Below are 57,245 nucleotides of genomic sequence, written 5' to 3'. Positions count from 1 at the left end.
GCGAAGATGAAGGTCGAGTTCCTGCACCACTGGCACCGCCGCCACGGCTGGACCTGGAAGGACCGCCTGATCGCCGGCCTGCCCGACTACGCGCGGCATGCGGCCAGGTTCGCGCCGCTGCTCAACCTGCGCAACCGCGTGCCGCTGCTGGCGCGCCTGGGCGAGAAGCTGCTCGGGTTCTCGGCGCAACGCAGCCTGCCGCAGTGGCGCGGCGATCACTTCTTCAAGGGCTCGCATGGCACGGCGTCGCGCGACGAGGCACTCGCCGCCGCGAAGCCCGTCGTGCTCTTCGTCGACACCTTCAACGGCTTCTTCGAGGCGGAGAACGCGCAGGCCGCCCTGAGCGTGCTGCAGGCCGCGGGCTACACCGTGCACCTGGCCGCCAAGGACAGCGGCGAAGGGCACCTGTGCTGCGGCCGCACCTACCTGGCCACCGGGCAGGTGGATGAAGCGCGCAAGAAGGCTCGCGAGGTGGTGCAGGCGCTCTCGCCTTTCGCCGAACGCGGCATCGCGATCGTCGGCCTCGAGCCTTCCTGCCTGCTCACGCTGCGCGACGAGCACCTGTCGCTCGGCCTGGGCGAGCCGGCCCAGCGCATCGCGGCCAATGCCTTCCTGCTGGAGGAGTTCCTCGCACGCGAGCTGGACGCGGGCCGGCTGGACGCGCTGCGCGATCGCCTCAAGCCGGTGGACCGCCCGATCCTGGTCCACGGCCACTGCCACCAGAAGGCCTTCGACGCGGTGACACCGGTGATGCGCCTCCTCAAGCTGATTCCGGGCGCCAGGCCCGAACTGGTGGAAAGCAGCTGCTGCGGCATGGCGGGCGCCTTCGGCTACGAAGCGAGCCACTACGACGTGTCGATGCGCATGGCGGAGCTCAGCCTGCTGCCCGCCGTGCGCGCCGCGGCCGATGCGATCGTGGTTGCCGACGGCACGAGCTGCCGCCACCAGATCCACGACGGCGCCGCGCGCGAGGCGGTGCATGCGGTGGCGCTGCTCGCGCGTCAGCTCGCATGAAGCCGCCGGCGGCACAATGACCGCATGTCCCCCGTGATCCGTTCCGCCCTGCCCAGCGACGAAGCCACTTGGCGCAAGCTGTGGCAGGGCTATTGCGACTTCTACGAGACGAATCTGCCCGACGAAGTGACGCAGCGCACCTGGAAGCGCATCCTCGACCCGGATTCGGCCGTGATGTGCCTGGTCGCCGAGGTCGACCGCCAGGTCTACGGATTCGCACACTGCGTGGTGCACGAAAACACATGGGAGACGCAGCCCGTGTGCTATCTGGAGGACCTCTATGTCGCGCCGTCCGCGCGCGGCCACGGGATCGGGACAGCCCTGATCGAGTGGCTGCGCAACTCGATGCGGGCCGAGGGCTGGGCCCGCGTCTACTGGATGACGCGGCGCGACAACGACGCCGCCCGCGCGCTGTACGACCGCTTCACGCAGGCCGACGACTTCGTCCGCTACGTGCTGCGCCGCGCCTGATCGCGCCACGGTTGGGTTGGCGACGACGCGCTGCGGGTCGCGTAAAGGACCTGCGTGCGCGCGCGAACCGTTGCACAATTCAGAACACCCCTGCACCGGCCCGAGCGGCCCGGTCTGTCGGGCTGCCCAACTCCCGACGCTTCTTGAATTCGCTCGCTTCCGAAGCCCCGCTGGATCCGCCCGCCGACCCCGCTCCCGCGGCGCACAACGCACGTCCGTTGCAGCGCCGGCTGACGCTGCTCGCCTTGGGCGGCCTGCTGCCGCTGCTGCTGGCGGCCACCGCGTCGCTGCTGTATTCGATGCACCAGCGCGAACGCGAAGTGCAGCGCACCGCATTGCACACCGCGCGCGCCATCGGCGTGGCGCTGCGCGCGGAGATCGAGGGCACGATCGGCACGCTGGAAGCGCTGTCCACCGCCAACTCGCTGCAGGAAGGCCGCCTGTCGAACTTCGAGGATCGTGCCCGCCGCCTCGTCGAGGCGCGCGGCTGGCGCAACCTGACGCTGGCCGATCCGCAGGCCCGGCTGCTGGTCAGCACGAGCACGCCGGCCCTCCCCGCGGCGGTGGACACAGACAGCCTGAAGCGCGCAATCGAGACGCGGGCGCCCGTCGTCGGCAACCTGTTCGTCGGACGGCAGCGGCTCACCCCGGCCTTCGCGGTGCGCTATCCCATCGTGCGCAACGGCGAAGTGCAGTACATCGTCAGCGCGGTGCTCGGCAGTGAGCAGGTGCTCGAGCTGGTGCGCGAGCAGAACCTGCCCGACGGACAGGTGGCGGCCATCTTCGACCCGAGCGGGGTCCGCATCGCCCGCACGATCGAGCACTCGGAGCAGCGCCCCTCGGAGTCGCTTCGCGCGCTGATGGAGCGAGGCGGCGATGAAGGCATGGGCCGCACGCAGACGCTGGAAGGCGTCGAGGCGCACACGGGATTCCACCGCGTGGCCGGCCTGGGCTGGACCGTCGCGGTGGGCATCCCCGTGGCCGAAGCCAGCAGCGCGGTGTTCGCCTCGACGGCGCTCGCGGCCGCGGGCCTGCTGGCGTCGCTGGGCGTGTCGGCGTGGTTGGCCTGGGTGCTCTCGCGCCGGGTGAGCCGGCCCATCACGCAGCTCAAGGCGGCGGCGGCGGCCCTCGGTCGCGGTGAGCCGCTTGCGCCGCAGCGGCTGGAGATCGAGGAGCTGGACGAGGTCGCCAACGCGCTCGTGCAGGCCTCGCGCGAGCGCGAGGCGGCGGCGCGCGAGAAGCTGGTGGCCGAAGCGGAACGCGAACGGCTGCTGGCCCAGGCCACGGCCGCGCTCGCCCGCGCCGAAGCCGCAGCCCGAAGCAAGGATGAGTTCCTCGCCGTGCTCGGCCATGAGCTGCGCAACCCGCTGGCGCCGATCTCGAGCGCGCTGCACCTGATGTCGCTCAAGGGCGACGAGTCGACGCGCGCCGAACGCCGCATCGTCGAGCGCCAGCTCAACCACATGACGCGGCTGGTCGACGACCTGCTGGATGTCTCGCGCATCACCGGCGGCAAGCTGCGCATCCGCCGCGAGCCGATGCGGATCGGGCCCTGGATCGAACAGGTCGTCGAGACGGTGCGCGGCCCGATGGGCACCCGCACGCTCCAGGTCGACCTGCCTGATGACGTCGCGCACGCCTGGGTGCAGGGCGACTCGGTGCGGCTGGCGCAGGTGCTGGGCAACCTGCTGGGCAACGCGATCAAGTTCACGCAGGAGTCGGGGCGCATTGCGATCTCGGGGCGGATCGAAAGCGGCCAGGTCGTGGTCGACGTCAGCGACGACGGCATCGGCCTCAGTGCCGATGAGGTGAGGCGGGTATTCGACCTGTTCTACCAGGCGCCCCAGGGCCAGCACCGCACCAGCGCCGGCCTCGGCCTGGGCCTGACCATCGTGCGCAGCCTGGTGGAGATGCACGAGGGTTTGGTGCAGGTGCGAAGCGACGGCCCGGGCCTGGGCAGCACCTTCTCGCTGCGACTGCCGCTCGTGGCCGAGCCGCCGACCATTGCAGCTGAACAGGCGCCGGCGCCGGCGCGACCGGCGACGGCGGGCGCGCGCGTGCTCGTGGTGGACGACAACGTGGACGCGGCCGACACCGGTGCGGCGCTGCTGGAAGCCTGCGGCTTCGAGGTCGCCGTCGCGTATGCAGCCGACGAGGCGCTGCGCCGGCTGGAGGCGTTCCACGCCGACGTGGCCCTGCTCGACATCGGCCTGCCCGGGATGGACGGCTACCAGCTTGCGCGCGCCATCCGCACCGGCCCGCGCGGGCAGGAGATCCGCCTGATGGCGCTCACCGGCTACGGACAGGAAAGCGACGTCCGGCGCGCCCGCGATCATGGCTTCGACGCCCACATGACCAAGCCGGTCGATGTGGATGCCCTTCTTGAGTTGCTCCAGAGCCTCGCGCGCCACTGAGTTCCCCTTCGGCGTTGCACACCGATACGTCACGGCAGAGCTCGTTGCCGCCTAGACTTCGCAGCCCCAAGCGGAAGGAGAGACTCTGATGAGCCAGAAAAGCCCCAACACCAAGGCCGGTCGGAACCAACGCAACGAACGCCCAGTTGCCGCCGCGGAATCGCAGGCGGCTGCGTTCTCCCGCGCCAGTTCGGCGGTGGCCAAGGTAACGGGCAACCTGCAGCAATCGATGGTCCGCCACACGGGACAGCTGCAGCAGGAAGCGGTGCACCAGCTGCGCATGGCCACCAACCCGGTCGAGCTCATGAACGTGCAGGCCGCGCTGCTCATGGCGGGCTGGCAGCACTCCATCCAATGCACCACGGACGTGGCCAACGCCTGGTTCGCCATCGGCGCCGCCGGCGCCCTGCCGCGGCAATCGAAGCCGCGGCTGAACTGATCAAGACTTCGCTCATCCACATCACGGCCGCGCGCTGGCTCAGCATTTGACAAGCGCTCGGGAACCGCCGAAAAAGACGCGCCTGCCCAGGCCCGCCCGCGCCCGAGAGTGCACGCCCCTTTCATCATGAGCGACCCCCTTCGCCTGCCTGCAGCCCGCGACGCCCGGCGCGCGCCGGCGACCGGCTCGCTGCTGGCCGGCCCCACCGCGAAGGCCGAAGCCATCGCGGGCAGCGACATGGCGGCCATGGTCTCGGAGTTCGACTGGGCCGCCACGCCGCTAGGTCCCGCCGACGAGTGGCCGCAGAGCCTGAAGAGCGCGGTGCGGCTGATCCTCGGCTCGCGCTACCCCATGTTCATCTGGTGGGGGCCGCAGCTCGTCGCCATCTACAACGACGCCTACGTCGACGTGCTCGGGCCGCGCCATCCGTGGGCGCTGGGCCGCGGAGCGCGCGAGACGTGGGCGGAGCTCTGGGACGTGCTCGGCCCGCAGGGCGAGGCGGTCATGCAGCACGGCGCGTCGACCTGGAACGACCGCGTCCTGCTCGTCATGGAACGCAAGGGCTTCGTCGAGGAGACCTACTTCACCTTCTCGTACAGCCCCTGCTTCAACGACCAGGGCGAGGTCGGCGGCGTGTTCTGCACCTGCACCGAGGAAACCGGCCGCGTGCTGGGCGAGCGCCGCCTCAAGAGCCTGGGCGAGCTGGCCACCGCGGTGCTCGACTCGCGCAACGCCCAGGACACCTGCGCACGCGCGGCCCGGGCGCTGGCGGACAACACGCACGACCTGCCCTTCGTCCAGTTCTACCTGCAGGACTCCGCGCACACCGCCAGGCTGGTCGCCGGCTCCGGTGCGCACGATCCCCTGCTGGCCGCGCCCGAGGTTTCGCTGCTCGATCCAGGCGCGCACTGGCCGTTCCACGCGGTAGCGGCGTCCCGCGAACCGCAGCTGGTGGGCGACATCGAACTGCGCGCCCACGTCCCCGCCGGACCGTGGCCGGAGCCGGTGCAGGACGCGCTGGTGCTCCCGATGCCCTCGCCCACGCCAGGCGGCCCGGGCGGCTTCATGGTCGCCGGCCTCAACCCGCGGCGCCCGCTGGACGCCGACTACCGCGCCTGGCTGGTGCTGGTGGCGCAGCAGGTCGCCAGCGCGGTCGCCGATGCGCGCAGCTTCGAGGAAGAGCAGATGCGCGCGCGCGCACTGGCCGAGCTGGACCGGGCGAAGACCACGTTCTTCTCCAACGTCAGCCACGAGTTGCGCACGCCTCTCGCGCTGATGCTCGGCCCGGTGGGCGAACTGCTGCAGGACCCGGCGCTGGACGAAGGCACGCAGCACTCGCTCGCCCTCGTGCACCGCAACGGCCGCAGGCTGCAGCGGCTGGTCAACACGCTGCTGGACTTCTCGCGCATCGAGGCCGGCCGCATGCAGGCGCGCTTCCAGCCGCTGGACCTGGCGGGCTTCACCGCGGAGCTGGCCAGCTTCTTCGACTCGGCGGCCGGCAAGGCCGGGCTCGACCTCGACATCCGCTGCGAACCGCTCACCGCGCCGGTGTACGTCGACCGCACGATGTGGGAACGCATCGTCTTCAACCTGCTGTCGAACGCCATCAAGTACACGCTGCATGGGCGCATCAGCGTTCGGCTGGGGCCCACGCCCACGGGCGCGCGGCTGGAAGTCGCCGACACCGGCGTGGGCATCCCGCCCGAGGCGCTCGGGCGCGTCTTCGAACGCTTCTACCGGGTGGAGGGCGCGCCGGGCCGCAGCATCGAGGGCACCGGCATCGGACTGGCACTGGTGGCGGAACTCGTGCGCATGCACGGCGGCACCGTGCAGGTGGAGAGCCGCCTCGGCGAAGGCAGCGTCTTCACCGTGGACCTGCGCGCGGGCTTCGAGCACCTGCCGTCCGGCCACGTGGTGCACGAGCCGGCGCGCGCGGCGGCCTCGCCGCAGGGCTGGCTGGACGAAGTGGAGAGCTGGCTGGGCGCCGAATCGCCGCAGGACGCGGGCCTGCCGCCCGAGGCCGGCATCTCCGAACCGGCTCCGCTGTTCGAGCCGCGCACGCCGGGCGAGCGCGGCCTGGTCCTGCTGGTCGACGACAACCCCGACATGCGCACCTACCTGTCGCGGCTGCTCGGACGCGAACACGACGTGTGCGTGGCCTCCGACGGCTGGCAGGCGCTGCAGAGCATCGGCGAGCAGAAGCCGGACCTGGTGGTCACCGACATGATGATGGCCCGCATGGACGGCTTCGAGCTGCTGCGGCGCCTGCGTGAAGACGCCGCCACCGCCACGCTGCCCGTGATCATGATCTCGGCCAACGCCGCCGAGGACGCTCGCGTGCGTGCGCTCGAGGCGGGCGCCGACGACTTCCTGGTCAAGCCCTTCCACGCGCGCGAACTGCTCGCGCGGGTGTCGGGCACCATGCGGCTGACCCAGGTGCGGCGCGACGCCATGCAGCGTGAACAGGAGCTGCGTGCCGAGGTCGAGAACGTGCTGGAAAGCATCGCGGAGGGCTTCGTCGCGGTGGACGCCGACTGGCGCTTCACCTACGTCAACCGCGCCGCGGAAAGCATCTACGGCCGCTCGCGCGAACAGCTGATCGGCCGCGAGCTGTGGGAGGTGTTCCCCGAGGCGGCCAGTTCGCGGTTCCAGGAGCCGTTCCGGCGCGCGATGCTCGAACGCACGCCCGTCACCGCCGAGGGGCCGTACAACGAGCTCTCGGGCTGGTTCGAGATCAACGTCTATCCGGTGGCCTCTGGCGGGCTGGCCTTCTACTTCCGCGACGTGCTGCAGACCCGCCTGATGGAACGCAGCATCCGCCAGAGCGAGGCGCAGCAGCGCTTCCTGTCGGAGTTCGGCACCCTGATGCAGCGCATCGAGGACCCTGAGCAGGTGCTCGACGAGGCGGTGCGCGCGCTGGGCGAACACCTGCAGGCCGACCGCTGCGTGTGGGCGCTGGTCGACGAGGACGAGGACACGACCGAGTTCCTGGGCGAGTTCCGCCGCGAGGACATGCCTTCGCTGCTGGGCCGGATGCGGCTGAGCGACCTGGGCAGCGAGAACGTGCGGCTGTACCGCGCGGGCCGGCCCTTCGTCGTGCACGACATCGACAGCGACGAGCGCATCGCGCCGGGACGCGAGCGCTACCGGGCAGCGAAGACGCTGGCCACGATCTCGGCCGGCATCCTGCGCGGCCGGCGCATCGTCGCGGGCGTCGGGGTGCACCAGCGCGAGCCGCGCCATTGGACCGAGTCCGAGGTGCAGCTGGTGCAGGCCGCGGCGCAGCGCTGCTGGGAAGCCTTCGAGCGTGCCAAGGTGCAGCGCCGCCAGCGCGAGGACGCCGAGGCGCTGGCCCAGGCGCACGCCGCGCTGCAGCAGGTGGAGCGCCGCAAGGACCAGTTCATCGCCACCCTCGCCCACGAGCTGCGCAATCCGCTCGCGCCGCTGCGCAACGGCGTGCAGCTGCTCGCGCTGGGCGGCGGGCCCGACGGAGGCGCGCGCGTGCAGGCCATGATGCGCCGCCAGATCGACCAGCTGGTGCGCCTGGTGGACGACCTGCTGGAGGTTTCGCGCATCACGTCGGGCAAGGTGGTGCTGCAGCGCACCCGGCTGCCGCTGCACGAGGTGCTGACCGGCGCGGCGGATTCGAGCCGGCCGGTGGTCGAGGCCGCGCGGCATTCGCTGCACGTCGATGTCGACGGCACGGCCGGCCTGTACGTCGATGGCGACGCCATGCGCCTGGGCCAGGTGTTCGCCAACCTGCTGAACAACGCGGCCAAGTACACCGAGCCCGGCGGCCACATCGCGATGAGCGCCTGGCGCGAAGGCGAAGAAGCCGTCGTGCAGGTGCAGGACAACGGCATGGGGCTCGCGCCCGACATGCTGGAAGAGGTGTTCCAGCCGTTCGTGCAGGCCGACCGCTCGGCCTCGCGCGCGCAGGGCGGGCTGGGCATCGGCCTGTCCATCGTGCGCAGCCTGGTGGAGCTGCATGGCGGCCGCGTGCGCGCGCGCAGCGAAGGCCTGGGCCGCGGCTGCACGTTCGAAGTGCGGCTGCCGGTGGCGCACGGCTCGCTGCAGGCGCCGCAGCCGAACCTGCCCGGCGGCGGTTCGCGCACGCCGCTGCCCGAGGGACCGTCGGTGCTGGTGGTGGACGACAACCGCGACGCCGCCGACAGCCTGGGCTACATGCTGGAGATGATGGGCGCGCGCACGCGAGTCGTCTACGGCGGCCCCGACGCGCTGGCGGCCGTCGAGGCCGAGGCGCCCGCGCTCGTGCTGCTGGACCTGGGCATGCCGGGCATGGACGGCTACCAGGTCGTGCGGCGGCTGGCCGGCCATCCGAAGCGGGATCGCATGCACATCGTCGCCCTCACCGGCTGGGGCCAGGCCGAGGACCGCCAGCGCACTCGCGAGGCCGGCTTCGACGAGCACCTGGTCAAGCCCGCGGAACTCGACAAGCTGGAAGCGCTGGTCGCACGCGTCGCCGCGCCGGCGGCAGCCTGAGGCCGGCCCCATGGACCCAGCGGCTAGACTCGCCGCTCGCCTGGGTCCATTCCGATTGAAGATCTTCTACGGCTGGCGGCTGGTGGCCGTCGCCTGCGTCATCCAGTTCCTGCACGGCGGCCTGCTCATGCAGGCCTTCGGTGCGTATGTGGCGGTCCTCTCCGACGAGTTCGGCTGGAGCAAGACCGCGCTGTCCGCCGGCGCCGCCATCCAGTCGCTCGAAGGCGCGATCCTCGGCCCGGTGCTCGGCTGGCTGATGGACCGCTTCGGGGCCCGTTCGACCGTGCAGGTCGGCCTGGTGGTGTTCGGGCTGGGCTTCCTGGTCCTGAGCCAGATCGACACCATCGGCGGCTTCTACGGCGCCATCCTGCTGCTCGCGCTGGGCTCCAGCCTCGCGGGCTACTTCCCGCTCACGGTGACGCTGGTCCACTGGTTCCGCCGCAAGCGCGCGCGGGCGCTGTCCATCATGAGCCTGGGACTCGCCCTGGGCGGCGTGGCCGTTCCGCTGGTGGCCTGGACGATGCAGGCCTGGGGCTGGCGCGCCACCGCGATGGCGTCGGGCATCGCCGTCATGGTGGTCGGACTGCCGCTGGCGCGGATGCTGCGGCGCAGCCCGGCCGAGATCGGCGAAACGGAGGACGGCCTTCCGCCGGAAGCGCCGGACGCGGCGCAGGCGGACGCGCCGGCGGCGCCGGAGCGCCACTTCACCGCGGGCGAGGCGCTGCGCACACGCGCCTTCTGGCTCCTCGGGCTGGGCCACGGCTTCGCGCTGCTGGTGGTGACGGCGGTGAACGTGCACGCGATCTCGCACCTGAAGGAAGGCCTGGGCTACTCGGTGGCGCAGGCTTCGCTCGTCATCACGCTGATGACCGTGTTCCAGGTGCTGGGCGTCCTCTCCGGCGCCGCGGTCGGCGACCGCTGGGACAAGCGCTACGTGGCCGCAGGATGCATGCTCGCGCACATGATCGGCCTGCTGCTGCTCACCTTCGGTGCGCATCCCGCGCTGCTGGTCGCCTTCGCGGTGCTGCACGGTTTCGCCTGGGGCCTGCGCGGCCCGTTCATGCAGGCCATGCGCGCGGACTACTTCGGCCTGCAGGCGATCGGCATGATCCTGGGCCTGTCGGCCTTCATCATCTCGGCCGGCCAGGTCGCCGGGCCGATGGTGGCCGGGGCCTTGAAGGACCTCACGGGCGACTACCGGCTCGGATTCACCTTGCTGGCGCTGGTGGCCGGCTCCGGCTCGGTGCTGTTCCTGCTCGCCCGCAAGCCGGCCTGATTCCGCGCCATCTGCCGCCATGACCCAGACCTCGCGCCTGCCCTGCGAACAAGGCGCGATGCAGTGCGCGGAGGTATCGCCGACCGACGCGGCGCACAAGCGCTGGGTGCTGGCCGCGTCGGTGCTCGGCTCCAGCCTCGCCTTCGTCGATGGGACGGTGGTCAATGTCGCCCTGCCCGCGATCCAGCGCGCGCTGGATGCATCGGTCTACCAGGCGCAGTGGGTCGTGGAGTCCTACGCCCTCCTGCTGGCGGCGCTGCTGCTGGTGGGCGGCGCGCTGGGCGACCGCTACGGCCGCCGCCGCGTGTTCGTGATCGGCGTCGCGCTGTTCGGCGTCGCCTCGCTCCTGTGCGCCCTCTCGCAGACGGTGCACCAGCTGATCGCCGCGCGTGCGCTGCAGGGCGTGGGCGGCGCCCTGCTGGTGCCGGGCAGCCTGGCCCTGATCAGCGCCCATTTCCCCGAGGAGGAACGCGGCCGCGCCTTCGGCACCTGGGCCGGCTTCAGTGGCATCACCTCGGCCGTGGGCCCGCTGCTGGGCGGCTGGCTGGTGGACCATTTCTCCTGGGCGTGGGCCTTCGCGGTGAACCTGCCGCTGGTGGCGCTGGTCCTCGCGATCACCCTGGCGCGTGTGCCGGAGAGCCGCCCTCGCGAGGCCCCGGGCCGGCTCGACCTGCGCGGCGCGCTGCTCGCCACCGTGGGCCTGGGCGGCGTCGTGTTCGCTTTCATCGAGGCGCCGACGCGCGGCTGGCGCGCGGCCGAAGTTGTCGCGGCGCTCGTGTTGGGCGTTGCGGCTCTGATCGGCTTCGTGTTCGCGGAGCGGCGCCATCCCGCGCCGATGCTGCCGCTGCGCCTGCTGCGGCAGACGGACTTCGCGGGCGCCAACCTGCTCACGCTGCTGCTGTACGCGGCGCTGGGCGGCGGGCTGTTCTACGTGCCGCTGAACCTGATCCAGGTCCAGGGCCTCTCCGCCACCGCCGCGGGCGCGGCGCTGCTTCCCTTCATCGCCATCCTGTTCCTGCTCTCGCGCTGGGCGGGCGGCCTGGTGGACCGCCACGGCGCCCGCAAGCCGTTGATCGTCGGGCCGCTGATCGCGGGCGCAGGCTTCGCCCTGCTGCTCCTGCCCGGCACCGGCGCCAGCTACTGGCGCGACTTCCTGCCCGGCATCGCCGTGCTGGGCCTGGGCATGGCGATCGCGATCGCGCCGCTGACCACGGCGGTGATGAATGCGGTCGGGCCGGGCGATGCAGGCACGGCATCGGGCGTCAACAACGCGATGTCGCGCGTCGCCGGACTGCTCGCGATCGCGGTGTTCGGCTGGATCATGGCCCTGGTGTTCGAGCCGGCGCTGCTGCGCAGCCTGCGCTCGGGCGCGCTGCCGCCGGGTCTGGCCGATGCGGTGTGGGAACAGCGCGCGCGGCTCGCCGCGATCGAAGTCCCGCAGGGAACGAGCGAACAGGCGGGGACGGTCGTGCGCGAAGCGGTGCACGGCGCATTCGTCGCGGGGTATCGCTGGATCATGGTGCTGAGCGTTGCTTTGGCGGTCGCGAGCGCCGGTGTTGCGGCGTTGTGGGTCGGGCGTGGTCCGGCGCCGCGCGGACAGCGCGGATAGCGCGGATTGGATCGTGACGATCCACTGTCCGGGGCGGAGGCCGGCGGCCCGGGTGTCCGTTCTCCGGTCCACCTCGCGATGAAGGCGTCATCGCAATCCTCGCGCCTTGGCTTGGAATGCGGCCATGCGTGTCTGCGGCCCCGCGCGACCGCGAATGGTCCCTGCGCCCGGACACCCGAACCACCGGCCTCATCAGCTTGAGCGCTGTTTTCGGCAGGGCCTGATGAGGCCGAGCGCCCACTCGGGGCGCACTGACTCGCTGGGACGGTGGTCTGGGTACCCGGGCGCAGGGACCATTCGCGGTCGCGCGGGGTTTCAGGATCGCGAGGCCGCGTTCCAAGCCAAGGCGCGCAGGTCGCCAACAGCCTCTTCATCGCGAGGTGGACCGGAGAACGGGTACCCGGACCGCCGGCCCAGGACCCGGACAGTCATGGCCTGATCCTTTCCTCTACATCCGCGCGCCGCGTTACGCTTGCTGTTTCCACCGATCTGCGCATGTCCCCACCCACCGAACCCTCCACCTCCACACCGCCGGTGCGCCGCTTCAAGGACCCGGCCTACCGCCCGGTGGCTCCGACGCTCGCCGAGCTGCGCCAGCGCATCGACTCGCTCGACGAGCAGATCGTCGAGCTGCTGGCGCAGCGCGCGCAGTGCGTGCGCGACGCCACCCGCTTCAAGCGCGATGCGTTCCAGGTGCAGGCCCCGGCCCGCCAGGCCGAGGTGTTCGAACGTGTGCGACGATTGGCAGCGGCGCACGAGGACGCCTTCCCGGGCCTGCCGGCCATCGTGGAAGGCGCCTTTCGCACGCTCGTCGCCGGCTTCGTGGCCGCCGAAGGCGACTTGTTCCAGCAGACCGAACCGATCGAACCATGAAAAACCTGTTCACCCGCCGCCTCTTCGCTTCCGCCCTCGCCGCCGCCGGCCTGGCGAGCTTCGCGTTCAGCGCAACCGCCCAGCAGCAAGGCTGGCCCAGCAAGCCGGTGCGCATCGTCGTGCCCTACGGCGCGGGCTCCTCGCCCGACGTGGCGGCGCGCATCATCGCGGAACGCCTGTCGCCGCGCCTGGGGCAGCCCGTGGTCGTGGAGAACCGCCCGGGCGCCGGCGGCAACAACGGCACCGGCGCGGTGGCCAAGTCGCCCGGTGACGGCTACACCTACGTGATCAGCACCAACGGTCCGCTGGTCTACAACACCGTCCTCTACAAGAACCTGCCCTACGACCCGTTCAAGGAATTGAAGCCCGTGGTGCTGGCCGGCGGCCAGGCCAACGTGTGCACCGTGCGCAGCGACTCGGGGATCAACGACCTGCGCGGCCTGGTCGACGCGATGAAGAAGAACCCGGGCAAGTTCAACTTCTCCTCCACCGGCGTGGGCAGCCTCTCGCACCTGGGCATCGAGCTGCTCAAGGTCAAGACCGACACCTACGCGGTGCACATCCCCTACGCTTCTTCGCCGCTGGCCATCCTGGCGATCCTGCAGGGCGACGTGCAGTTCGCCTGCGTGCCCGCGGTGGCCGTGCTGCCGCAGGTCAAGGCCGGCAAGCTGCGCCCGCTGGCCGTGTCCACCGCGAAGCGGAGTGCGCTCACGCCCGACATCCCGACGATGAAGGAGGCGGGCCTGCCCGAGATCGAGAACCTGGCCTGGATGGCGATCATGGCGCCGGCCAGCACGCCCGACGACATCGTGCGGCGCATGAACCAGGAGATCAATGCGGTCCTGGCCATGCCGGAGACGAAGGAGAAGATGCACGCGCAGTACATGGAGCCGATCGGCGGCGCCCCGCAGGAACTCGCCCGCTTCATGCAGCAGGAACTGCGCACGATGACGCCTGTCATCAAGCGCACCGGCATCTCGATGGAATGATGCGCATCGAGCGCGGCGCCTGTTCGCCCGGGGAGGCCGAGCAGGCGCTCGCCGCGCTCGACGACGGCGAAGGCCTGTACTTCGGCGTCGACGCCGGCATCGCGGGTTTGCATCCGCTGCAGGCCACTCTGGTCACGCGGCCGGCGCTGCGGATTTCGGTGTTCGAGGATGGGGTGGGGGTTCGGGCGCTGACGGCGTTCGGGAGGGCGCTCTTCGATTCGGATGTGCTGCGGGACTGGCGATCGAACCTGCGGCGCGGTGGTGGTGCTTCCGCAATCGAACAGCTGCGGGGCTTTCTCCACAGCTTCGAGGCTTCGCCGGATGTGCTGCTGCTCGGTGCACTGCGGTTCGACGCGCACCGTTTGACCGTCATCCGCGCGCGGGCCAATGACCGCGAAGAACTCGGCGTCTTCTACTTCCCCGAACGCATGCTGCGCCGCGATGCGCACGGCCAATGGCGCTTCGTGCATCTGGCGATCGACGGCGTGGACGCGGGCACGGATCCCGCTCCCGCAATGAACGGACACGGCGCTGCAGCGATCCATCCCGGCGACGACTTCCCGCCCGGCGGCTACGCGCAGATGGTCGCCCGCGCTCTCACGATCCTTCGCGAACGCCCGCTGGTCTCCCTCACCCTCAGCCAGAGCTACCGCCGCCGCGTCTCGGTCCCACCCTCGCAGGCGTTCGCCCGCCTGCGTGCGGCCAATCCCGCACCGGCCAGCTTCTTCCTCAATGACGGCCGCGGGCTGCGCCTCTTCGGCGCCTCACCGGACCTGCAACTCGTCGTCTCGCGCGGCGAAGTGCAGGCGCTCCCGGTCTGCGGCACGGTGGCCCGCCGTCCCGGAGCGCAGGGCGAAGCCGAGTCCTTGCGCGAACTGTTCAACGAAGAGGTCGATGCCGCCGCGCTGGCCGTGTGCAGCGACGCGCTGCGCAACGACCTCGCGCCGCTCTGCGAGCCCGGCAGCCTGCGCCTGCTGGACCGGCGCCGGCCGATGTCGCTGGCGACCGTCGTGCATGCGGTGGACCGTCTCGCCGGCCGCCTGCGCAGGGGCTGCGATGCCTGGGATGCCATCGCCGCCACGGCCGCGCCCGTGATGCTCACCGGCACGCCCCGTGACGAGGCCCTGCGCGCGATCGCCGAACTCGAAGCCAGCCCGCGCGACTGGTACGGCGGCATGGTCGTGCAGGTGGCGGCCGATGGCGATGCGTTGGTGGGCACCCTGCTTCGCGCAGCCGCCGTGCGCGGCGACGTCGCGGAGGTGCGCACCGGCGGCGACCTGCTGGCCGATTCCTCGCCCGAGCGCGAGGAAGCCGAGTCGCGGCTGAAGACGCGCTCGCTCTGGCGCGCCTTCGGGCTGGAGCAGGCGCAGGCAGCACACTCAACATCGCCCGACAGCGCGCCCGCGTCCGTCCGTCTTCTGGCTGAATCGGACCCATTCAGTGCAGCACTCATCGATACTCTGGCCGCGCTGGGCATCAGATGCGCGGACGACGCGCGTGTCTGCGTGCTTGCCGGCGCCGCGCCACCGCCGGCTGGTCTGCCCGTGGTAGCGATCGGCGACTCGGCGTATCGCCTGCTCGCGACCTGTGGGGAAGTGGAGCCTGTCCCCGCCGAACACGGTCGGGTGCTGCACTGCCGCCGGGACGATACAGGCGAACGGTTCACAGCCGCCCGTTATGCGACGCACCGGCTGCTGCGGGCCCCGGCCGGCTGGCAGATCGTCGCGAGCGAACTCAATGGCGATCCGGTGGCATTGTTCTCCCCCTTGGCAGCCTGCTTGCTCTATCGACCCGACTCGCTCCTTTGCGACGAGGTCGCCCGCCAGCTCCTGCGGGAAGCTGTGACCTACTTCGTCGCAAGGGCAGCCGTCAATCGCTGAAGCCGGGCGCGACAGCGACTTCACCCCATGGGCTCGCGCCGGCAATCAGGCCGGGCCCTCTGCACTTTCCGAGCAATGTGGCGATCGGCACATCTGCCAAGGCCCGCGTCTTGACTAGATTGCGCATTCCCGCACGCGGCCGCTGCCGCAGCAAAGGAGCAGGAGCTTGGCTAAAGCACGCGAGTTCTGGGAGTGGTTCCAGGAGCATGAACCTGAAATACGGCACGCCTATTTGCAAGCCGATACTTCGCACCTGGATGATCTACTTTCACTGCGGGTGGCAAACGCCACATCCGGAGCCGGCTGGGAGATCGGTCCGTATGCTCTGCCAAGCCATGCTTTCGTGTTCTCGCCTGGCAACGCGGACCGCATCAGCGCTTGCCGCGAGTTGGTCGACGCCGCCCCGGACATTCCCACTTGGCGCTTCTTTCATGCAAAACCTGCCAAAGATCTGACGTCCTTGCGAATCGAAGTCGGTGCGCACGAGATATGTGCAGAGCGGTGGTACTACCGCCTAACGTCCTACCGAGCAGGCGAGTTCGTCGATGTCGAACTCCTGTTCGAGGAAGCTGATTCGCCATCTCCCGCGGATGCCGTCCTCGCGGGTGAGCTCTTGCTCGAGGCGCTGCTTGGAGAGCTCGTTTTTCTGCAGAGGGTCGGTCGGATCGAGCCGAACTGCGTACCGAGTCTGGCGAAGCTGGACCGAGCCACGCCCCTTCGATACCTCAGGCGTCACCTAGACTCCATCCTGAAGCCCCTCCAGTGACGGGGTCGCCGCGTGCGACGGCCGCGGCACGAAAGTCCGGAAGGATCCGGGCGGACATAAAAAAACCGGGCGCTTGGCCCGGCAGTCCTCCTCCGGTTTCGCTGGTTATGGCTTCACGTATTCGGAGATCACCTTCCACTTGCCGTTCTCGATGACCGACAGGCGCGACACCTCGCTGCCCAGGCGCTTCTGCGCGGTGAAGGACTGGATGGCGCCGCCGAACATGTCCGGCGGGAAGGTCATGCCTTCCATGGTCTTGACGAAGCTGTCGGTGGTCAGGTTCGGGCCCGCCTTCTGCGCGGCCTGGATGAACATGTCGATGATGTTGTAGCCGTAGACCGAGAACACCGTCGGGTCCTCGTTGAACTTGGTCTTGTACTTGTTGGCCCAGAAGCGGATCTTGTCCGAAGCCTCGTCCAGGTACGGGTGCTGCACCGTGTGCGTGGCGTACAGGCCGTTCATCGCCGCGCCGCCCAGCTTGTGGATCAGGTCCGTGTAGCAGGCGCTCGATCCGAAGAACGTGGGGTTGAAGCCGGTCTTGCGCGACTCGGCGATGGTGCCGATGGTCTCGCGGATGATGGTGCCCATCACCACCAGGTCGCAGCCGGCGCCTTTCATGCGCGCCACCTGCGAGGAGAAGTCGGTGGCGCCGCGCTTGAACGACGTCTTCTCGGCCAACTCCATGTTGATCGACTTGAGGCCCGCCTCGGCGCCGCGCAGCACTTCGAGCCCGAACTCGTCGTCCTGGTAGATCGTGCAAATCTTCTTTGCGTTCTTGTCCTTGACCATCTTGGGCAGCGTGGTGCGCATCTGGTCGTAGTAGGTGGCGGCGAAGGAGAACTTGAGCTTGTGGAAGGGCTCGTACATCTCGCGCGCGGCCGTGATCGGCATGAAGTTGACCACGCCCTTCTCGAACTGCACCGGCATCGCGGCCATGTTCTGGGCCGTGCCCAGGTGGCCGGCCATGAGGAAGATCTTGTCCTGGTTGACCAGCTTCTGCGCCGCCAGCACCGCCTTGCGCGGGTCGTAGCCGTCGTCCTCCACCAGCAGTTTCAGCTTGCGCCCGTGGATGCTGCCCTGCTCGTTGAGCTCATCCACGCGCAGCTGCATGCCCAGGCGCGCCTGCTTGCCGAAGCCCGCCAGCGGGCCGGACAGGTCCTGGATCGTGCCGATCACGATCTCGTTCTTGCTCACGCCCTGCTGCTGCGCGAAAGCGCCGCCGGCGGAAAGGCACAGGGCCGCGCACGCGGCGAGCAGTCGGAAGATTCCTGGCATGTTCTGGTCTCCTCTATCGATGAAAGCGCTGCTGAACGGGGCGATTCTTCTCCGGGCCCTTGGGGTGTCAAGCTGGCGTAATCCCGCAGATGCCGGCCCTCACTGGTACATCGCGTCGATCTGCGGGGCGTATTTGCGTTCCACCAGCTTGCGCTTGAGCTTCATCGTGGGCGTGAGCTCCTCGTCCTCCGCGCTCAATTGCGTGTCCAGCAGGAAGAACCGCTTGATCTGCTCCACCCGCGCGAAGCGGGCGTTCACGCGGTCGATCTCGCCCTGGATCAAGTCCTGCACCTCGCGCGCGCGCGTCAGGCTGGCGTAGTTGCTGAAGGGAACGTCGTGGTCCTGCGCGTACTTCTCGACGTTCTCCTGGTCGATCATGATGATCGCCGTCAGGTACGGCTTCTTGTCGCCGATGATCACCGCATCGGTGATGTAGGGCGAGAACTTCAGCTCGTTTTCCAGCTCGCTGGGCGTGATGTTCTTGCCGCCGGCCGTGATGATGATGTCCTTCATCCGGTCGGTGATGCGGAAGTAGCCGTCTTCGTCCACTCCCCCCACGTCGCCCGTGCGGAACCAGCCGTCGGTCGTGAACGATTCGGCCGTCTTCTCCGGCTGGTTCAGGTAGCCCATGAACACGTTGGGGCCCTTGACCTGGATCTCGCCGGTGGCCGGGTCCACCCGCATCTGGTTGTGCGCGCCCGCCGGCCCGATGGTGCCGGGCTTGATGCGGCCCGGAGGCACGCAGGACGATGCCCCGCAGGTCTCGGTCATGCCCCAGGCCTCCAGCATCGGCAGGCCCAGCGAGAGATACCAGCGGATCAGCTCCGGCGAGATCGGCGCGGCGCCCGTGAGCAGGAACCGCGCGCGATGGATTCCGATCAGCTTGCGCACGTTGTCCAGCGCCAGCGCGCGTGCGACGAGGAACTGCAGCTTCAGCGCGCCCGGCACCGGCTTGCCGGCCAGCACCCGGTCGGCGATGCGCCCGCCGACGCGGATGCTCCAGGCGTAGATCGCCTGCTGCAGCTTCGTGGATTCGCGCAGCCCGATCATCACGGCCGAATAGAACTTCTCCCACACGCGCGGCACGGCGAAGAACACCGTGGGCTGGATCTCGCGGATGTTCTCCGGCACCGTCTCCGGGTTCTCGACGAAGTTGACGCGCGAGCCGGTGTAGAGCGGGAAATACTCGCCCGCGATGCGCTCGGCGATGTGGCACAGGGGCAGGAAGCACATGCGCTCGTCGCTCTCGTCCTGCGGCAGCAGCGGGTTGTACGCGCGCGTGATGTAGACCAGCGCGCCGTGGCTGTGCATCGCGCCCTTGGGCTTGCCGGTGGTGCCGGAGGTGTAGACCAGGATGGCCAGTTCCCCGGGCTTGCAGGCCTGCACGCGGCGATCGAGTTCCTGTGGATGCTGCGCGTTGTACTCGCGTCCGAGCTGTCGCAATGCGTCGAAGCTCAGGACCATCGGATCGGCCAGGTCGCGCAGGCCCTCCATGTCCATCACCACGATCCTGCGAAGCCGCGGAAGGCGCTCGCGCACTTCCAGCGCCTTGTCCAGCTGCTCCTCGTCCTCGACGAACAGGATGCTGGTGCCCGAGTCCTCGCACAGGAACTGCACCTGCGAGGGCGCGTCGGTCGGGTAGATGCCGTTGGAGACGCCACCCGCGGACAGCACCGCCAGGTCCGCCCACACCCATTCGGCGCGGGTGTTGGCCAGGATGGAAGCGGTGTCGCGCGGCTGCAAGCCCAGCGCCATCAGCCCGCCGCCCAGCTCGCGCACGATGCGGCCGGCTTCGTCCCAGGTCCAGCTGCGCCACAGGCCCAGCTCCTTCTGCCGCATCCAGACCTTGGGGCCGCGCAGGCGCACGGCGTTCCAGAACATCACGGGCACCGTGTCGCCTTCGAGCACCAGCTCGTTGCGCGGTTCGATCTTCACGGCGTTCCAGAGATTGCTCATCGGGTCATCTCCAGGTTTTCTTCTTCTTCCAGCGCCGCTCGCCGCGCACGCCCGCTTCCTTCATGCCGAGGTAGAACTCCTTGATGTCTTCCTTCTCGCGCAGGCGGGCGCAGTCGTCTTCCATCACGATGCGGCCGTTCTCCAGCACGTAGCCGTAATCGGCGGCGTTGAGCGCCATGTTGGCGTTCTGCTCCACCAGCAGCAGCGTGGTGCCGCGTTCGCGGTTGATGCGCACCACGATCTCGAAGATTTCCTTCGTCAGCTTGGGCGAAAGGCCGAGGCTGGGCTCGTCCAGCAGGATCACCTCCGAGGCGGCCATGATCGCGCGCGAGATCGACAGCATCTGCTGCTGGCCGCCGGAGAGCAGGCCCGCGTCCTGCGAGGCGCGCTCCCGCAGGATCGGGAAGTAGGAGAACACGGCCTCCATGTCGCGTGCGACCGCGTCACGGTCCTTGCGCGTGTAGGCGCCCATGGCCAGGTTGTCTCGCACGGAGAGCAGCGGGAACACCTCGCGGCCTTCCGGCACGTGGGAGAGGCCCTGTTGCACGATGTACGCCGGGTCGCGCGCGGTGATGTTCTCGCCCTTGAACTCCACCGAGCCCTTGAGCGGATCGATGATGCCGGAGATGGTCTTGAGGATGGTGGTCTTGCCCGAGCCGTTGCTGCCCAGCACGGTGGCGATCTCGCCGCGCCGCACCTGCAGGCTCACGCCGCGGATCGCCTTGACCGGGCCGTAGGCCGATTCCACGTTGGCCAGGCGCAGCACCGGCTGTTCGTCGCCGCGCGCCGATGTCGTGGCCGGAGCCGTCGCGCTCATCGCGCCGCCTCCCGCCGCAGCGTGGCCACATCTTCCGCGGCGCCGAGATAGGCTTCGATCACGCCCGGGTGCGCCTGCACCTGCTGCGGCGTGCCCATTGCCAGCACTTCGCCCTGGTTCATGGCCAGCACGCGGTCGGACACCTTGGACACCAGCGTCATGTCGTGCTCGACCATGAGCACGGTGACGCCCAGTTCCTGCTGGATGTCCTGGATCCAGAACGCCATGTCCTCGGTCTCCTCGACGTTCAGGCCCGAGGACGGCTCGTCCAGCAACAGCAGCCTGGGCTCGGTGCACAGCGCGCGCCCGAGTTCCACCACCTTGCGAACACCGTACGGCAGTCCCGCGACGGTGGTGTCCCGGTAATGCTGCAGGTCCAGCAGGTCGATGACGCGCTCCACCTTCTCGCGCGCCTCGATCTCGGCCGCGCGCACGCCGCGGGTGAAGAAGATGTCGGACCAGAACTGGGTGCGCCGGTGCGTGTGCCGGCCGATCAGCAGGTTGTGCAGCACGGTGGCGTGCTCGAACAGCTCGATGTTCTGGAAGGTGCGCGCGATGCCCAGGCCCGCGATGCGGTGCGGCGGCTGGCGCGTAAGCGGCACGCCCTCGTAATCGATGCTGCCGCTGGTGGGGTTGTAGATGCGGCTGATCAGGTTGAACACCGTCGTCTTGCCGGCGCCGTTGGGGCCGATCAGGGTGAACACCTCGCCGCGGCGCACGTCGAAGCTGACGTTGTTGACCGCGAGCACGCCGCCGAAACGCACGGAGAGGTTCTTCGCGGAGAGCAAGACGTCTTCTTGCGGCGGCGCGGCAGCGGCCGAAGGGCTCGCGCGCTTCGCTTCGAGGGGCCTGGTCACGGCATCGTTCATTTCAATCTTTCCGATTTCTGGAACGACTTCTGCCGCCTGAACATGCCCTTGCGGTAGAACGGGAACAGCTGGAACCAGGCGCGCACCTTCAGCCAGCGGCCGTACAGGCCGAGCGGCTCGAACAGCACGAAGGCGATCAGCACCAGGCCATAGACCACCGCCTTGAGCCCGGGCGCCTGCCCGATCGCCGGCGGCAGCCAGTCCTTCACCGCGGAGATGGCCTGCGGCAGCCCGATCAGGAAGATCGCGCCGAGGAAGGCTCCGTGCAGCGAACCGAGCCCGCCGATCACCACCATCAGCAGCAGGTCGATGGACTGGATGATGTTGAACTGGTCCGGGGACAGGAAGCGAAGCTGGTGGCCGTAGAGCGCACCGCCGACGCCGGCCAGCGCCGCGGAGATCGCGAAGCTGAGCGTCTTGTAGTAGGCCAGGTGGATGCCCATGCTCTGCGCGGAGATCTCGGAATCGCGGATCGCCACGAAGGCACGGCCGGTGGTCGAGCGCAGCAGGTTGGCGCAGGCCAGCGTGGCGAGCACGGTGGTGGCCAGGCAGACGAAGTAGAACTCGGGCCCGGTGTCGGCCGCCCAGCCGAAGGCCCTGGGCGTGCCGACCGTCAGGCCCGCGTTGCCGCCGGTGACCTTCTCCCAGCGGGCGAAGCCCTCCTCCACGATGAAGCCGAAGGCGAGTGTCGCGATGCCCAGGTAGATGCCCTTCACGCGCAGCGCCGGCAGGCCGACCACGATGCCCACCACGGCGGACAACGCACCCGCGACCGCCATTGCGACGGGGAACGGCCAGCCCATGTTGGTGAGCACGGCCTGGGTGTACGCGCCGACACCGAAGAAGGCCGCATGCCCGATCGAGAACAGGCCGGTGAAGCCGGCGAGCACCATCAGGCCGAGGCCCACGATGCCGTAGATCAGGATGAACGTGAGCTGCGCCAGCAGGTACTCCGACAGCAGCCAGGGCGCGGCGAGCAGCACGACGCCGAGCGCGGTGTACCAGAACACATGGCCGCCGTGCTTGGCCAGCCGGATGTCCTGGTCGTAGCCGGTCTTGAAGATGAAGCGCACGGCGTCAGACCTTTTTTCTCAGCTTCTCGCCGAACAGCCCGTTGGGCAGCACGACCAGCATGACGAGCACCACGATGTACGCCGCGATGTCCTTGAAGCCCTCGGGCAGGTAGAAGCCCGCCAGCGACTCGACGACACCGATGATCAGGCCGCCGACGATGGCGCCCGGCAGGCTGCCGAAGCCGCCCACCACCGCCGCCGGGAAGGCCTTCAGCCCGATGAACCCCATGTTCGCGTGGACGAAGGTGATGGGCGCCAGCAGCAGCCCGGCGATGGCGGCCACCGCCGCGGCGAGGCCCCACACCATGCTGTTGAGCCTGCGCACCGGGATGCCCATGTAGTAGGCCGCCAGCTGGTTCTGCGACGCGGCCTGCATCGCGATGCCCACCTTGCTGTAGCGGAACGTGGCGAACAGCAGCGCGCACAGCAGCGCGGTGGCGCCGATCACGACCACCTGCTCCGCGTTGACCACCAGGCCGCCCGCGCGCCAGAGGACGTCCTTGTAGGGGACTGGCAGCGTGTGGGTCTCGGTGCCGATGGCCGGCAGCATGGTGATGGCGCCACGCGCCACGTAGCCGATGCCGATGGTGAGCATCACGATGGAGAACGCCGGCTGGCCCAGGATCGGGCGGATGGCGACGCGCTCGAGCAGCACGCCGAAGACGGCCATGGCCGCGATGGCCGACACCACCCCCACCCAGAACGGCAGGCCCATCAGCGTCATCACCGCCAGCCCGGCGAACGCGCCCAGCATCATCAGCTCGCCCTGGGCGAAGCTGACCGTCTCGGTGGCCTTGTAGATGAGCACGAAGCCCAGCGCGATCAGACCGTAGATGCATCCCTGCGCGATGCCGCTGATCACCAGTTGGAGGAATTGCACTTGTGCCGGGCGCCTTTCTTGTGGGGACCGGTTATAGCCCCAGGTCATTCGAAAGGGCTACAGGGTTGGTCCGGAGAACCGTCCCGGTCGCGACCGCTGTAATGCCCCGATGCAAACGCCCGTGCGAACCGAGAAGCAAGGTGAACTTACGATCGTCACGCTCGACCGCCGCGAAGTGCGCAACGCGGTCGACCGCGAGACGGCGCGGCAGTTGTACGAGGCCTTCCTCGCCTTTGACGCGGACGAGTCCTCCACGGTCGCCGTCTTCCACGGCGCCAACGGGCACTTCTGCGCGGGCTGGGACCTGCAGTACGGCGCGCGTATGGCCGGCGAAGCGCAGTCCGTGTTCGAGGAACTCGACTTCCAGCCCGGCACGCCGCAGCCGCCGGGGCCGATGGGCCCTTCGCGCCTGCTGCTCTCCAAACCCGTCATCGCGGCGGTGAGCGGCGCGGCCGTGGCCGGCGGCATGGAGCTGGCGCTGTGGTGCGACTTGCGCGTGATGGAGGAGGACGCGTACTTCGGCGTCTACTGCCGCCGCTTCGGCGTGCCGCTGATCGACGGCGGCACCGTGCGCCTGCCGCGCCTGGTGGGCATGGGCCACGCGATGGACCTGATCCTCACCGGGCGCAAGGTGGAGAGCGCCGAGGCGCTGCAGATGGGCCTGTGCAACCGCGTCGTCCCACGCGGCCAGGCGCGCGATGCGGCCGTCTCACTGGCCGGGCAACTCGCGACCTTCCCGCAGCGAACGATGCGGGCCGACCGGATGAGCGCGTATCGCCAATGGGACCTGCCGCTGAACGAGGCGCTCCACCAGGAGTGGCGCGGCGGCCATCCGTGCATCGCGGACGGCCTCGAAGGCGCAACGCGCTTCGCCGCCGGCGAGGGGCGGCACGGCAAGTTCTGATCAGAGCGTGCGCGCGAGGGAATGCGGCACCTTGACCGGCAGGTCCAGCAGCATCTGCGCGAAGCCCTTGCCCAGCGGATCGAAGCGTGGCGACGCAGGACCGCCGCCGGCCAGCGCGCGGTGGATCACGAAGTTGACCGCGTGGATGCCGGGCAGCTGGAAGCGCTCGACGGGTCCTCTTGCCAGGTGCGCGAAATACGCAGCCACCACCTCGGGAGTGAGCCGGTTCCACAACAGCGGCCACCACTCGGAACGGCGCGCGATCACGCCGATGTTTTCCATGTCGCCCTTGTCGCCGCTGCGCGCCCACGCCAGGCGGATCAGCGGCACTTCGACCAGCGGTTCGCCGGCGGGATCGTTCCACATTGGCGGTGCGGGCAACGCGTCGGGAGACTGCAGGACGCCGCCGGCCGCGATCTCCACGGGCGTGCTTTCGCCATGGACGCTCACCCGCACCGGCACGCTGCCCTTGTCGAGCAGGAACGAGAACGGCTTGATCAGGGGCGAAGGCGATGGCCTGCCGCCTGCGGGCATGGTGGTGCCGGGCGACCAGGACGTGCCCGCCGGCGCGATCTCGCGCGCGAAGATCTCGAGTGCGCGCTTGTCCGGATGATCGACGACGATGCGCACCATCACCTCGCGCGCATCGGCCGCGCGTGAATGCGGGCCGTACAGGGCTTCGCTGCCGAGCAGCTCGACGTGCGCCGCCGCGAAGTCTCCGAGGCCGACCTGCGCAAGCAGTTCACGGGTTCTCTCGAGGATCGCATCCGCCGTGCGGCGCGCCTTCCCGGCGGCACCGATGCCCACGATCACCAGCATGCCGGCACAGCGGAAACCATCGAGCTGCGTCGCCGATACCTTGTAGAGCGGCCCCGGCTGGCGGCCTCTCGCGCCACTCACGCGAACGCGCTCCGGCCCCGCCTGCTCGATGCGGACCTGGCGGAAGTCGCAAGCCACGTCGGGCAGCAGGTAGGCGCCCGGATCGCCGATCTCGTACAGCATCTGCTCGGCCACGCAGGCGGCGCGCACCAGGCCTCCTGTGCCGGGCGGCTTGGTCAGCTCGAAGCTGCCATCCGCGGAGCAATCGACGACCGGATAGCCGATGTGCGGCCAGTCCGGCACCTGGTCCCAATCGGTGAACAGCCCGCCGGTGGCCTGGCAACCGCATTCGATGATGTGGCCGGCGAGGCTGCCGCCCGCGAGGCGGTCGTAGTCGCCTGGCTGCCATCCGAACTCATGGATGAGCGGACCGAGCGTGACGGCGCTGTCGACCACGCGGCCGGTGATCACGATGTCCGCTCCAGTCGCCAGCGCCTGTGCGATCGGGAACGCGCCCAGGTAGGCATTGGCGCTGAGCACGCGTGAAGGCAGCGGCTCGCCGGTGAACATGTCTGCCACGCCCTGCTCGCGCAGCCGCGGCATCTGGGCGCTGACGTCGTCGCCCTCGACCACGGCGATCCGCGGCGACAGCCCCATGGACTGCGCAAGAGACTTCACGGCTTGAGCGCAGCCGTGCGGGTGGATGCCGCCTGCGTTCGCGACGACCTTGATGCCGCGCCGCAGCACCTGCGGCAGCACCTGCTGCAACGCGGTATCGACGAAGTCCGTCGCGTAGCCCATCTCGGGCTTCTTCGCCCGCGCGGCGGCCAGCACCGCCATCGTGGTCTCCGCCAGGTAGTCGAACACCAGGTAGTCGATCGAGCCCGACTGCACCAGCTGCGCCGGCCCCAAGCGGCTGTCGCCCCAGAAACCGGAGGCGCCGCCGATGCGCACGGTCTTGTGATTGGCCATGGCGCGAGGGTAGCGCCAATGCCGCCGCCAGCGGTCGGCTATACCCGAATAGGCGCGGCCGCTGCGCGCCGCTAGAGTCGGACGCCGCCCCCAGCTGAGCTCGCGCATGCCTCTCATCGAATCCACCATCGCCCCCGGCCGCGAAGCCTTCGCGGCCAACCGCGAACACATGCTCGGGCTGCTGCGGCAGGTGCGCGCGTTCGAGCAGCGCACGCAGGCGAGGTCGGCGGCGTCACGCGAGCGATTCGAGAAGCGCGGCCAACTGCTGCCGCGCCAGCGCCTGATGCTGCTGCTGGACCCCGGCGCGCCGTTCCTCGAACTCTCCTCGCTGGCCGGCCTGGGCCTGGACACGCCCGACCTGGAGCGCAGCGTGCCGGGTGGCGGGCTGGTCGCGGGCATCGGTTTCGTGAGCGGCGTGCGCTGCATGGTGCTGGTCTCGGACTCGGGCATCGACGCCGGCGCGCTCCAGCCCATGGGCCTGGACAAGCTGCTGCGCGTGCAGGAGCTCGCGCTGGAGAACAGGCTGCCCTACGTGCAGCTGGTCGAATCGGCGGGCGCCAACCTCATGGCCTACCGGGTCGAGGACTTCATCCGCGGCGGCAGCACCTTCCGCAACCTGGCGCGTCTCTCGGCCGCGGGGCTGCCGGTGGTGACCGTCACGCATGGATCGTCCACCGCGGGCGGCGCGTACCAGACCGGCCTGTCGGACTACATCATCCTCGTGCGCGGCCGCTCGCGCGCTTTCCTCGCCGGGCCGCCACTGCTCAAGGCCGCCACCGGCGAGATCGCCACCGAGGAGGAACTGGGCGGCGCCGAGATGCACACCAGCATCTCCGGGCTGGGCGACTACCTGGCCGAGGACGATCGCGATGCGCTGCGCATTGCCCGCGACATCCTGGGGAACATCGACTGGGACCGCGGCGCATCCGGAACGCCGCGCGAGTTCCGCGCCCCGCGCTACGACCGCGAGGAGCTGCTGGGCATCATGCCCGCCGACCTGAAACGCCCGGTCGACATGAAGCAGGTGATCGCGCGCATCGCCGACGATTCGGACTTCCTCGAATTCGGCCGCGACTACGGCAGCGCCACCGTGTGCGGCCACATGCGCATCGAGGGCTGGGCGGTGGGCGTGATCACCAACAACGGCCCGATCGACGTGGCGGGCGCCAACAAGGCCACGCACTTCATCCAGGCCTGCTGCCAGTCGGGCACGCCCCTGCTCTACCTGAACAACACCACCGGCTACATGGTGGGCAAGGAATACGAGCAGGCCGGGATGATCAAGCACGGCTCGAAGATGATCCAGGCCGTGACCAATGCGTCGGTGCCGCAGGTGACGATCTACTGCGGCGCGTCCTACGGCGCGGGCAACTACGGCATGTGCGGCCGCGGCTTCCATCCGCGCTTCTGCTTCAGCTGGCCCAACGCGCGCACCGCGGTCATGGGCGGGGAGCAGGCCGCGCAGACCATGCGCATGGTGAGCGAGGCCGCGATGAAACGCAGAGGCGAGGTGGACGAGGCCCGGCTCGACGAGATGAGCCGGCGCATCGTCGAACACTTCGACAGCCAGATGAGCGTGTTCACCACCAGCGCGCGCCTGCTGGACGACGGCGTGATCGATCCGCGCGACACCCGCGCCGTGCTGGCCGAGGTGTTCGCCATCTGCCGCGAAGCGGATACGCGGCAGCCGCGCGCGATGCAGTTCTCGGTCGCGCGGCCCTGAAGGAGCAAGCCATGCAACTGACCCACGAACACGAACAGCTGCGCGACACCGTGCTGCGCTGGATCGCCGAGCAGGTGAACCCGCACGTAGACCAATGGGAACGCGAGGAGATCTTCCCCGCGCACCAGGTCTTCCGCCAGATGGGTGAGCTGGGCCTGCTGGGCCTGACCAAGCCGGAGGAGAACGGCGGATCGGGCCTGGACTTCTCCTACGGCGCCGTGCTGGCCGAGGCGTTGGGCGAGATCCGCTGCGGCGGCGTGCCGATGGCCATCGGCGTGCAGACGGACATGTGCACGCCGGCGCTGGCCCGGCACGGCAGCCGGGAGTTGCGAGACGAATTCCTCGCTCCCGCGATTCGCGGCGAGCTGGTGGGGTGCCTGGGCGTGAGCGAGGTGGGCAGCGGGTCGGACGTCGCTTCGATCAAGACCACCGCGCGCAAGGATGGCGGCGACTACGTCATCAACGGCGGCAAGATGTGGACCACCAGCGGCACGCAGGCCGACTTCTGCTGCCTGCTGGCCAACACCTCGGACGGCTCGGCGCACCGCAACAAGTCGCTCATCATCGTGCCGATGAAGAGCAAGGGCATCAGCGTCGCGCGCAAGATCCGCAAGATGGGCATGCACTCGTCGGACACGGCGCAGCTGCACTTCGACGACGTGCGAGTGCCGCAGCGCTATCGCATCGGTGAGGAAGGCATGGGCTTCATCTACCAGATGGAGCAGTTCCAGCAGGAGCGCCTGTGGGGATCGCTCAACGCCTGCGGCATGGCGCGGCGCGCGATCCGCGAGACCATCGAGTACACCGGCCAGCGCAAGGCGTTCGGCCGCTCGATCCTGGACAACCAGTGGGTGCACTACAAGCTGGCCGAGCTGCAGACGGAAGTGGAGGCGCTGCACGCCCTCAACTGGGCGGGCGTGGAGATGGTCGTGCGCGGCGAGGACGCCACGCGACTGGCCACCATGGCCAAGCTCAAGGCCGGCCGCGTGGTGCGCGAAGTGGCCGACGGCTGCCTGCAGTTCTGGGGCGGCATGGGCTACACCGACGAAGCTCCGATCTCGCGGCTGTTCCGCGACATGCGGCTGGTCTCCATCGGTGCCGGCGCGGACGAGGTGATGCTGCAGATCCTGTCGAAGTTCATGGGCACGTTCCCGAAGAACGACTGACGTGGGATTGCGCAAGATCCTGATCGCCAACCGCGGCGAAATCGCGCTGCGGGTCCTGCGCACCGCGCATCGCCTGGGATACGCCACCGTCGCCGTCTACTCGACGGCGGATGCGAACGCGCCGCACGTCCGGTCCGCGGACGAGGCGGTTTGCATCGGCGAGCCGCTTCCCGCGCAGTCGTACCTCGACATCGCCGCGATCCTCGAAGCGGCGCGCAAGACCGGCGCCGATGCCGTGCATCCCGGCTACGGCTTCCTTGCTGAGAACGCCGACTTCGCCCAAGCCTGCCGCGACGCGGGCCTGGTCTTCATCGGCCCGTTGCCCGCGGCCATCCTCGCCATGGCCGACAAGGCCGGTGCCAAGCGGCTGATGACGCAGGCCGGCGTCCCCTGCATCCCCGGCTACGACGGCGAGGAGCAATCGCCCGCGCGGCTGCGCGACGAAGCCGACCGCATCGGCTACCCCGTCATGATCAAGGCCACTGCGGGCGGTGGCGGCCGCGGCATGCGGCTGGTGCGCGGGTCTTCCGAGCTCGACGAGTCGCTGCGGAGCGCGCAGTCCGAAGCCAGGCACGCCTTCGGCAATGGCACCGTGATCCTGGAGCGGGCCATCGAGGCGCCGCGCCACGTCGAGATCCAGGTGTTCGGCGACCGCCACGGCAACGTCGTCCATCTGGGCGAGCGCGATTGCTCGGTGCAGCGGCGCCACCAGAAGCTGATCGAGGAAGCCCCGTCGCCCGCCGTCGATGCGGCCCTGCGCGAGGAGATGGGGGCCGCGGCAGTCGCCGCCGCGAAGGCGATCGGCTACGAAGGCGCGGGCACGCTGGAGTTCCTGCTCGACCGCGAAGGCGGCTTCTGGTTCATGGAGATGAACACGCGGTTGCAGGTGGAGCATCCCGTGACCGAGGCGCTCACCGGCCTCGACCTTGTCGAGTGGCAAGTGCGCGTGGCGGCCGGCGAACCGCTGCCGCTGCGGCAGGAGCAGATCCGCTTCGAAGGCCACGCGATCGAAGTGCGCCTGTGCGCGGAAGATGCGAACGACGGCTTCATGCCCCAGAGCGGCACGCTGCATCGCTGGCAGCCGCCGCAGGACCTTCGTGTCGAGCACGCGCTCGCACCCGGCGCGGACATTCCGCCCTACTACGACTCCATGATCGCCAAGCTGGTGGCACACGGCCGCTCGCGAGACGAAGCGCGGCGCAAGCTGGCGAGCGGCTTGAATGAACTGGTGGCGCTCGGCGTCACCACGAACCAGGCGTTGCTCGCGCGGTGCCTGCTGCATCCGGCCTTCGCGCGGGGGGAGGCCACGACCGCTTTCATCGCACAGCACGAGCAAGAGTTGCTCGCGTCTCCGGTTGCCGAGCGTTCACGCGCGCGCGCCATCGCGGCCTGGCTGCTGGTTGCGAATGCGAACCATGCCTCGGGCGCACTCGCGCCCGCGCTGCCGATCGACGTGCGCTACCAGCTGGGCGGCGAAACCGTGCATGCCGAAATCGCGCAGACCACGCCTCGGCGGTTCGACATCCGCACCGGTGGCCTAGCGCATGCGCTGGAGTGCCTCGACCTGCGACAGGCCCAGGCGAGTTTGGTGCTGGACGGCGTCGCCCATCGTCTGGCGTACGTTCGCCAGGCACGCGAGCTCTGGTTCCACATCGCCGGGGGCGAACCGCACCACGCCGTCGATCGCACCCTGGAGCCGCTCTCACGCGGCGCCGCCTTCAACGGCGACGGCCGGGTGCGCGCGTCCATGAACGGCCGTGTCGTCGCGTTGCTGGTCGAACCCGGTGAGCGCGTCAGCGCCGGGCAGCCCGTCATCACCCTCGAGGCGATGAAGATGGAGCACGTCCATACGGCTGCAGCCGACGGCATCGTGGCAGCCGTGCATGCAGCTGCCGGCGAACAGGTCCACGCCGGACGCGTCCTGGTCGAGCTGGCTCCGTGACAAGATGGCCGCGTTCGGAGCTTCATCATGAAACCGCGAATCACCCTCATCACCCTCGGCGTCGACGACCTGCCGCGGGCCGTCACGTTCTACCGCGATGGGCTCGGCTGGAGCACACAGGGCATCGTCGGCGAGCAATTCGAGCATGGGGCCGTGGCCTTCTTCGACCTGGACAACGGCCTGCGGCTCGCGCTCTGGCCGCGGGCCAGCCTGGCGCACGACACCGGCCTGCCCGTGGGGCCGCACAGCAGCACGGAGTTCGCGCTGGCGCACAACGTGCGCTCGACCGAAGAGGTCGATGCGGTCATGGCGCAGGCGAAACACGCGGGCGCGAAGATCACCAAGCCGGCCGAGAAGACCTTCTGGGGCGGGTACGCCGGCTATTTCCAGGACCCGGCCGGGCACCTGTGGGAAGTGGCCTGGAACCCGGACATGCTTCCGCCCGACTGAGGCCCCCCTCGTGTCCATCGAGCTCGACCACCTGATCGTTCCGGCGCGCGACCGCCATGCATCGGCGCAGCTGCTGGCCCGCATCCTCGGCGTGCCCTGGTCGCGCGCCGGCATCGGCCCCTTCTCGCCGGTGTACGCCAGCGACGGGCTGACGCTGGACTTCGACCAGTGGGACGGCGGCACGCTGCCCGTGCAGCACTACTGCTTCCGCGTGTCCGAGGAAGAGTTCGACGGCATCGTCAGCCGCCTGCGGGCCGCCGGCCTGCCCTACCGCAGCATGCCGCACGGCCCGGTCGACCATCGCATCAACACCGAATGGGCGGCCGCATCGTCTACTGGAGCGAACCGGACGGCCATGTCTGGGAGGCGCTCACCGTCAGCTACGCCCGCCAACCCCGGCCTTCCGCGGAGACCCCCCGATGATCTCGCCCGAGTTCCTGGTCACATCCCTGATCGTCGTGCTCATTCCCGGCACCGGCGTGCTCTACACCGTGTCCACCGGGCTGGTCCAGGGCCGCGCCGCCAGCGTGTACGCGGCGCTCGGTTGCACGGCGGGCATCGTGCCGCACCTGCTGGCCACGGTGCTCGGGCTGGCGGCGGTGATGCACACCAGCGCGCTGGCCTTCCAGGTGCTCAAGTACGCGGGCGTGGCCTACCTGCTGTACGTGGCCGTGGCGACCTGGCGCGACCGGTCGGCGTTCTCGGTGGATGGCAGCGTCTCGCGCGCATCGGCCATGGGGCTCGTGGTCAAGGCGTTCCTGCTCAACATCCTCAATCCCAAACTGACGATCTTCTTCCTGGCCTTCCTGCCGCAGTTCGTCGATCCGGCCGCCGGCCGGCCGCTCTTGCAGCTGCTGGTGCTCAGTGGGGTCTTCATGCTGATGACGTTCGTGGTCTTCGTGGTGTATGGATTCGTCGCCCACGGCTTTCGCAGGCTGGTGATCGAATCGGCCCGCGTGCAGCGCTGGCTGCGGTACGGCTTCGCGGCGGCGTTCGCCGGCCTGGGCGCCAAGCTGGCGGCGACGGACCGTTGAGCGAAAAGCAGGCTGCCGCAAGGGCTTCGTGCCGCCGCTAGCATGCGGCCATGACCCGACTCAAGATCGATTTCGTCTCCGATGTCGCGTGCCCCTGGTGCGCCGTCGGACTGGCTTCGCTGGAGCAGGCCTTGCGTCAACTCGACGGGGAGGTCGACGCCGAGCTGCACTTCCAGCCCTTCGAGCTCAATCCGCAGATGGGTGCCGAAGGCCAGGACATCACGGAGCACCTGACGCAGAAGTACGGCTCCACGGCCGAGCAGCAGGCCGCCAACTGGGAGTCGATCCGCCGGCGCGGCGCTGAGCTGGGCTTCGAGTTCCGCAAGCAGGGACGCGGCCGCGTGTGGAACACGTTCGATGCGCACCGGCTGCTTCACTGGGCAGGGCAGCAGTCGCCGCAGGCCCAGCGCGCGCTGAAGAAGGCCTTGCTGCGCGCGTACTTCACCGACGCCCGCAACGTCTCCGATCCGCAGGTGCTGCTCGAAGCCGTGCGGGCCGCGGGGCTGGACCCGGAACAGGCCCGCGCGATCCTGTCGTCGGACTCGTTCGCCCGCGAGGTGCGCGAGCAGGAGGGCTTCTACACGCAGAACGGCATCCACGCCGTTCCGTCGGTGATCGTGAACGACCGCCACCTCATCCAGGGCGGCCAGCCGCCCGAAGTGTTCGAGCAGGCCTTGCGGCAGATCGCCGCGCAGCAGCAGGTCGGCTGACGCGCGGCCGTCAGGCCGCTTCCCAGGTGGCGCGCAGCGCCTGCACCGCGCGACGATGACGCGCCTTGGCCTGGCGCAGAAGCGCCAGCAGCGGCTTGCGCTCCACCTCGGTTTTCGCGTCGGCGATCTCGTGGGCCAGGTTCACGACGTCCCAGTGCGCGCACACCAGCGGGTAGAGCTCCCGCATGCGGCCGCCGCGCCATCGGGCTTGCGACTGGTAGAGCTCCTGCAGCGTGTCGTGGCCGGCGGGCTGCTGGTGGCCGCAGACCAGGCAGAAGCAGTACCACTCGAACCCATCGGCGTAGGCGTCGAGCAGGGACTCGAGTTCGGTGAGCGGTGCGTGCAGCAGGCTGGGCATGATTCGATAGGCTTGGTAGCGGCGGTCGCGCGGAGGACCGCGGTTGGCTGCCGAAAGCCATGATCGTGAACGCTCTCCTGAACAGGCGTGTACAGGCGCAAGAAGTGCAGCTCAGCCGCAATACTTTGGGAGATTTGCCCATTTGGCGGGCCGCCCCGTCTGTGGGAGCGCGCCGACAAAGGTTCAGCCGCACCACTGGCAGCAAGTGGATGGTCCGCCGCTAAGTTGCACGCCATGGACCCACGCAGGCAACCGCCCCTGGACCACCGTCCAAGCCCCGACGACCTCAGCTCCGAGGCGAGGGGCCTGTTCGCGGCCGGCTGGTATGCCACGCGCGACGAGGGCCGCCTGGTGCATCCGGCGGACCAGACCGAGCAACTCGTCTCGCCCGAAACCTGGCGCGCGCTGCGCGAGCTGGGCGCGAGCGTGCCGGTGAAGGTGGTGGTGCAGGGAGCGGCCTAGGCGCGCGCCTCGAACAGCCCCTTGTACTGCTCCCGCAGCAGGTTCTTCTGCACCTTCCCCATCGTGTTGCGCGGCAGTTCGCTCACCACGAAGCAGCGCTTGGGGATCTTGAAGTTGGCGAGCCTGGACTTGAGCGTGGCGAGGATCGGCTCGGGCTCCAGCTTCGCGCCCGCCTTGGCGATCACCACTGCGATGCCGACTTCGCCGAAATCGGGATGCGGGACACCCACCAGCGCGCTTTCGGCCACGCCCGGCAGCTCGTTGATGAAGCCTTCGATCTCCGCCGGGTAGACGTTGTAGCCGCCGCTGATGATCAGGTCCTTGCTGCGGCCGACGATGTGCACGTAGCCGAGCCCGTCCACCTTGCCCACGTCGCCGGTCTTGAACCAGCCGTCGGCGGTGAACTCCTCGGCCGTCTTCTCCGGCATGCGCCAGTAGCCCTTGAACACGTTGGGCCCGCGCACCTGGATGCCGCCGATCTCCTCGGCCGGCAGGTCGTTGCCCTCGTCGTCGCGGATGCGCAGTCCCACGCCCGGCAGCGGGAAGCCCACGGTGCCGCCGCGGCGCTCGCCCTGCTCGGGCCGGTACGGGTTGGAGGTCAGCATGATGGTCTCGCTCATGCCGTAACGCTCCAGGATGGTGTGGCCGGTGCGCTCGCGCCATTCGTTGAAGGTCTCGATCAGCAGCGGCGCCGAGCCGGCGATGAACAGGCGCATGTTGCGCGCCGCTTCGCGATCGAGCGCGGGCTCCTGCAGCATGCGCACGTACAGCGTGGGCACGCCCATGAAGACGCTGGCGCGCGGCATCGCGGCGATCACCTTCTTCGGATCGAATTTGCCCAGCCAGATCATCCTGCTGCCGTTGATCAGCGCGCCGTGGATGCCGACGAACAGGCCGTGGACGTGGAAGATGGGCAGCGCGTGAATGAGCACGTCGCCCGGCACCCAGCCCCAGTAGTCCTTCAGCACCTGCGCGTTCGACAGCAGGTTGCCGTGCGTGAGCATCGCGCCCTTGCTGCGGCCGGTGGTGCCGCTGGTGTAGAGGATGGCCGCGAGGTCGTCCTCGCCCTTGACTGCCACCTCGTGCCTGTCACTGTGCTGCGCCGCGCGATCCAGCAGCGAGCCGGTGCGGTCGTCGCCGAGCGTGAACACGTTCTTCGTGCCGGCCTGGAAGGCGATCTTGCTCACCCAGCCGAAGTTCTTCGGGCTGCAGACCACCACGGCCGGCTCGGCGTTGCCGATGAAGTATCCGATCTCGGCGCTCTGGTACGCGGTGTTGAGCGGCAGGAACACGTAGCCGGCGCGCAGCGTGGCCAGGTACAGCATCATGGCCTCGACGGACTTCTCCACCTGCACCGCGACGCGAGAGCCCTCGGGAAGCTTCAGCGACACCAGCAGGTTCGCGATCATGGCCGTCGCGCGGTGCAGGTCGCGCCAGCTGTAGGCCAGTTCTTCGTCGGTCTCGACCGCGATCTCGTCGAGGTCCCCGGGGAACGCCGCGCGCAGGGCGGCGAAGAGGTTGTGGTTCTTCATTTCAGTCGTTCGAAGGCCCGGCCGCGCGGACCCTTCCGCTGCGACCGGGCCTGTGGATGTGGGGGAGCCCTCAGTCGGCCTTCACGCCGGCGGTCTTGACCACCTGGTTCCAGCGCTTGATCTCGCCGCTGATGAAGGAGGCGAACTGCTGCTGCGAGAAGTTGGGGAACTCGGCGCCCTGGTTGGCCCAGATCGCCTTGAGTTCGTCGCTCTGGATGGCCTTGCGCACTTCCTCGGCAATGCGGCTTGCCGCGTCCGGCGGGGTGCCCTTGGGCGCCCAGAGGCCATACCAGGTCGTGACGGTGTAGTCGGGCAGGCCGACCTCGGAGGCACTGGGCACGTCGGGCAACGCCGGGTTGCGCTTGTTGCCCGAGACCATCAGCGCGCGGATGCGGCCGCCCTTGATGTGGCCGGCCGAGGAGCCCAGGCCGTCGAACATCAGGTCGGCGCTGCCGGTGATCAGGTCCTGCAGCGCGGGGCCCGCGCCGCGGTATGGAATGTGGGTGATGAAGGTCTTGGTCTGGATCTTGAACAGCTCGCCGGCCAGGTGGTGCGACGTGCCGTTGCCGGCGGACGCGTAGTTGTAGCGGCCCGGGTTGCGCCTGACCATGTCCAGGAAGGTCTTGAAATCCGGCGCGTCGATGCGCTTGGGATTGACCACCACCACCTGCGGCACGCGCGCCACCAGCGTGATCGGCACGAAGTCCTTCTCGAGGTCGTAGTCGAGCCGCGGATAGATGGACGGCGCGATGGTGTGGTGCACCGCGCCCATGAACAGGTTGTAGCCGTCCGGGGCAAGCTTGGCCGCGGCGCTGGCGCCCACGGTGCCGCCGGCCCCGCCCTTGTTGTCGATGATCAGTTGCTTGCCGGTCTGCTTGGCGAACTGCGCCGACAACGGACGCGCGAAGGCATCGGTGCCGCCGCCGGCGGGGAACGGAACGACCACGGTGACCGGCCGCGCCGGCCAGCCGTTGCCCTGAGCGAAAGCCACGGGGCTGACCGCCGCCGCCGCGGCCGCGCGCAGCACGTCGCGCCGCTGTAATCCGAATGCCTTCATCTGCCTGTCTCCTTGCCGTTGTATTTGCAGAAAGATATCAACCGTACAGGTCTTCGATGGCGCCGGAAATCGGGATTTGTCCCTGCGCGAGCATGGCGCGGTGCTTGTCCAGGCGCTTGGGGTCGTACAGGTAGTTCACCATCAGGCCGAACGACTGCTTCAGGCCCTTGGGCGAGGGGTCGGCCGCCCAGTTGAGCCGCTCCACGCGAGCACCGTTGCCCAGGTGGAAGCGCGCCACGGGGTCCAGGGGCTTGCCATTGTCCAACTCCCGCCCGAGATAACGCGCCGCCCAGGCCAGGAGCTGCGCGCGCTCGGGCGACTTCGGCGGCAAGGCGAGCGGGTCCTCCAGCGCCGCGATCAGCTCCGGCGGCGCGTTCTTCTGCATCCACAGCCGAAGGCCCGGAATCGGCGAAAGGGTCGCAAAGGTCTTGAGCCGCGGGAATTCGGCCTTCAGCGTTTCCACCACGTGCTTGATCAGCGAGTCGCCGAAGCTCACGCCCTTGAGTCCGGCCTGCGTGTTGCTGATCGAATAGAAGATCGCCGTCGTGGCGCGCACCAGGTCCGAGACCGGCCCGGCCTCGTCCAGCAGCGGCGTGATGCTGTCGGCGATGCCGTCCATGAGCGCCACCTCGACGAAGATCAGCGGCTCGCCCGGCATGCGCGGATGGAAGAAGCCGTAGCAGCGGCGGTCGCTGTCCAGCCGGTTCTTGACGTCGGCCCAGCTGCGGATGTCGTGAACCGCCTCATACTTGATGAGCTTTTCGACCAGCGAGGCGGGCGAGTCCCAGCTGATGCGCTGCAGCTCCAGGAAGGCGACGTCGAACCAGGTGGAGAACAGGGCTTCGAGTTCGGCTTCCAGCGGCAGCAGCCGGCGGTCGGACTTCAGGTGGCCAAGCAACTCAGCGCGCAAGTCCACCAGGAAGCGGATGCCGTCCGGCGACCCCGCGAAGCGTTGCAGCAGGCGCGTGCGCGGCGAAGTGAAGGCGCGGCGCAGGCGGATCTCGGCATGCCCTTCTTCGGGCGTGCCGAGTGCCGTTTCGTAGTGCTCGCGCGCGGCGCGCACCTTGGCGGCGTCGGGCGCGAACTGCTCGCTCATCAGCAGCCAGGCATCGCGCCGCTCCTCGGGCGTGGCCTCCGCGTACCAGTTCATGAAGCCGTGGGCCAGCCGGGCGCCTTCGACTTCGCTCACGCGCGGATCGACGACGGCCTGCAATTCGGTGAGCGCACGGCGCAATGCGCGTGGCGACAGCGCCTCCGGGTCGCGGCGCAGCGTCGCCTGCAGGCGCTCGGTGGTCGACCGGGGCAGGCGCGCTTCGGCCCCTGGCTTCGCCGCAGCGTCGCCGGTGGGCCGCAGCAGCGCGAAGCTGCGGCTCAGCCAATCGCTTGCGACGCTCATCCGGCCCTCCGGGGACGCGCGGGCGCGGTGCTGTGTTCCGGCCGCCGCTGCGCCCACACCCACAGGGCGATGCCGAACAGGATCATGGGAACGCACAGCCACTGGCCCATGCTCATGCCGGTCTGGTCCTTCAGCCAGAGCAGGTGCCCGTCGGGCTCGCGGAAGAATTCGGCGATGAAGCGGAACACGCCGTAGCCGATGAGGAACATGGCCGAGACCTGCGCCTCACGACGCGGCTGGCGCGCATACAGCCAGAGCAGCACGAACAGCAGCACGCCTTCGAGCAGGAACTGGTAGACCTGCGAAGGATGGCGCGGCAGCATCGAGCCGCTCTGCGGGAACGCCATCGCCCAGGGCAGCGACGGGTCGGCGGCGCGGCCCCACAACTCGCCGTTGATGAAATTGCCCACGCGCCCCGCCGCCAGGCCGAGCGGCACGCACGGCGCCACGAAGTCCATCACCTGCCAGAAGGGCTTGCCGCGCGAGCGCGCATACCACCACTGCGAGGCGATCACCCCCAGCATTCCGCCGTGGAAACTCATGCCGCCTTGCCAGATGAAGAAGATCTCCAGCGGGTGCGCGGCGTAGTAGGCGGGCTTGTAGAACAGGCAGTAGCCCAGGCGCCCGCCCAGGATGACGCCCACGACGCCCAGGAACAGCATGTCCTCGATGTCCCGCTTGCTCCACGCGCCCGCGCCCTGCAGCGAGGCATAGGGCTCGTGCCGCAGCCGCCGGGTGGCCAGGAAGAAGAACAGGCCGAAGGCGGCCAGGTAGGTCAGGCCGTACCAGTGCACCGCCAGCGGGCCGACCTGGAAGGCGACCGGGTCGATCTTCGGGTGAATCAGCATGCGGCCATTGTGCCGCGCCTGAGGCTGAGGCGCAGGCCGCTCCGGCATACTTGCGGGCTTTCGCGAGCATCGATTCCCAGGAGACCGCCGTGGCCGAACAGCCGATCCGCCTGCACCTGCGCAGCAGCAACATCACCGAAGGCAAGTCGCGCGCGCCGAACCGCTCCATGTACTACGGCATGGGCTACAAGGAGACCGACTTCGGCAAGCCCATGGTCGGCGTGGCCAACGGCCACAGCACCATCACGCCGTGCAACAGCGGCCTGCAGAAGCTGGCCGACGCGGCCGTCGCCGGCATCGAGGAGGCGGGCGGCAATCCGCAGATCTTCGGCACGCCCACCATCAGCGACGGCATGGCCATGGGCACCGAGGGCATGAAGTACTCGCTGGTCAGCCGCGAGGTGATCGCCGACTGCATCGAGACCTGCGTGCAGGGCCAGTGGATGGACGGGGTGGTGGTCATCGGCGGCTGCGACAAGAACATGCCGGGCGGCCTGATGGGGATGCTGCGCGCCAACGTGCCCGCCATCTACGTCTATGGCGGCACCATCCTGCCCGGCAAGTGGAAGGGCGAGGACCTGAACATCGTCAGCGTGTTCGAGGCCGTGGGCCAGAACGCCGCCGGCAAGATCAGCGACCAGGACCTCAAGGACATCGAGCAGCACGCGATCCCCGGCACCGGTTCCTGCGGGGGCATGTACACGGCCAACACCATGTCCTCGGCCTTCGAGGCGATGGGCATCTCCCTGCCCTACTCCTCCACCATGGCCAACCCGCACGACGAGAAGATGAACTCGGCGCGCGAGTCGGCCAAGGTGCTGCTGGAGGCGATCAGGAAGGACATCAAGCCGCGCGACATCGTGACGCGCAAGGCGATCGAGAACGCGGTGGCGGTGATCATGGCCACGGGCGGATCGACCAACGCGGTGCTGCACTTCCTGGCCATCGCCCACGCGGCCGAGGTGGAGTGGACCATCGACGACTTCGAGCGTATCCGCAAGCGCACGCCGGTGATCTGCGACCTCAAGCCCTCGGGCAAGTACCTCGCGGTGGACCTGCACCGCGCCGGCGGCATTCCGCAGGTCATGAAGGTGCTGCTCAAGGCCGGCCTGCTGCACGGCGACTGCATCACCATCACCGGCAAGACCATCGCGCAGGTGCTTGCCGAGGTGCCGGACCAGCCGCGTGGCGGCCAGGACGTGATCCGGCCGATCGACAAGCCGATGTACAAGGAAGGCCACCTCGCCATCCTCAAGGGCAACCTCTCGCCCGAAGGTGCGGTGGCCAAGATCACCGGCCTGAAGAACCCGGTGATCACCGGCCCGGCGCGCGTTTTCGACGACGAGCAGTCGGCGCTGGAGGCGATCCTGGCCGGAAAGATCAAGGCGGGCGATGTGATGGTGCTGCGCTACCTGGGCCCCAAGGGCGGCCCGGGCATGCCCGAGATGCTGGCGCCCACCGGAGCGCTCATCGGCGCCGGGCTCGGGGAGAGCGTGGGCCTGATCACCGACGGCCGCTTCTCCGGCGGCACGTGGGGCATGGTGGTGGGCCACGTGGCGCCGGAAGCGGCCGCCGGCGGCAACATCGCGCTCGTGAAGGAAGGCGACTCGATCACGATCGATGCGCACCAGCTCAAGCTGCAGCTGAACGTCGATGACGCGGAGCTGGCCAAGCGGCGGTCTGGCTGGAAGGCGCCGGCGCCGCGGTACACGCGGGGCGTGCAGGCGAAGTTCGCGTTCAACGCGGCGAGTGCGAGCAAGGGGGCGGTGCTGGACAACTTCTGAGTTGTTCTTCCCGGTTTGCCCACGGCGGTCCGGGGTCGCGGCAGGGAACAAGATGAAGAGCGGGAACGGATGCCGCCGTTTTCCTACACGTTCCCCACGCTGGCTCGTCCTAGCATCGAACTCCCACCAGGAGAACCGCCATGGACACCACCTCGCTGTGGCGCGCGACCGCGCGCGGCCCGTGCTTCGGCATGCTGAAGGGCGACGAGCAGTGCGACGTGCTGGTGATCGGCGGCGGGATTACGGGCGTTACCACCGCGCTGCTGCTCGCGGAGCAGGGACGCAAGGTCGTGCTGCTGGAAGCCGACGAGATCGGCAGTGGAACGACCGGCAACTCCACCGGCAACCTGTACATGACGACCAGCCAGGGCCTGTCGTCCGTCGCGTCCAGCTGGGACGACGGCGTGGCGCGCGAAGCGATGCTTGCCCGCAAGTCGGCCGTCGACTTCATCGAGCAACGCTGCCGGGACCTGCCCGGCGCCGCGTTCACCCGCTGCGCGATGTACCGTGGCGCGCGGTTCGCGACGGACCAGCCCTCGGTCGAGCAGGAGCACCAGACGCTCGCGCGGCTGGGCGCGCCCGTGCGCATGGAAGAAGGCTGGCCGGGCGGCTTGCCGCCGCCTTCGGGCCGCGTGATGGTGCTGGCGGACCAGGCCCAGTTCCAGCCACAGGCCTACGTCACGGGACTGGCGCGTCTCGCGGCGAAGGCCGGCGCTTCGGTGCACGAGCACTCGCGCGTGCTGGAGCTCGACGCGAAGCAGCGTATCGCCACCACCTCGGGCGGCACGGTCAAGGCCGGCGAGATCGTCATGGCCACGCACTCCCCCAAGGGCGTGCACATCGTGCATGCCGAGATGCCGGTGCACCGCGAGTACGCGGTCGCGTTCGAGGTCGGCGCCGTCGACCCAGGGCCGGGCATCTTCTGGTGGAAGGGCGAGGAAGGCCTGTCGATCCGAATCCTGGTCCACGAAGGCAAGCGCTACCTGGTCGCCGCCGGATCGGAACACAAGGTCGGCACGCACAACGCCAAGGCGGCATTGATGGCCGTCGAGGCCATGGCCAACAGCCACCTGAGCCCGGGGCCGCTGGTGCATCGGTGGTCCGCGCAGAACTACCGCTCGCACGACGGACTGCCCTACATCGGCCGCGACCACTCCGGCTGCTTCATCGCGACCGGCTTCGCCACCGACGGCCTGACGTGGGGAACTGTCGCCGCGCGCGGCATCGCCGCCGAACTGGCCGGCCAGAAGGATGCATTCATCGAACGCTGCTCGCCGCGGCGCTTCACGCCGATGAAGGGCGCCAAGGCCCTCGTCGAGGAGAACGTCACCACGCTCAAGACCCTGGTGCAGGGCTACCTGACCGGCGGCCAGCATGAGCACCTGGCCAACCTGGCGCCGGGCGACAGCGCGATCGTGGAAGCCGATGGCGAGACGTTCGCGGCGTATCGCGCCCCGGACGGCGAGCTGTTCGCGGTGTCGCCGGTCTGCACCCACATGGGCTGCAAGGTGCGCTGGAACAGCGTGGAGACCAGTTGGGACTGCCCCTGCCACGGAAGCCGGTTCCGACCGGACGGGACGGTGATCGAGGGGCCCGCGGTCGCGCCGCTGAAGCGGCGGACGACCGAGCTGCGCTAGCTCAGCGGCGCTTGGGCGGCATGCCCATGGCCGCGCGGCTCTTGTCGATGCGGGCCTGGCGCTTGTCGTTCTCGCGCTGCACGGCCTTCTTCTTGGTGTAGCCCGTCCAGTCCGCCCACGTCCACCAGACGAACGCCAGGCCGAAGGGGAGCAGCACGCCCCACCACGGCCAGGCGGCGACGGGATCGATCTCGAGGTACTTCAGGGCCAGCAAGAGGATGCCCACACCGAGGAACAACATCGACGCACTCTCCGCAAGAAAGCCCGGCGGGCCGGGCGGCTTTACCTCGCGTTCACCTTGCGGGGGAACCCATCAGGGTCAACCGAGGTCACTACAATCACGTTCAAGGACTGTAACCCAACCGTAGAGGAAACCCTTCATGAAACGTGCCCTGATCGCCCTTGCAGCCGCGTTTGTTGCGGCCGGTCCCGCGCTGGCGGACCAGGCGCTGGCCACGGCCAAGAACTGCATGGCCTGCCATGCGACGGACAAGAAACTGGTCGGCCCCTCGTACAAGGACGTGGCCGCCAAGTACGCCGGCCAGAAGGACGCCGTGGACAAGCTGGCCGCCAAGATCCAGAAGGGCGGCGCCGGCGTCTGGGGCCCCGTGCCCATGCCGGCCAACACGCAGGTCAGCGAGGCGGAAGCCAAGAAGCTGGCGGCGTGGGTGATGAGCCAGAAATAAGCTCAGCGCCCAAAGCAGAAAGGCCCGCGGAAGCGGGCCTTCTGCTTTGGGACCGGAGGTTCAGTTCTTCTCGGCCAACTGCTCCAGGATCGCGGGGTTCTCCAAGGTCGATGTGTCCTGCGTGATCGCCTCCCCCTTGGCGATGCTGCGCAACAGCCGCCGCATGATCTTGCCGCTGCGGGTCTTGGGGAGGTTGTCGCCGAAGCGGATGTCCTTGGGCTTGGCGATCGGGCCGATTTCCTTGGCCACCCAGTTGCGCAAGTCGCTGGCGATCTGCCTGGCCTCCTCGCCCTTGGGCCGCGGCCGCTTGAGCACGACGAAGGCGCAGATCGCCTCGCCGGTCAGCTCGTCCGGACGTCCGACGACGGCGGCTTCCGCCACCAGGTCGGTCTTGGAAACCAGCGCCGACTCGATCTCCATCGTCCCCAGGCGGTGGCCCGAGACGTTCAGCACGTCGTCGATGCGGCCGGTGATGCGGAAGTAGCCGCGCTGCTCGTCGCGCACCGCGCCGTCGCCCGCCAGGTAGATGCGGCCGCCCATCTCCGGCGGGAAGTAGCTCTTCTTGAAACGCTCCGGGTCGCCCCAGATCGTGCGGATCATCGAAGGCCAGGGCCGCTTGACCACCAGCATGCCCCCCGAGCCATTGGGAAGGTCCTTGCCGGACTCGTCCACGATGGCGGCGATGATGCCCGGCAGCGGCAGCGTGCACGAACCCGGCACCAGCGGCGTGGCCCCCGGCAGCGGCGTGATCATGTGGCCGCCGGTCTCGGTCTGCCAGAAGGTGTCGACGATCGGGCAGCGTTCGCCGCCCACGTTCCGGTGGTACCACATCCACGCTTCCGGGTTGATCGGCTCGCCGACGCTGCCCAGGATGCGAAGGCTCGAGAGGTTCCAGTTCTTCGGGTGCACCTTCTCGTCGGTCTCCGCCGCCTTGATCAGCGAGCGGATGGCCGTGGGCGCCGTGTAGAAAACGGTCACCTTGTGCTTCTCGATCATCTGCCAGAAGCGGCCCGCGTTCGGGTACGTGGGGATGCCTTCGAAGATCACCTGCGTGGCGCCCACCGCCAGCGGCCCGTAGGCCACGTAGGTGTGGCCCGTGACCCAGCCGATGTCGGCCGTGCACCAGAACACGTCCTCCGGCCGGATGTCGAAGGTCCACTGCATGGTGAGGCTGGCCCACAGCAGGTAGCCGCCGGTGGAGTGCTGCACGCCCTTGGGTTTGCCGGTGGAGCCCGAGGTGTAGAGGATGAACAGCGGGTGCTCCGCGTTCACGCTGACCGGCTCGCACTGGTCCGGCTGGCCCTTGAGCACTTCCTCGAACGTCTTGTCGCGGCCGGCCACCATGTTGCAGGCCGAAGGCGTGCGCATGTAGACCAGCACGGTCCTGAGCGTGTCGCAGCCGCCCATGCCGATGGCCTCGTCGACGATGGCCTTCAGGGGCAGCTCCTTGCCGCCGCGCATCTGGAAGTTGGCCGTGATCACCGAGACCGCGCCGGCATCGATGATGCGTTCGTTCAGCGCCTTGGCCGAGAAGCCGCCGAACACCACGCTGTGGGTGGCGCCGATGCGCGCGCAGGCCTGCATGGCCACCACGCCGTCGATGGTCATCGGCATGTAGACGATGACGCGGTCGCCCTTCCTGATCCCCTGCGCCTTGAGCGCATTGGCGAAGCGGGCCACGCGGGACAGCAGATCCTTGTAGGTGACGGTGCTGACGCTGCCGTCGTCGGCCTCGAACACGATCGCGGTCTTGTTCTCCACCGGCGTGCCGATGTGCTTGTCCAGGCAGTTGGCCGACGCGTTGAGCTCGCCGTCCTCGTACCACTTGTAGAACGGGGCGCTGGATTCGTTCAGCGTCTTCGTGAAGGGCTTGGTCCAGTCCAGGTTTTCGCGCGCGAGCCGCGCCCAGAAGCCTTCGAAGTCCTTTTCCGCTTCCTTGCACAGCGCCTCGTAGGCCGCCATTCCGGAAATGCGGGCGCCGCGCGTGGCCGCGTCGGACGGGGGGAACACGCGGTTTTCGACCAGGACCGATTCGATGGCGCTCATGCTTTGTCTCCGGCTAGGTTGGAACGCGGCGCACGGCGGCGCGGTGGCGACGGGAATGGCCGCGTACTTTCAATGGGACCACTTACATTCGTCTGACTGGCCCCCAGCTTACAAAATTCCCGCGATCCGGCGGGGCCTGCCGCGAGGCAAATCTACAATCGCGCCGGACTTTTCCCACCCCTTCATGGCCGAACCCAATCCCCTCCGCAGCCGCAGCTCCCCGCTGCGTCCCTTGCCCAACCTGATCTTCGCCAGCCGCTGGCTGCAGCTGCCCCTGTACCTGGGGCTGATCGCGGCCCAGGCGGTGTACGTGTTCCACTTCTGGGTGGAGCTGGTGCACCTGCTGGAAGCCGCCTTCGGCAGCCAGTACGCGCTGCAGCAGCTCATCACCAGCATCGGCTACAAGGCGACGGCGCCGATCGAGTCGCTGAACGAGACGGTGATCATGCTGGTGGTGCTGGCGCTCATCGACGTGGTGATGATCTCCAACCTGCTGATCATGGTGATCGTGGGCGGCTACGAAACCTTCGTCAGCCGCATGAACCTGGAAGGCCACCCGGACCAGCCGGAATGGCTGAGCCACGTCAACGCCTCGGTGCTCAAGGTCAAGCTGGCCACCGCCATCATCGGCATCAGCTCGATCCACCTGCTCAAGACGTTCATCAACGCCGACAACTACACCGACCGGGTGTTGATCGCGCAGACGGCGATCCACATCGCTTTCCTGCTGTCGGCCATGGCCATCGCGTACACGGACCGGATCATGGCGGGCCTGCCGGCGGCCGGGCACGCCAGGCACTGAGATTGCTCCCTCTCCCCGCCGGGAGAGGTTGGGGCGCGGGGCGGTCGCGGGGCTTGATTGGCACCGCGCGTGCCCTCACCCCAGCCCTCTCCCAGAGGGAGAGGGAGAAAAGCGTCAGGCCTCGGGGTAGTCCTCGGTGTCCACCTCGCTTCGTGACTGTGCGCTGTAGCGATGCCCGCTCACCGTCCGCTGGTTGATGTGCGCATCCAGCCGCTCGATCAGCGCAGGCTGCAGCTTCACGTTCACGGCGCCGAGGTTCTCCCGCAGGTGGTCCACGTTGGTGGTTCCTGGGATGGGAACGATGTACTCCCGCTTGTGCAGCAGCCAGGCCAGCGCGAGCTGGGCCGGGGTGCAGCCGGCTTCGCGCGCGAGCGCCTTGTAGCCGGGCAGCAGCTGCAGGTTGCGCGCGTAGTGCGCCGGCTCGAAGCGCGGCATCGTGCGGCGGATGTCCTTGGCCTCGAGCGTCGTCACGTCATGCAGAGCGTCGCAGAGGAAGGCGCGCGCCACGGGGCTGAACGCAACGAAGGCGATGCCCAGTTCGCGGCAGGCGTCGAGCACCGCGATTTCCGGATTGCGCGTCCACAGCGAGTACTCGGTCTGCACGGCCGCGATCGGGTGCACCGCGTGCGCCTTGCGGATCGTGGCGGCGGACACCTCGGACAGACCGAGCGCCCGCACCTTGCCCTGCTCCACCAGCCGGCCCATGGCGCCGACGCTCTCCTCCACCGGCACCTTCTTGTCCCAGCGGTGCAGGTAGTAGAGGTCGATCACCTCCGTCTGCAGGCGGCGCAGGCTGTCCTCGCAGTTGCGGCGGATGGCCTCGGGGCGGCCGTCGATGACGCGCCGCATCACGCCGTCGTCGCCCTGGACGCCGGCCATGCCGCCCTTGCTCGCCAGCGTGATTCGGCTGCGATGCGGCTTGAGCACGCGTCCGACGATCGTCTCGTTGCCGCCGAAGCCGTACAGCGCCGCGGTGTCGAACAGCGTGACGCCCTGATCCAGTGCCGCGAGCAGCACGCGTTCGCCCTGTTCCGGCGGCGGCGGCGTGCCGTACGCATGGCTGAAGTTCATGCAGCCCAGGCCGATCGGGAAGACCTGGAAGGGGCCGATGGAGCGTTGGGGCATGTGCGGCGTCCTTCGAAGCGGAATCAGGTGAGCTGCTTCTCCAGCTGGTCCAGCACTTCGTAGCAGGGCAGCACCTGCCTCACGCTCGCATTCGGCTCGCGCCCTTCGCGGATGGCCGCGATGAACTCCCGGTCCTGCAGCTCGATGCCGTTCATCGACACGTCGACCTTGCTGACGTCGATCTTCTCTTCCTTGCCGTTGTACAGGTCGTCGTAGCGCGCGATGTAGGTCGCGGTGTCGCCGATGTAGCGGAAGAACGTCCCGAGCGGACCGTCGTTGTTGAACGAGAGCGAGAGCGTGCAGACGGAGCCGTTCTCCGCCTTGAGCTGGATGCTCATGTCCATGGCGATGCCCAGGTTCGGGTGGATCGGCCCCTGGACCGCGTTGGCCTTCACCACGCGGCTGCCGGTCTGGTACTGGAACAGGTCCACGGTGTGGGCGGCGTGGTGCCAGAGCAGGTGGTCGGTCCAGCTGCGCGGCTGGCCGAGCGCATTCATGTTCGTGCGCCGGAAGAAGTAGGTCTGCACGTCCATCTGCAGGACGTTGAACTCGCGCGCCCTGATCTTCTTGTTGACGTACTGGTGGCTGGGATTGAAGCGGCGGGTGTGGCCGCACATCGCGACCAGGCCGGTCTTCTTCTGCGTCTCCACCACCGCCTTGCCGTCCGCCAGCTTGTCGCACAGCGGGATCTCCACCTGCACGTGCTTGCCCGCGTTCAGGCAGGCGATCGCCTGGGCGGCGTGCATCTGGGTGGGCGTGCACAGGATGACCGCATCGACGTCGTCGCGGGCCAGGGTCTCTTCCAGCTTCGTCGTCGCATGGCCGATGCCGTACTTGGCCGCGACCTCCTGCGTCTTGTCCAGCTCGCGGCCGATCACGGACGTGACCTGCACGCCGTCGATCAGCTTGAGCCCGTCCAGGTGCTTCTGGCCGAAGGCGCCGGCGCCGGCCAGCGCGACGCGCAGGGTCTTGTCGTTCGACTTCGACATCTCAGTTCTCCAGGATCATGTGGCCGACGGCCGTGTTGGACGCGGGCACGTGGTAGAAGCGGTGCTTGAGCGTCGGCTTGCGGCCGCCCGCGACATCGGCCATCGCGCCGCGCGCGATCAGCCACATCACCAGCTCGATGCCCTCGCTGCCGGCCTCCTTCACGTACTCGACGTGCGAGACCGACGCCAGCCCTTCGGGATCATCCAGCAGGCGGTCGAGGAAGCGGTTGTCCCACTCCTTGTTGATCAGGCCGGCGCGCGGCCCCTGCAGCTGGTGGCTCATGCCGCCGGTGCCCCAGATCTGCACGTTCAGTTCCTCGTCGTAGCTCTCGACCGCCTTGCGGATCGCCTGCCCCAGGCGGAAGCAGCGCATGCCGCTGGGCACCGGGTACTGCACCACGTTGACCGCGAACGGGATCACCTTGAAGGGCCAGGCCTGCGTCTGGCCGCACATCAGCGACAGCGGCACCGTGAGCCCGTGGTCGACGTCCATCTTGTTCACCAGCGTGAGGTCGAAGTCCTGCTGGATCACCGACTGCGCGATGTGCGCGGCCAGCTCGGGATGGCCCTCGACCTTGGGGACGGGCCGCGGGCCCCACCCTTCGTCGGCCACCGCGTACTCGGCGGCGGTGCCGATGGCGAAGGTCGGGATCATGTCCAGGCTGAATGCCGTCGCGTGGTCGTTGAACACGAGGAACACGACGTCGGGCGTGTTCGCCTTGATCCATTCGCGCGAGAACTGGTAGCCGGCGAAGACCTTCTGCCAGTACGGCTCCTCGGTCTTGCCCAGGTCCATGGCCGCGCCGATGGCCGGCACATGCGAGGTGTAGACGGAAGCGGTGATGCGGGCCATCTATTTCTTCTCCTTCGCCGGCGGTGTCCACGTCGAGGGACGGCCGCCGCCGATCATCATGTTGCGGTATTCCTCCTCGCTCATGCCCGTCATCGAGCCGGCCATCTGCTGGAAGCTCTTTCCGTCGGTCGCGCCGATCTTGGCGAGGAAGTAGATGTTGCCGCCCAGCTCGATGCAGCGGTTCAGGTCGCGCGCCAGCACGGCCTGCTTCTGCTCCTCCGTCATCGGCCATTCGTCGAGGTAGGCGCGCTCGTCGGCCTTGAAGCGTTCGCGGTTCGGCGCCTTCATCAGCGACATGCAGAACTGGTTGAGCCAGTAGCCCTTGCGGCTCTGGTCGGCGTCGAAGATGGTCGTGCCGGGCACGCCCTGGTAGGGTTTGTCGAGGGGCATGATCAGCCTCCTTGCTTGAGTTCCGGCCAATAAAGGCGCGTGGGGTTGTCCACCAGCAGCTTCCTCTGCAGCTCGGGCGTGGTGGCGATGTGCGGGATGAAGTCGACCAGCAGGCCGTCGTCGGGCATGTGGTCCTTCAGGTTGGGATGCGGCCAGTCGGTTCCCCAGAGCACGCGGTCGGGGAAGGTCTCGACCACCTTGCGCGCGAACGGCACCACGTCGCGGTAGGCGTTGCGCTCACCGTCCAGCGCGCGCGGGCCGCTCACGGACAGGCGCTCGGGGCAGCTCACTTTGCTCCAGACGTTCGGATGCTCGCGCATGAATTTCAGGAAAAGGCCGAACTCCGGGCCGTCGATCGGCTTGGAGACATCCGGCCGCCCCATGTGGTCCACGACGACGGTGGTCGGCAACGCGGTGAAGAAGTCCCACAGCTCGGGCAGGTCGACCGCCTCGAAATAGATGACGACGTGCCAGCCCAGCGGCGCGATGCGGCCGGCGATCTCCATCAACTCGTCCTTGGGCGTGAAGTCCACCAGCCGCTTGACGAAGTTGAAGCGTACGCCGCGCACGCCGGCGGCGTTCATCTCCTGCAGCTCCCGGTCGGTGACGCTTCGCCGCACCGTGGCCACGCCGCGCGCCTTGCCGTCGGAGCGCTTGAGCGCATTGACCAGCGCGCGGTTGTCCGCGCCGTGGCAGGTGGCCTGCACGATCACGTTCCTGTCGAAACCCAGGTGGTCGCGGAGCTGGAACAGCTGCTGCCAGCTGGCGTCGCAGGGCGTGTACTTGCGCTCGGGAGCGTAGGGGAACTCGGCGCCGGGACCGAAGACATGGCAGTGCGCATCGACGCTGCCGGGCGGCACCTGGAAGCGCGGCTTGCTCGGGCCCGTGTACCAGTCGAGCCAGCCGGGCGTTTTCGTGAAGTCCCCGGTGGTGGGTTTGCTCATCGCGTCCTCAGTCGATGTAGCGCAGCCCGGCCCTGGCCAGCGGCTCGCGCATCTTGTACATGTCCAGGCCGAGCACGCCGGAGGCGAGCTTGGCGCGCTTCTCGCCTTCGTTGGCTTCGCGGGCCGCTGCCGCTTCCAGCGTCTTGGCGGCCATCTGGCGCGGCACGACCACGACGCCGTCGTCGTCAGCCACGACCACGTCGCCCGGGTTCACGATCATCCCGGCGCACACCACGGGGATGTTCACCGAGCCGATGGTGGCCTTGATCGTGCCCTTGGAACTCACGGCCTTGCTCCAGACGGGGAGCTGCATCTCGGTGAGCGTCTTCACGTCGCGCACTCCCGCGTCGATCACCAGCGCTCGCGCGCCGCGCGCCTTGAACGAGGTGGCCAGCAGGTCGCCGAAATAGCCGTCGGTGCACGGCGCGGTGATCGCGGCCACGACGATGTCGCCCTGTTGGATCTGCTCCGCCACCACATGCATCATCCAGTTGTCGCCCGGGTGCAGCAGCACGGTGACGGCGGTGCCCGACACCTGCGCGCCGGCATAGATCGGGCGCATGTAGGTGGACATCAGGCCGACGCGGCCCATGGCCTCGTGCACGGTGGCCGAGCCGTATTGCGCGAGCTTGTCGGTGGTCTCGCGATCGGACCGTTGGATGTTGCGGTAGACGACGCCGAGTTCGTACATGTTCAGTTCTCCTGTCCTGGTGCGACGTCAGGCCCCGCGAGCCTTCAGCAGCTTGTCCAGCCGCGGGAACACCCGCCGCGAATTGCCTTCGAAGATCGCCTGCCGGTCTTGCGGCGACAACCGCTCGCACGCATCGATGTAGCGCTTGGTGTCGTCGTAGTAGTTCCCGGTCGTCGGATCGATCCCGCGCACCGCCCCGATCATCTCGCTTGCAAAGAGCACGTTCCTGACCGGGATCACGGTGTTGAGCAGATCGATGCCCGGCTGGTGGTACACGCAGGTGTCGAAGAAGATGTTGTTCATCACGTGCGTGTCGAGCAGCGGCTTCTTCATTTCCTGCGCCAGCCCGCGGAAGCGTCCCCAGTGGTAAGGCACCGCGCCGCCGCCGTGCGGGATGATGAAGCGCAGCTTGGGGAAGTCCTTGAAGAGGTCGCCCTGCACGCACTGCATGAACGCGGTCGTGTCGGCGTTGAGGTAGTGCGCGCCAGTGGTGTGGAAGCACGCGTTGCAGCTCGTGCTGACGTGGATCATCGCCGGGATGTCGTACTCGACCATCTTCTCGTAGATCGGGTACCACCACTTGTCCGTCAGCGGCGGCTCCTTCCAGTGGCCGCCGGAGGGATCAGGGTTGAGGTTGATGCCGACGCAGCCGTATTCCTCGACGCACTTGACCAGCTCGGGGATGCAGGTCTTGGGGTCCACGCCCGGCGACTGCGGCAGCATGGCCACGGGCACGAAGTTGTCGGGGAACAGCTTGCTCACGCGGAAGCACAGCTCGTTGCAGATCCCGGCCCACGTGCTGGAGACCTGGAAGTCGCCGATGTGGTGGGCCATGAAGCTGGCGCGCGGCGAGAACAGCGTCAGGTCGTTGCCGCGCTCCTTCATCAGCCGCAACTGGTTGCCGGTGATCGTCTCGCGGATCTCGTCGTCGGAGATCTTCAGCTGCGAGACCTTGGGCATCGCGGACGGGTCCTTGATGCCGGCGATCTGCTTGTTGCGCCATTCCTCCAGCGCCTTGGGGGCCGTGGTGTAGTGACCGTGGCAGTCGATGATCATTGCAGGAGTCTCCTGGTTCTGGGGAAGGGCTCAGGCGGGGTCCATGCCGCAGCGCCGCTTCAGTTCGGCGGTCTCCGGGGAAGCCATGAAGGCGAGCAGCTCGCGCACGGCCTGCGGGTTCGCCGCAGTGGCGCACACGGCGCCGGAAAAGATGGTGTTGATCTGGACCGGGCCGGGCAGCGGCCCCAGCACGTCGATGCCTTCCAGGTGCATCAGCTCGCTGAATTGCTGGAAGCCGAGCGCCACTTCGCCCTTGGCCACTAGCGAGCCGACCGGCACGCCCGGCGGCGCCTGCACGGTGCGCTGCTTCACCTGGTCGGCGATGCCCCAGCGCTCGAACAGCTTCATCAGCGCGGTGCCGCTCGGGCCGGTGGAATAGCCGATGGTGGGCGCGGCCAGCACGGCTTGCTTCAGCGCGTCTTCGTTGCCGATGTCCGGATGCGCCGCTCCCTTTCGAACAGCGATCGCGACGCCGGAGCGCACCAGGTCCACGCGGCTTCCGGCAACCGCGTGGCCCGATGCCAGCAGCTTTTCGATCGCATCGGAGGCCAGGAACATGACGTCGAACGGCTCGCCCGCCGCGACTCGCCTGGCGGCATCGACACCGCCGACGGATTCGACGGCCAACGGGGCTCCTCCGCGCCGTTCCCAGGCGGACGCGAGTTCCGCGAGCACCTGGCGCGTGGCCATGGACGAAATCCCGCACAGCGGGGCACTCATGAGGCAGCTCCGGTCGGCATAAGAAGGCCATTCTGCAAAGGCCCGTGCGCGCGGGGAAGCAGGCGGGAGGCCTATCAGCTAGAACAAGCGCGTATACCTCTAGCAGCGCAACTACACTTTCGGCATGGATCTGCGGCAGCTGGAGTATTTCGTTCGCGTCGCCGAGCTCGGCAGTTTCACGCGCGCCGCAATCGAGCTGGACGTTGCCCAGCCGGCGCTCAGCCGCCAGGTGCGACTGCTCGAAGTCGAGCTGCGCCAGGCGCTGCTGGTGCGCAACGGCCGCGGAGCCGTCCCCACCGAAGCCGGCAAGACGCTGCTGGAACACGGCCGCGGCATCCTGCACCAAGTGCAGCGAGCGCGGGACGACCTCGGCCGATTGCGCGGCGGGCTCTCGGGCCGCGTTGCGGTCGGGCTGCCGAGCAGCGTCGCGCGCGTGCTGACCGTGCCACTGACCCGCGCATTCCGCCAGGCCATGCCCGATGCGCGCCTGTCGATCAGCGAAGGCCTGTCGGGCAGCCTTGAAGCGGGGCTGGCGAGCGGGCGACTGGATGTCGCCCTGCTCTACAACGCGCAGCCCTCGCGCGAGCTCGATGCCTCACCGCTGCTGGAGGAGGAGTTGCTGCTGGTGCGTGCCCGCCCGCCGGGTCTGCACGAAGACCCGCCGCCGGGGCCGATCGAGCTGCAGGAGGTTGCGCGGTTGCCGCTGGTGATCCCGACGCGGCCGAATGCGATCCGCATGCACGTCGAATCGGCGATGGCCGCGATCGGCTGCAAGCCCGACGTCGCGCTGGAGATCGACGGCGTGCCCGCGATCCTGGACCTGGTGCGTGACGGGGCCGGCTGCGCCATCCTCTCGCGCAACGCGCTGCTCCATTCACCCAGGCCTTCGGCGTTCACCGCGCAGCCCATCGGGCACCCCCCGCTGCGGATCCGGCTGTGCCTAGCGACCAGCGCGCAGCGGCCGGTGACGCCGGTGCAGGAGGCGGCGCTGGAACTGATCAGGAAGACGGCACCGAAGGTGGTGCCACACGCCTGAACCACAAAGCCGTCATCCCCGCGCAGGCGGGGATCCAGATGCGCGCGCAAGCGCGCTGCCCAGGAAGCCCTGGATTCCCGCCTGCGCGGGAATGACGGGGTTCGCTGCTACGCTGATGCGATGCACCGTCGCACCGTTCTCCAACTGCTGGGGCTTGCCACGACGGGCGCCGCGACCGCGAACTCACCGGCCACTCCGCTCACCAAGCCCATCCCCTCCTCCGGCGAACAGATCCCGGTCGTCGGCCTCGGTACATGGATCACGTTCAACGTCGGCCGCGACCCGCAGGGACGTCAGCAGTGCGCGGAGGTGATGCGCGCGTTCTTCGCCGCGGGAGGCCGCCTGATCGACAGCTCGCCGATGTACGGGTCTTCGCAGCCTGTGATCGGCGAAGGGCTGCAGAAGCTGGGCATGCCCAGGTCGCTGTTCTCGGCGGAGAAGGTCTGGACCTCGTCCGACGGCGCGGCGCAGATCGAGGCTTCGCGCAAGCTGTGGCAGGTCCCGCGTTTCGACCTGCTGCAGGTGCACAACCTGCTGGACTGGGAAGAGCAGTTGCCGCTTCTGCAGGAGATGAAGAAAGCGGGTCGCGTGCGCTACGTGGGCATCACCACGTCAGAAGGCCGGCGGCACCGAGACTTCGAGCAGGTCATGCGCGCGCATCGGCTCGACTTCATCCAGCTCACCTACAACCCGGTGGACCGCGAGGCCGAACAGCGGCTGCTGCCGCTCGCGCGCGAACGCGGCATCGCGGTGCTGGCCAACCGCCCGTTCCAGGAAGGCGCCCTGACGCGCAAGCTGCAGCGGCACACATTGCCGCCCTGGGCTTCGGAGATCGGCTGCACCAGCTGGGCGCAGCTGATCCTCAAGCACATCGTCACGCACCCGGCCGTGACCTGCGCGATCCCCGCGACCAGCAGCGTGGCGCACGTGCGGGAGAACATGGCGGCAGCCTCCGGCCCCATGCCGGACGAAGCCTTCCGCCGCCGCATCGCCGACCACATCGGGAAGCTCTGACCGATGTCCGAGTGGTGGAGCTACCGGCCCTCGGACTTCCTGATGTTCTCGGCCCGGACCTGGGGCCGGTTGCTCGAGGGCTGGAACCAGGCACTCTGGCCCTGGCAGGTGCCGATCGTGGCCGCGGGCGTGGGGCTGCTCTTGCTCGCCTGGCGCAATCCGGTTCGTGCGCGCGTCCCTTCGATGCTCGCCTTGGCTGCGGCGTGGGCCTGGGTGGGTTGGGCGTTCCATTGGGAACGCTTCGCGGACATCAACACCGGGGCGCGCTGGTTCGCGGTTGCTTTCGGGGTTCAGGCCACGCTGCTGGTTGCATTGGGGCTACGTCCATCGACTCCGCCGCCGGGCGGAACGCTGCGCCTTCCTGGCCTCGCGCTCGCATCGCTCGCCCTGCTCTGCCCCCTGCTCGCGCCCCTGACCGGCCGCAGCTGGGGCCAAGCCGAGACCGCGGGCGCGATGCCGGACCCGACCGCGCTGTTCACCGTCGGGTTGCTGCTCGCACTGCCGCAACGCCACCGTGGGCTGCTGCTGGCGATCCCTCTGCTCGCGCTGCTTGTAGGCTGGACGACGGCATGGCTCCTCTGGGTCGGCTGACGCGCGCACGCGCGCCGGACGCGGACGATCCTGCCTTCCAACAACAAAGGACCTCCCGTGGACACTCTCTGGTGGCTGGTGAGCATCGCCCTCATCCTGCTCGGCCTGGCCGGCATCGTGCTGCCGGCGCTGCCCGGCACGCTCTTCGTGCTCGCCGGCATCGTGCTGGGCGCGTGGATCGACGACTTCACGCGCGTCGGCTGGTTCGCCATCGCGGCGGTCACCGTGCTGGCCATCCTGGCGTGGCTGATGGACTACATCTCCGCCGTGCTCGGCGCCAAGCGGGTGGGCGCCAGCAAGCAGGCGATCTGGGGCGCGGCCATCGGCACGGTGGCCGGGATCTTCATGGGCATCATCGGCGTTTTCATCATGCCCCTCGTGGGCGCCGCCGCGGGCGAATACATCGCGCGGCGCGAACACGGTCGTGCGGTGCACGTCGGCGTGGCCACCTGGCTCGGCCTGATGGCCGGCATGCTGGCCAAGTTCGTGCTGGCCTTCGTGATGATCGGGATCTTCGTCGTCGCGCTGATGTTCTAGCGCGAGCTCGCGAGTCCGAGGAGGCATGCCGCCTCCTGCTCGTGACTTCTCTCCTTGGTGGGTTGTGACTCTGGCTGGAGCATGCGCCGGCTTTTTTCGCAGCCCCAACCAAGGAGTAGACATGGGACTTCACGCCGCGCGGCTTTCTCTTTGCGCAGCAACTTTCCTGGCCGTTCTGGCCGCAGGTTGTGGTGGTGGAGGCGGTGGCTCACCGGCCGCCCCTCCGCCGCCGGGGCCCTCCCCCGTCGGGTGGGGCGTGTTCCCCGACGCAGTCCGGGTGATCGGGAAGCAGAATTTCGATGACGGCAGCGCCTCCGATGGCACTGCGCCCGGCGAGCTCAATCTTCCGGGAGGCAGCCCGGCGGTGAGCTCCGACGGCACGCTCTTCGTGGCTCAGACGCAAGCGTCGAGGATGAAGGCCTTCAAGCAGTACATGGCAGCCGACGGACCGGACGCCGCCTTCACGTTCACCGTGGACAGCGGGGTTGTTGCGAGCGCTTCGATCCACGCGGGAAAGCTCGTCGTGGTCGAGGATCACCTGGTGGCCATCTACGACAGCGTTCCGACGGCCCCCCCCGAAGCCGGCCCGGCCCGCGTTGCGGGCGGCACGTCCGGCTGCAGCGCGAGCCAGTTGAACAATCCGGAGGCCGCCTACATCACGCCGAGGGGCCAGCTGATCGTGGCCGACTCGCGCAACCACCGTGTCCTGATCTGGAACTCGCTGGGAACCGACCTTCAGTTGGGCAACGCCGATGTCGTCGTAGGTCAGAAGGACAAGGACACCTGTGCCGCGAACGATGTCGACGGGAACGACACCACGGATGACGCGAGCGCTGCCACCCTGAACCGGCCGACGTCGGTGTGGTCGGACGGGGTCAAGCTGATCGTCGTGGACAGCCTTAACCACCGCGTGCTGGTCTGGGAAAAGCTGCCCACGACCGATTTCGAAGCGGCCGACCACGTCATCGGCCAGGTGAACCCGGGTGACAGCCTGCCGAATGCCGGGCTTCCGGCGGTCACTGCCTCGACGCTCTTCCTGCCCAAGTCGGTCGACGTGAGCGAGACGGGGCAAATGGCGGTCGCGGACCAGCAGAACCACCGGGTGCTGGTATGGAACACCATCCCGGCCGCGAGCAACGTCCCCGCGGACCAGGTGCTCGGACAACCGGATCTCCACAGCGGCGGGCGCGTCGCGGCGAGCATCAAGACCTTCAACGAGCCATCGGGCGTGCGATTCGACGGCCGGAACATGGTCGTGGTCGACGTCAGCAATTACCGGGTGCTCGTCTTCCGCGCCCGCGACTGAACATGCCGACACGGGGCAGGCCCTTCGGGGCTTCGCCCAGCCCTGCGGCCGCCGATGTGCGGCCGCTCTTTTTTTTCGGGCGACACGCCTCTCACGTTCTCACCGCGGCACCTGCCCCAAAAGCCACAGCAGGCTGGTCAAAGTGAAGAACGACATCACCGTCGTTCCCAGCTGCGCCGCCGCCGCCATGCCGTCGTGGCCGTGCTTCTGCGCGAAGATCGGGTAGATGCCCAGCATCGGCACGGCGGCCATGATCACGACGGCCGTCTGCAGCTCGCGCTCCATGGGTGGCAGCAACACGACCATCAGCAGCACGGCCAGCGGATGCACCAGCAGCTTGCCGGCGGCGATCGCCGCCACGTCGCGCGCCATGCCGCGGGCGTTGATGCCGACGAGCGAACCGCCGATCACGATCAGCGAGGTCGCGGCCGTGGAGACGGCGAACAGGTTCACCGCCTTGGCCAGCGGTTCCGGCAGCCGCCAGCCGAACAGCGAGAACAGGAAGCCCAGCGCCATGCCGTGGATCATCGGGTTGCGCACGATGCCGCGCGCGGACTGCCG

General features: G+C 68.8%; 51 protein-coding genes (2 of these 51 only partly in view). 28 read left to right on the top strand and 23 right to left on the bottom strand.

Features of this window, described 5'->3' with window-relative positions:
• From EZ313_RS06825 to EZ313_RS06775, 11 genes are all read left to right on the top strand, one after another.
• On the top strand, positions 1-1,014 hold the end of the coding sequence (locus tag EZ313_RS06825; protein WP_135262441.1) for an FAD-binding and (Fe-S)-binding domain-containing protein. The gene continues 2,064 nt to the left of window position 1, outside the view; the window shows 1,014 of its 3,078 coding nt (coding positions 2,065-3,078); the start codon falls outside the window, past its left edge; its stop codon occupies positions 1,012-1,014.
• A 24-nt stretch (positions 1,015-1,038) separates the two neighbouring features.
• On the top strand, positions 1,039-1,485 hold the full coding sequence (locus EZ313_RS06820) for a GNAT family N-acetyltransferase (RefSeq protein WP_135262440.1): 447 nt from the start codon (positions 1,039-1,041) through the stop codon (positions 1,483-1,485).
• 143 nt (positions 1,486-1,628) lie between these two features.
• Complete coding sequence (locus EZ313_RS06815) at positions 1,629-3,899, top strand: hybrid sensor histidine kinase/response regulator (RefSeq protein ID WP_135262439.1); 2,271 nt, start codon at positions 1,629-1,631, stop codon at positions 3,897-3,899.
• Between the two features lie 88 nt (positions 3,900-3,987).
• Positions 3,988-4,338 (top strand): hypothetical protein, encoded by a 351-nt coding sequence (locus tag EZ313_RS06810; protein WP_135262438.1) that lies wholly within the window; start codon positions 3,988-3,990, stop codon positions 4,336-4,338.
• Between the two features lie 126 nt (positions 4,339-4,464).
• Positions 4,465-8,841 carry an ATP-binding protein gene (locus EZ313_RS06805; RefSeq protein WP_135262437.1) on the top strand — a complete coding sequence of 1,459 codons (4,377 nt, stop codon included), beginning with the start codon at positions 4,465-4,467 and terminating at the stop codon, positions 8,839-8,841.
• A gap of 55 nt (positions 8,842-8,896) precedes the next feature.
• Entirely contained in the window at positions 8,897-10,117 is a 1,221-nt protein-coding gene (locus tag EZ313_RS06800) for an MFS transporter (protein ID WP_167772539.1), read from the top strand.
• A 19-nt stretch (positions 10,118-10,136) separates the two neighbouring features.
• Positions 10,137-11,726, top strand: a complete 1,590-nt coding sequence (locus tag EZ313_RS06795; protein WP_135262435.1) for an MFS transporter — start codon at positions 10,137-10,139, stop codon at positions 11,724-11,726.
• A 495-nt stretch (positions 11,727-12,221) separates the two neighbouring features.
• Positions 12,222-12,599, top strand: coding sequence for a chorismate mutase (locus EZ313_RS06790; protein WP_135262434.1), 378 nt, complete (start codon positions 12,222-12,224; stop codon positions 12,597-12,599).
• A complete protein-coding gene (locus EZ313_RS06785; protein ID WP_135262433.1) occupies positions 12,596-13,588 on the top strand; it encodes a Bug family tripartite tricarboxylate transporter substrate binding protein in 993 nt (330 codons plus the stop codon). Before EZ313_RS06790 ends, EZ313_RS06785 begins: the two co-directional genes overlap by 4 nt.
• A complete protein-coding gene (locus EZ313_RS06780; RefSeq protein WP_205960344.1) occupies positions 13,588-15,468 on the top strand; it encodes a chorismate-binding protein in 1,881 nt (626 codons plus the stop codon). The genes EZ313_RS06785 and EZ313_RS06780 overlap by 1 nt, the downstream gene beginning before the upstream one ends.
• Before the next feature lie 166 nt (positions 15,469-15,634).
• A complete protein-coding gene (locus EZ313_RS06775; protein ID WP_135262431.1) occupies positions 15,635-16,234 on the top strand; it encodes a hypothetical protein in 600 nt (199 codons plus the stop codon).
• Between the two features lie 105 nt (positions 16,235-16,339).
• Here EZ313_RS06775 and EZ313_RS06770 read toward each other — a convergent pair whose 3' ends face one another.
• From EZ313_RS06770 to EZ313_RS06745, 6 genes are all read right to left on the bottom strand, one after another.
• Positions 16,340-17,509, bottom strand: a complete 1,170-nt coding sequence (locus EZ313_RS06770) for an ABC transporter substrate-binding protein (RefSeq protein WP_135262430.1) — start codon at positions 17,507-17,509, stop codon at positions 16,340-16,342.
• A gap of 99 nt (positions 17,510-17,608) precedes the next feature.
• Entirely contained in the window at positions 17,609-19,465 is a 1,857-nt protein-coding gene (locus EZ313_RS06765; RefSeq protein ID WP_135262429.1) for an AMP-dependent synthetase/ligase, read from the bottom strand.
• 4 nt (positions 19,466-19,469) lie between these two features.
• Complete coding sequence (locus EZ313_RS06760) at positions 19,470-20,282, bottom strand: ABC transporter ATP-binding protein (protein WP_135262428.1); 813 nt, start codon at positions 20,280-20,282, stop codon at positions 19,470-19,472.
• Entirely contained in the window at positions 20,279-21,070 is a 792-nt protein-coding gene (locus EZ313_RS06755; RefSeq protein ID WP_240788619.1) for an ABC transporter ATP-binding protein, read from the bottom strand. Before EZ313_RS06755 ends, EZ313_RS06760 begins: the two co-directional genes overlap by 4 nt.
• A 77-nt stretch (positions 21,071-21,147) precedes the next feature.
• Complete coding sequence (locus tag EZ313_RS06750) at positions 21,148-22,224, bottom strand: branched-chain amino acid ABC transporter permease (protein WP_135262426.1); 1,077 nt, start codon at positions 22,222-22,224, stop codon at positions 21,148-21,150.
• A gap of 4 nt (positions 22,225-22,228) precedes the next feature.
• Positions 22,229-23,104 carry a branched-chain amino acid ABC transporter permease gene (locus EZ313_RS06745; protein ID WP_135262425.1) on the bottom strand — a complete coding sequence of 292 codons (876 nt, stop codon included), beginning with the start codon at positions 23,102-23,104 and terminating at the stop codon, positions 22,229-22,231.
• A gap of 109 nt (positions 23,105-23,213) precedes the next feature.
• On the opposite strand from EZ313_RS06745, the gene EZ313_RS06740 reads away from it, so the two are divergent.
• The gene (locus tag EZ313_RS06740; protein WP_135262424.1) at positions 23,214-24,008 is read left to right on the top strand and encodes a crotonase/enoyl-CoA hydratase family protein; all 795 of its coding nucleotides are present in this window, start codon (positions 23,214-23,216) and stop codon (positions 24,006-24,008) included.
• Here EZ313_RS06740 and EZ313_RS06735 read toward each other — a convergent pair whose 3' ends face one another.
• Positions 24,009-25,799 (bottom strand): acyclic terpene utilization AtuA family protein, encoded by a 1,791-nt coding sequence (locus EZ313_RS06735; protein ID WP_135262423.1) that lies wholly within the window; start codon positions 25,797-25,799, stop codon positions 24,009-24,011.
• A 106-nt stretch (positions 25,800-25,905) separates the two neighbouring features.
• Here EZ313_RS06735 and EZ313_RS06730 point away from each other — a divergent pair, with 106 nt between their 5' ends.
• From EZ313_RS06730 to EZ313_RS06700, 6 genes are all read left to right on the top strand, one after another.
• Entirely contained in the window at positions 25,906-27,522 is a 1,617-nt protein-coding gene (locus tag EZ313_RS06730) for an acyl-CoA carboxylase subunit beta (protein ID WP_135262422.1), read from the top strand.
• Between the two features lie 11 nt (positions 27,523-27,533).
• Positions 27,534-28,688, top strand: a complete 1,155-nt coding sequence (locus tag EZ313_RS06725; protein ID WP_135262421.1) for an acyl-CoA dehydrogenase family protein — start codon at positions 27,534-27,536, stop codon at positions 28,686-28,688.
• 1 nt (position 28,689) lies between these two features.
• Positions 28,690-30,630 carry an acetyl/propionyl/methylcrotonyl-CoA carboxylase subunit alpha gene (locus tag EZ313_RS06720; protein ID WP_135262420.1) on the top strand — a complete coding sequence of 647 codons (1,941 nt, stop codon included), beginning with the start codon at positions 28,690-28,692 and terminating at the stop codon, positions 30,628-30,630.
• Positions 30,631-30,657: 27 nt separating this feature from the next.
• Entirely contained in the window at positions 30,658-31,080 is a 423-nt protein-coding gene (locus EZ313_RS06715) for a VOC family protein (RefSeq protein WP_135262419.1), read from the top strand.
• Positions 31,081-31,499: 419 nt separating this feature from the next.
• The gene (locus EZ313_RS06705) at positions 31,500-32,114 is read left to right on the top strand and encodes a LysE family translocator (protein ID WP_135262418.1); all 615 of its coding nucleotides are present in this window, start codon (positions 31,500-31,502) and stop codon (positions 32,112-32,114) included.
• 50 nt (positions 32,115-32,164) lie between these two features.
• Complete coding sequence (locus EZ313_RS06700; RefSeq protein WP_135262417.1) at positions 32,165-32,824, top strand: DsbA family oxidoreductase; 660 nt, start codon at positions 32,165-32,167, stop codon at positions 32,822-32,824.
• A 10-nt stretch (positions 32,825-32,834) separates the two neighbouring features.
• Here the strand turns inward: EZ313_RS06700 and EZ313_RS06695 are convergent, their stop codons facing one another.
• Positions 32,835-33,182: a hypothetical protein gene (locus EZ313_RS06695; protein ID WP_135262416.1), complete on the bottom strand. Its 348-nt coding sequence runs from the start codon at positions 33,180-33,182 to the stop codon at positions 32,835-32,837.
• A 234-nt stretch (positions 33,183-33,416) separates the two neighbouring features.
• On the opposite strand from EZ313_RS06695, the gene EZ313_RS06690 reads away from it, so the two are divergent.
• Positions 33,417-33,644: a hypothetical protein gene (locus tag EZ313_RS06690; RefSeq protein ID WP_135262415.1), complete on the top strand. Its 228-nt coding sequence runs from the start codon at positions 33,417-33,419 to the stop codon at positions 33,642-33,644.
• Here EZ313_RS06690 and EZ313_RS06685 read toward each other — a convergent pair.
• From EZ313_RS06685 to lgt, 4 genes are all read right to left on the bottom strand, one after another.
• Positions 33,641-35,176, bottom strand: coding sequence for a malonate--CoA ligase (locus tag EZ313_RS06685; RefSeq protein WP_135262414.1), 1,536 nt, complete (start codon positions 35,174-35,176; stop codon positions 33,641-33,643). The genes EZ313_RS06690 and EZ313_RS06685 overlap by 4 nt on opposite strands.
• Before the next feature lie 70 nt (positions 35,177-35,246).
• The gene (locus tag EZ313_RS06680; protein ID WP_135262413.1) at positions 35,247-36,233 is read right to left on the bottom strand and encodes a Bug family tripartite tricarboxylate transporter substrate binding protein; all 987 of its coding nucleotides are present in this window, start codon (positions 36,231-36,233) and stop codon (positions 35,247-35,249) included.
• A gap of 37 nt (positions 36,234-36,270) precedes the next feature.
• On the bottom strand, positions 36,271-37,629 hold the full coding sequence (locus tag EZ313_RS06675) for a malonyl-CoA decarboxylase (RefSeq protein ID WP_135262412.1): 1,359 nt from the start codon (positions 37,627-37,629) through the stop codon (positions 36,271-36,273).
• Positions 37,626-38,477, bottom strand: a complete 852-nt coding sequence (gene lgt, locus EZ313_RS06670) for a prolipoprotein diacylglyceryl transferase (protein WP_135262411.1) — start codon at positions 38,475-38,477, stop codon at positions 37,626-37,628. The genes EZ313_RS06675 and lgt overlap by 4 nt, the downstream gene beginning before the upstream one ends.
• A gap of 89 nt (positions 38,478-38,566) precedes the next feature.
• On the opposite strand from lgt, the gene ilvD reads away from it, so the two are divergent.
• On the top strand, positions 38,567-40,261 hold the full coding sequence (gene ilvD, locus EZ313_RS06665) for a dihydroxy-acid dehydratase (RefSeq protein WP_135262410.1): 1,695 nt from the start codon (positions 38,567-38,569) through the stop codon (positions 40,259-40,261).
• Between the two features lie 140 nt (positions 40,262-40,401).
• Complete coding sequence (locus tag EZ313_RS06660; protein WP_135262409.1) at positions 40,402-41,898, top strand: FAD-dependent oxidoreductase; 1,497 nt, start codon at positions 40,402-40,404, stop codon at positions 41,896-41,898.
• Position 41,899: 1 nt separating this feature from the next.
• Here EZ313_RS06660 and EZ313_RS06655 read toward each other — a convergent pair whose 3' ends face one another.
• Positions 41,900-42,139, bottom strand: coding sequence for a TIGR04438 family Trp-rich protein (locus EZ313_RS06655; RefSeq protein WP_135262408.1), 240 nt, complete (start codon positions 42,137-42,139; stop codon positions 41,900-41,902).
• A gap of 139 nt (positions 42,140-42,278) precedes the next feature.
• On the opposite strand from EZ313_RS06655, the gene EZ313_RS06650 reads away from it, so the two are divergent.
• Entirely contained in the window at positions 42,279-42,584 is a 306-nt protein-coding gene (locus EZ313_RS06650) for a c-type cytochrome (protein ID WP_135262407.1), read from the top strand.
• 60 nt (positions 42,585-42,644) lie between these two features.
• Here the strand turns inward: EZ313_RS06650 and acs are convergent, their stop codons facing one another.
• Positions 42,645-44,630: an acetate--CoA ligase gene (gene acs / locus EZ313_RS06645; RefSeq protein WP_135262406.1), complete on the bottom strand. Its 1,986-nt coding sequence runs from the start codon at positions 44,628-44,630 to the stop codon at positions 42,645-42,647.
• 184 nt (positions 44,631-44,814) lie between these two features.
• Here acs and EZ313_RS06640 point away from each other — a divergent pair, with 184 nt between their 5' ends.
• On the top strand, positions 44,815-45,432 hold the full coding sequence (locus tag EZ313_RS06640; RefSeq protein WP_135262405.1) for a YqhA family protein: 618 nt from the start codon (positions 44,815-44,817) through the stop codon (positions 45,430-45,432).
• A gap of 114 nt (positions 45,433-45,546) precedes the next feature.
• Here the strand turns inward: EZ313_RS06640 and EZ313_RS06635 are convergent, their stop codons facing one another.
• Genes EZ313_RS06635 through EZ313_RS06600 form a run of 8 tightly spaced genes read right to left on the bottom strand, consistent with a single transcriptional unit; the run spans position 45,547 to position 52,200 of the window.
• Positions 45,547-46,557 carry an aldo/keto reductase gene (locus EZ313_RS06635; RefSeq protein WP_135262404.1) on the bottom strand — a complete coding sequence of 337 codons (1,011 nt, stop codon included), beginning with the start codon at positions 46,555-46,557 and terminating at the stop codon, positions 45,547-45,549.
• Between the two features lie 23 nt (positions 46,558-46,580).
• Positions 46,581-47,546, bottom strand: a complete 966-nt coding sequence (locus EZ313_RS06630; RefSeq protein ID WP_135262403.1) for a Gfo/Idh/MocA family oxidoreductase — start codon at positions 47,544-47,546, stop codon at positions 46,581-46,583.
• Between the two features lies 1 nt (position 47,547).
• Positions 47,548-48,399: a class III extradiol dioxygenase subunit beta gene (locus EZ313_RS06625; protein WP_135262402.1), complete on the bottom strand. Its 852-nt coding sequence runs from the start codon at positions 48,397-48,399 to the stop codon at positions 47,548-47,550.
• Complete coding sequence (gene ligA, locus EZ313_RS06620) at positions 48,400-48,789, bottom strand: protocatechuate 4,5-dioxygenase subunit alpha (RefSeq protein ID WP_135262401.1); 390 nt, start codon at positions 48,787-48,789, stop codon at positions 48,400-48,402.
• A 2-nt stretch (positions 48,790-48,791) separates the two neighbouring features.
• The gene (locus tag EZ313_RS06615; protein WP_135262400.1) at positions 48,792-49,733 is read right to left on the bottom strand and encodes an amidohydrolase family protein; all 942 of its coding nucleotides are present in this window, start codon (positions 49,731-49,733) and stop codon (positions 48,792-48,794) included.
• Between the two features lie 7 nt (positions 49,734-49,740).
• Complete coding sequence (gene ligK / locus EZ313_RS06610) at positions 49,741-50,424, bottom strand: 4-carboxy-4-hydroxy-2-oxoadipate aldolase/oxaloacetate decarboxylase (RefSeq protein ID WP_135262399.1); 684 nt, start codon at positions 50,422-50,424, stop codon at positions 49,741-49,743.
• A gap of 27 nt (positions 50,425-50,451) precedes the next feature.
• Positions 50,452-51,480, bottom strand: a complete 1,029-nt coding sequence (locus EZ313_RS06605; protein ID WP_135262398.1) for an amidohydrolase family protein — start codon at positions 51,478-51,480, stop codon at positions 50,452-50,454.
• Between the two features lie 30 nt (positions 51,481-51,510).
• Positions 51,511-52,200: a substrate-binding domain-containing protein gene (locus EZ313_RS06600; protein WP_135262397.1), complete on the bottom strand. Its 690-nt coding sequence runs from the start codon at positions 52,198-52,200 to the stop codon at positions 51,511-51,513.
• 124 nt (positions 52,201-52,324) lie between these two features.
• On the opposite strand from EZ313_RS06600, the gene EZ313_RS06595 reads away from it, so the two are divergent.
• The 5 genes from EZ313_RS06595 to EZ313_RS06570 all read left to right on the top strand — a co-directional run bounded on the left by EZ313_RS06595 (position 52,325) and on the right by EZ313_RS06570 (position 56,684).
• The gene (locus EZ313_RS06595) at positions 52,325-53,236 is read left to right on the top strand and encodes a LysR substrate-binding domain-containing protein (RefSeq protein WP_135262396.1); all 912 of its coding nucleotides are present in this window, start codon (positions 52,325-52,327) and stop codon (positions 53,234-53,236) included.
• A 120-nt stretch (positions 53,237-53,356) separates the two neighbouring features.
• Positions 53,357-54,250: an aldo/keto reductase gene (locus tag EZ313_RS06585; protein WP_135262394.1), complete on the top strand. Its 894-nt coding sequence runs from the start codon at positions 53,357-53,359 to the stop codon at positions 54,248-54,250.
• A 3-nt stretch (positions 54,251-54,253) separates the two neighbouring features.
• A complete protein-coding gene (locus EZ313_RS06580; protein ID WP_135262393.1) occupies positions 54,254-54,841 on the top strand; it encodes a DUF6064 family protein in 588 nt (195 codons plus the stop codon).
• Between the two features lie 57 nt (positions 54,842-54,898).
• Positions 54,899-55,378, top strand: a complete 480-nt coding sequence (locus EZ313_RS06575; RefSeq protein WP_135262392.1) for a DUF456 domain-containing protein — start codon at positions 54,899-54,901, stop codon at positions 55,376-55,378.
• Positions 55,379-55,499: 121 nt separating this feature from the next.
• Positions 55,500-56,684, top strand: a complete 1,185-nt coding sequence (locus EZ313_RS06570; RefSeq protein ID WP_167772538.1) for an NHL repeat-containing protein — start codon at positions 55,500-55,502, stop codon at positions 56,682-56,684.
• Positions 56,685-56,783: 99 nt separating this feature from the next.
• Here the strand turns inward: EZ313_RS06570 and EZ313_RS06565 are convergent, their stop codons facing one another.
• On the bottom strand, positions 56,784-57,245 hold the end of the coding sequence (locus EZ313_RS06565; RefSeq protein ID WP_135262390.1) for an AEC family transporter. It continues 504 nt past the right edge of the window; 462 of the gene's 966 nt are visible here — the last part of the coding sequence; its start codon lies off the right edge, out of view; it ends in the stop codon at positions 56,784-56,786.

Origin of the sequence: Ramlibacter henchirensis (genome assembly GCF_004682015.1) — a bacterium.
Taxonomy (GTDB): Bacteria; Pseudomonadota; Gammaproteobacteria; order Burkholderiales; family Burkholderiaceae_C; genus Ramlibacter; species Ramlibacter henchirensis.
This window is presented reverse-complemented; position numbering and strand designations above follow the sequence as displayed.

Coding starts and splice junctions, on each gene's coding strand:
- EZ313_RS06795 (WP_135262435.1), top strand. CDS start 10,137: ATGACCCAGACCTCGCGCCTGCCCTGCGAACAAGGCGCGATGCAGTGC.
- EZ313_RS06770 (WP_135262430.1), bottom strand. CDS start 17,509: ATGCCAGGAATCTTCCGACTGCTCGCCGCGTGCGCGGCCCTGTGCCTT.
- EZ313_RS06630 (WP_135262403.1), bottom strand. CDS start 47,546: ATGTCGAAGTCGAACGACAAGACCCTGCGCGTCGCGCTGGCCGGCGCC.
- EZ313_RS06625 (WP_135262402.1), bottom strand. CDS start 48,399: ATGGCCCGCATCACCGCTTCCGTCTACACCTCGCATGTGCCGGCCATC.
- EZ313_RS06740 (WP_135262424.1), top strand. CDS start 23,214: ATGCAAACGCCCGTGCGAACCGAGAAGCAAGGTGAACTTACGATCGTC.
- EZ313_RS06640 (WP_135262405.1), top strand. CDS start 44,815: ATGGCCGAACCCAATCCCCTCCGCAGCCGCAGCTCCCCGCTGCGTCCC.
- EZ313_RS06650 (WP_135262407.1), top strand. CDS start 42,279: ATGAAACGTGCCCTGATCGCCCTTGCAGCCGCGTTTGTTGCGGCCGGT.
- EZ313_RS06675 (WP_135262412.1), bottom strand. CDS start 37,629: ATGAGCGTCGCAAGCGATTGGCTGAGCCGCAGCTTCGCGCTGCTGCGG.
- EZ313_RS06655 (WP_135262408.1), bottom strand. CDS start 42,139: ATGTTGTTCCTCGGTGTGGGCATCCTCTTGCTGGCCCTGAAGTACCTC.
- EZ313_RS06725 (WP_135262421.1), top strand. CDS start 27,534: ATGCAACTGACCCACGAACACGAACAGCTGCGCGACACCGTGCTGCGC.
- EZ313_RS06680 (WP_135262413.1), bottom strand. CDS start 36,233: ATGAAGGCATTCGGATTACAGCGGCGCGACGTGCTGCGCGCGGCCGCG.
- EZ313_RS06715 (WP_135262419.1), top strand. CDS start 30,658: ATGAAACCGCGAATCACCCTCATCACCCTCGGCGTCGACGACCTGCCG.
- EZ313_RS06585 (WP_135262394.1), top strand. CDS start 53,357: ATGCACCGTCGCACCGTTCTCCAACTGCTGGGGCTTGCCACGACGGGC.
- EZ313_RS06765 (WP_135262429.1), bottom strand. CDS start 19,465: ATGAGCAATCTCTGGAACGCCGTGAAGATCGAACCGCGCAACGAGCTG.
- EZ313_RS06730 (WP_135262422.1), top strand. CDS start 25,906: ATGCCTCTCATCGAATCCACCATCGCCCCCGGCCGCGAAGCCTTCGCG.
- ligK (WP_135262399.1), bottom strand. CDS start 50,424: ATGTACGAACTCGGCGTCGTCTACCGCAACATCCAACGGTCCGATCGC.
- EZ313_RS06690 (WP_135262415.1), top strand. CDS start 33,417: ATGGACCCACGCAGGCAACCGCCCCTGGACCACCGTCCAAGCCCCGAC.
- EZ313_RS06660 (WP_135262409.1), top strand. CDS start 40,402: ATGGACACCACCTCGCTGTGGCGCGCGACCGCGCGCGGCCCGTGCTTC.
- EZ313_RS06735 (WP_135262423.1), bottom strand. CDS start 25,799: ATGGCCAATCACAAGACCGTGCGCATCGGCGGCGCCTCCGGTTTCTGG.
- lgt (WP_135262411.1), bottom strand. CDS start 38,477: ATGCTGATTCACCCGAAGATCGACCCGGTCGCCTTCCAGGTCGGCCCG.
- EZ313_RS06685 (WP_135262414.1), bottom strand. CDS start 35,176: ATGAAGAACCACAACCTCTTCGCCGCCCTGCGCGCGGCGTTCCCCGGG.
- EZ313_RS06615 (WP_135262400.1), bottom strand. CDS start 49,733: ATGAGCAAACCCACCACCGGGGACTTCACGAAAACGCCCGGCTGGCTC.
- EZ313_RS06790 (WP_135262434.1), top strand. CDS start 12,222: ATGTCCCCACCCACCGAACCCTCCACCTCCACACCGCCGGTGCGCCGC.
- EZ313_RS06780 (WP_205960344.1), top strand. CDS start 13,588: ATGCGCATCGAGCGCGGCGCCTGTTCGCCCGGGGAGGCCGAGCAGGCG.
- ligA (WP_135262401.1), bottom strand. CDS start 48,789: ATGCCCCTCGACAAACCCTACCAGGGCGTGCCCGGCACGACCATCTTC.
- EZ313_RS06570 (WP_167772538.1), top strand. CDS start 55,500: ATGGGACTTCACGCCGCGCGGCTTTCTCTTTGCGCAGCAACTTTCCTG.
- EZ313_RS06760 (WP_135262428.1), bottom strand. CDS start 20,282: ATGAGCGCGACGGCTCCGGCCACGACATCGGCGCGCGGCGACGAACAG.
- EZ313_RS06595 (WP_135262396.1), top strand. CDS start 52,325: ATGGATCTGCGGCAGCTGGAGTATTTCGTTCGCGTCGCCGAGCTCGGC.
- EZ313_RS06635 (WP_135262404.1), bottom strand. CDS start 46,557: ATGCCCCAACGCTCCATCGGCCCCTTCCAGGTCTTCCCGATCGGCCTG.
- acs (WP_135262406.1), bottom strand. CDS start 44,630: ATGAGCGCCATCGAATCGGTCCTGGTCGAAAACCGCGTGTTCCCCCCG.
- EZ313_RS06605 (WP_135262398.1), bottom strand. CDS start 51,480: ATGATCATCGACTGCCACGGTCACTACACCACGGCCCCCAAGGCGCTG.
- EZ313_RS06695 (WP_135262416.1), bottom strand. CDS start 33,182: ATGCCCAGCCTGCTGCACGCACCGCTCACCGAACTCGAGTCCCTGCTC.
- EZ313_RS06580 (WP_135262393.1), top strand. CDS start 54,254: ATGTCCGAGTGGTGGAGCTACCGGCCCTCGGACTTCCTGATGTTCTCG.
- EZ313_RS06810 (WP_135262438.1), top strand. CDS start 3,988: ATGAGCCAGAAAAGCCCCAACACCAAGGCCGGTCGGAACCAACGCAAC.
- EZ313_RS06820 (WP_135262440.1), top strand. CDS start 1,039: ATGTCCCCCGTGATCCGTTCCGCCCTGCCCAGCGACGAAGCCACTTGG.
- EZ313_RS06785 (WP_135262433.1), top strand. CDS start 12,596: ATGAAAAACCTGTTCACCCGCCGCCTCTTCGCTTCCGCCCTCGCCGCC.
- EZ313_RS06600 (WP_135262397.1), bottom strand. CDS start 52,200: ATGAGTGCCCCGCTGTGCGGGATTTCGTCCATGGCCACGCGCCAGGTG.
- EZ313_RS06700 (WP_135262417.1), top strand. CDS start 32,165: ATGACCCGACTCAAGATCGATTTCGTCTCCGATGTCGCGTGCCCCTGG.
- EZ313_RS06705 (WP_135262418.1), top strand. CDS start 31,500: ATGATCTCGCCCGAGTTCCTGGTCACATCCCTGATCGTCGTGCTCATT.
- EZ313_RS06805 (WP_135262437.1), top strand. CDS start 4,465: ATGAGCGACCCCCTTCGCCTGCCTGCAGCCCGCGACGCCCGGCGCGCG.